At 63.7% G+C, this 54,787-nt stretch carries 57 protein-coding genes and 2 pseudogenes (1 of these 59 cut by a window edge); 29 read left to right on the top strand and 30 right to left on the bottom strand.

What is annotated here, in order from left to right; all coding sequences use genetic code 11:
• Nucleotides 1-892: the 5' portion of a metallophosphoesterase gene (locus JQ627_RS05855; protein ID WP_212483230.1), read on the bottom strand. It extends 467 nt beyond the left edge of the window; 892 of the gene's 1,359 nt are visible here — the first part of the coding sequence; its start codon is at nt 890-892; its stop codon lies beyond the left edge, outside the window.
• A gap of 74 nt (nt 893-966) precedes the next feature.
• Nucleotides 967-1,509 carry a hypothetical protein gene (locus tag JQ627_RS05850; protein WP_212483229.1) on the bottom strand — a complete coding sequence of 181 codons (543 nt, stop codon included), beginning with the start codon at nt 1,507-1,509 and terminating at the stop codon, nt 967-969.
• Between the two features lie 223 nt (nt 1,510-1,732).
• Between JQ627_RS05850 and JQ627_RS05845 the strand changes: the two genes are divergently transcribed.
• The 10 genes from JQ627_RS05845 (at nt 1,733) to JQ627_RS05800 (ending at nt 12,265) form a co-directional block, all read left to right on the top strand.
• Complete coding sequence (locus tag JQ627_RS05845) at nt 1,733-3,058, top strand: LLM class flavin-dependent oxidoreductase (protein WP_212483228.1); 1,326 nt, start codon at nt 1,733-1,735, stop codon at nt 3,056-3,058.
• Nucleotides 3,059-3,265: 207 nt separating this feature from the next.
• Nucleotides 3,266-3,433, top strand: coding sequence for a 50S ribosomal protein L33 (rpmG, locus tag JQ627_RS05840; protein ID WP_057756569.1), 168 nt, complete (start codon nt 3,266-3,268; stop codon nt 3,431-3,433).
• A gap of 1,236 nt (nt 3,434-4,669) precedes the next feature.
• Nucleotides 4,670-4,996, top strand: coding sequence for a BA14K family protein (locus tag JQ627_RS05835; protein WP_212483227.1), 327 nt, complete (start codon nt 4,670-4,672; stop codon nt 4,994-4,996).
• A 417-nt stretch (nt 4,997-5,413) separates the two neighbouring features.
• Nucleotides 5,414-5,767 carry a SulP family inorganic anion transporter gene (locus JQ627_RS05830; protein ID WP_249142929.1) on the top strand — a complete coding sequence of 118 codons (354 nt, stop codon included), beginning with the start codon at nt 5,414-5,416 and terminating at the stop codon, nt 5,765-5,767.
• Nucleotides 5,768-5,871: 104 nt separating this feature from the next.
• The gene (locus JQ627_RS05825) at nt 5,872-6,549 is read left to right on the top strand and encodes a hypothetical protein (RefSeq protein ID WP_212483225.1); all 678 of its coding nucleotides are present in this window, start codon (nt 5,872-5,874) and stop codon (nt 6,547-6,549) included.
• Complete coding sequence (locus JQ627_RS05820; protein ID WP_212483224.1) at nt 6,546-7,310, top strand: VIT1/CCC1 transporter family protein; 765 nt, start codon at nt 6,546-6,548, stop codon at nt 7,308-7,310. The genes JQ627_RS05825 and JQ627_RS05820 overlap by 4 nt, the downstream gene beginning before the upstream one ends.
• Nucleotides 7,311-7,316: 6 nt before the next feature.
• On the top strand, nt 7,317-8,258 hold the full coding sequence (locus JQ627_RS05815) for a TorF family putative porin (protein WP_212483223.1): 942 nt from the start codon (nt 7,317-7,319) through the stop codon (nt 8,256-8,258).
• Nucleotides 8,259-8,495: 237 nt separating this feature from the next.
• Nucleotides 8,496-9,911 (top strand): invasion associated locus B family protein, encoded by a 1,416-nt coding sequence (locus JQ627_RS39600; protein ID WP_312015735.1) that lies wholly within the window; start codon nt 8,496-8,498, stop codon nt 9,909-9,911.
• Between the two features lie 234 nt (nt 9,912-10,145).
• Nucleotides 10,146-11,000 carry an arylamine N-acetyltransferase gene (locus JQ627_RS05805; RefSeq protein ID WP_212483222.1) on the top strand — a complete coding sequence of 285 codons (855 nt, stop codon included), beginning with the start codon at nt 10,146-10,148 and terminating at the stop codon, nt 10,998-11,000.
• Nucleotides 11,001-11,416: 416 nt separating this feature from the next.
• Nucleotides 11,417-12,265 (top strand): SDR family NAD(P)-dependent oxidoreductase, encoded by an 849-nt coding sequence (locus JQ627_RS05800; protein ID WP_212483221.1) that lies wholly within the window; start codon nt 11,417-11,419, stop codon nt 12,263-12,265.
• A 35-nt stretch (nt 12,266-12,300) separates the two neighbouring features.
• Here JQ627_RS05800 and JQ627_RS05795 read toward each other — a convergent pair.
• The 4 genes and pseudogenes from JQ627_RS05795 to JQ627_RS05780 form a co-directional block, all read right to left on the bottom strand.
• Nucleotides 12,301-12,444, bottom strand: a pseudogene (locus JQ627_RS05795) (MFS transporter); the annotation flags it as partial.
• 99 nt (nt 12,445-12,543) lie between these two features.
• Entirely contained in the window at nt 12,544-12,807 is a 264-nt protein-coding gene (locus JQ627_RS05790; RefSeq protein ID WP_212483220.1) for a hypothetical protein, read from the bottom strand.
• A 72-nt stretch (nt 12,808-12,879) separates the two neighbouring features.
• Nucleotides 12,880-13,074 (bottom strand): annotated as a pseudogene (locus JQ627_RS05785) (DUF3300 domain-containing protein); the annotation flags it as partial.
• 4 nt (nt 13,075-13,078) lie between these two features.
• Nucleotides 13,079-13,582, bottom strand: coding sequence for a Spy/CpxP family protein refolding chaperone (locus tag JQ627_RS05780; RefSeq protein ID WP_312015734.1), 504 nt, complete (start codon nt 13,580-13,582; stop codon nt 13,079-13,081).
• Nucleotides 13,583-13,855: 273 nt separating this feature from the next.
• Here JQ627_RS05780 and JQ627_RS05775 point away from each other — a divergent pair, with 273 nt between their 5' ends.
• The gene (locus tag JQ627_RS05775; RefSeq protein WP_212483219.1) at nt 13,856-14,854 is read left to right on the top strand and encodes an ABC transporter substrate-binding protein; all 999 of its coding nucleotides are present in this window, start codon (nt 13,856-13,858) and stop codon (nt 14,852-14,854) included.
• 125 nt (nt 14,855-14,979) lie between these two features.
• On the opposite strand, the gene JQ627_RS05770 is transcribed toward JQ627_RS05775, so the two are convergent.
• Entirely contained in the window at nt 14,980-16,218 is a 1,239-nt protein-coding gene (locus tag JQ627_RS05770) for an MFS transporter (protein WP_212483218.1), read from the bottom strand.
• A 130-nt stretch (nt 16,219-16,348) separates the two neighbouring features.
• On the opposite strand from JQ627_RS05770, the gene JQ627_RS05765 reads away from it, so the two are divergent.
• Nucleotides 16,349-16,954 (top strand): TetR/AcrR family transcriptional regulator, encoded by a 606-nt coding sequence (locus JQ627_RS05765; protein ID WP_212483217.1) that lies wholly within the window; start codon nt 16,349-16,351, stop codon nt 16,952-16,954.
• A 384-nt stretch (nt 16,955-17,338) separates the two neighbouring features.
• Here the strand turns inward: JQ627_RS05765 and JQ627_RS05760 are convergent, their stop codons facing one another.
• Entirely contained in the window at nt 17,339-18,712 is a 1,374-nt protein-coding gene (locus JQ627_RS05760; protein WP_212483216.1) for a PleD family two-component system response regulator, read from the bottom strand.
• 14 nt (nt 18,713-18,726) lie between these two features.
• Entirely contained in the window at nt 18,727-19,092 is a 366-nt protein-coding gene (locus tag JQ627_RS05755) for a response regulator (protein ID WP_008566616.1), read from the bottom strand.
• 228 nt (nt 19,093-19,320) lie between these two features.
• Here JQ627_RS05755 and JQ627_RS05750 point away from each other — a divergent pair, with 228 nt between their 5' ends.
• Nucleotides 19,321-19,632 carry a DUF3572 domain-containing protein gene (locus JQ627_RS05750; protein ID WP_212483215.1) on the top strand — a complete coding sequence of 104 codons (312 nt, stop codon included), beginning with the start codon at nt 19,321-19,323 and terminating at the stop codon, nt 19,630-19,632.
• Complete coding sequence (locus tag JQ627_RS05745; RefSeq protein WP_212483214.1) at nt 19,629-20,918, top strand: DNA polymerase IV; 1,290 nt, start codon at nt 19,629-19,631, stop codon at nt 20,916-20,918. The genes JQ627_RS05750 and JQ627_RS05745 overlap by 4 nt, the downstream gene beginning before the upstream one ends.
• A gap of 15 nt (nt 20,919-20,933) precedes the next feature.
• On the opposite strand, the gene JQ627_RS05740 is transcribed toward JQ627_RS05745, so the two are convergent.
• A complete protein-coding gene (locus JQ627_RS05740) occupies nt 20,934-21,089 on the bottom strand; it encodes a hypothetical protein (RefSeq protein WP_212483213.1) in 156 nt (51 codons plus the stop codon).
• Nucleotides 21,090-21,276: 187 nt separating this feature from the next.
• Here JQ627_RS05740 and JQ627_RS05735 point away from each other — a divergent pair, with 187 nt between their 5' ends.
• Nucleotides 21,277-21,678 (top strand): ACT domain-containing protein, encoded by a 402-nt coding sequence (locus JQ627_RS05735; protein ID WP_212483212.1) that lies wholly within the window; start codon nt 21,277-21,279, stop codon nt 21,676-21,678.
• 89 nt (nt 21,679-21,767) lie between these two features.
• On the opposite strand, the gene JQ627_RS05730 is transcribed toward JQ627_RS05735, so the two are convergent.
• Nucleotides 21,768-22,169 carry a RidA family protein gene (locus tag JQ627_RS05730; protein ID WP_212483211.1) on the bottom strand — a complete coding sequence of 134 codons (402 nt, stop codon included), beginning with the start codon at nt 22,167-22,169 and terminating at the stop codon, nt 21,768-21,770.
• Nucleotides 22,170-22,265: 96 nt separating this feature from the next.
• A complete protein-coding gene (locus tag JQ627_RS05725; protein ID WP_212483210.1) occupies nt 22,266-23,111 on the bottom strand; it encodes a cell envelope integrity EipB family protein in 846 nt (281 codons plus the stop codon).
• 225 nt (nt 23,112-23,336) lie between these two features.
• Between JQ627_RS05725 and JQ627_RS05720 the strand changes: the two genes are divergently transcribed.
• Genes JQ627_RS05720 through JQ627_RS05705 form a run of 4 tightly spaced genes read left to right on the top strand, consistent with a single transcriptional unit; the run spans nt 23,337 to nt 26,341 of the window.
• Nucleotides 23,337-23,804 (top strand): RidA family protein, encoded by a 468-nt coding sequence (locus tag JQ627_RS05720; RefSeq protein ID WP_129272253.1) that lies wholly within the window; start codon nt 23,337-23,339, stop codon nt 23,802-23,804.
• A 16-nt stretch (nt 23,805-23,820) separates the two neighbouring features.
• On the top strand, nt 23,821-24,567 hold the full coding sequence (locus JQ627_RS05715) for a glycerophosphodiester phosphodiesterase (RefSeq protein ID WP_212483209.1): 747 nt from the start codon (nt 23,821-23,823) through the stop codon (nt 24,565-24,567).
• Nucleotides 24,568-24,621: 54 nt separating this feature from the next.
• Nucleotides 24,622-25,863 carry a GNAT family N-acetyltransferase gene (locus JQ627_RS05710; RefSeq protein WP_212483208.1) on the top strand — a complete coding sequence of 414 codons (1,242 nt, stop codon included), beginning with the start codon at nt 24,622-24,624 and terminating at the stop codon, nt 25,861-25,863.
• A 49-nt stretch (nt 25,864-25,912) separates the two neighbouring features.
• Nucleotides 25,913-26,341, top strand: a complete 429-nt coding sequence (locus JQ627_RS05705) for an HIT family protein (RefSeq protein ID WP_212483207.1) — start codon at nt 25,913-25,915, stop codon at nt 26,339-26,341.
• Nucleotides 26,342-26,452: 111 nt separating this feature from the next.
• On the opposite strand, the gene tsaA is transcribed toward JQ627_RS05705, so the two are convergent.
• The 4 genes from tsaA to JQ627_RS05685 all read right to left on the bottom strand — a co-directional run bounded on the left by tsaA (nt 26,453) and on the right by JQ627_RS05685 (nt 29,244).
• Nucleotides 26,453-26,944: a tRNA (N6-threonylcarbamoyladenosine(37)-N6)-methyltransferase TrmO gene (tsaA, locus tag JQ627_RS05700; RefSeq protein ID WP_212483206.1), complete on the bottom strand. Its 492-nt coding sequence runs from the start codon at nt 26,942-26,944 to the stop codon at nt 26,453-26,455.
• A 32-nt stretch (nt 26,945-26,976) separates the two neighbouring features.
• A complete protein-coding gene (locus JQ627_RS05695) occupies nt 26,977-27,327 on the bottom strand; it encodes an AzlD domain-containing protein (protein ID WP_212483205.1) in 351 nt (116 codons plus the stop codon).
• Nucleotides 27,324-28,064 carry an AzlC family ABC transporter permease gene (locus JQ627_RS05690; RefSeq protein ID WP_212483204.1) on the bottom strand — a complete coding sequence of 247 codons (741 nt, stop codon included), beginning with the start codon at nt 28,062-28,064 and terminating at the stop codon, nt 27,324-27,326. The genes JQ627_RS05695 and JQ627_RS05690 overlap by 4 nt, the downstream gene beginning before the upstream one ends.
• 229 nt (nt 28,065-28,293) lie before the next feature.
• Nucleotides 28,294-29,244: a lytic transglycosylase domain-containing protein gene (locus JQ627_RS05685; protein WP_212483203.1), complete on the bottom strand. Its 951-nt coding sequence runs from the start codon at nt 29,242-29,244 to the stop codon at nt 28,294-28,296.
• Between the two features lie 89 nt (nt 29,245-29,333).
• Here JQ627_RS05685 and JQ627_RS05680 point away from each other — a divergent pair, with 89 nt between their 5' ends.
• Nucleotides 29,334-29,972, top strand: coding sequence for an HAD family hydrolase (locus tag JQ627_RS05680; protein WP_212483202.1), 639 nt, complete (start codon nt 29,334-29,336; stop codon nt 29,970-29,972).
• A gap of 61 nt (nt 29,973-30,033) precedes the next feature.
• Here JQ627_RS05680 and JQ627_RS05675 read toward each other — a convergent pair whose 3' ends face one another.
• Nucleotides 30,034-31,068 carry a phenylacetaldoxime dehydratase family protein gene (locus tag JQ627_RS05675; protein WP_212483201.1) on the bottom strand — a complete coding sequence of 345 codons (1,035 nt, stop codon included), beginning with the start codon at nt 31,066-31,068 and terminating at the stop codon, nt 30,034-30,036.
• Between the two features lie 28 nt (nt 31,069-31,096).
• The gene (locus JQ627_RS05670; protein WP_212483200.1) at nt 31,097-32,113 is read right to left on the bottom strand and encodes a carbon-nitrogen hydrolase family protein; all 1,017 of its coding nucleotides are present in this window, start codon (nt 32,111-32,113) and stop codon (nt 31,097-31,099) included.
• A 198-nt stretch (nt 32,114-32,311) separates the two neighbouring features.
• On the opposite strand from JQ627_RS05670, the gene JQ627_RS05665 reads away from it, so the two are divergent.
• The 4 genes from JQ627_RS05665 (at nt 32,312) to JQ627_RS05650 (ending at nt 36,933) form a co-directional block, all read left to right on the top strand.
• Nucleotides 32,312-33,268: a helix-turn-helix domain-containing protein gene (locus JQ627_RS05665; RefSeq protein WP_212483199.1), complete on the top strand. Its 957-nt coding sequence runs from the start codon at nt 32,312-32,314 to the stop codon at nt 33,266-33,268.
• Nucleotides 33,269-33,725: 457 nt separating this feature from the next.
• Nucleotides 33,726-34,751, top strand: coding sequence for an aldo/keto reductase (locus JQ627_RS05660; protein WP_212483198.1), 1,026 nt, complete (start codon nt 33,726-33,728; stop codon nt 34,749-34,751).
• A 179-nt stretch (nt 34,752-34,930) separates the two neighbouring features.
• Nucleotides 34,931-36,352 carry an MFS transporter gene (locus tag JQ627_RS05655; protein ID WP_212484051.1) on the top strand — a complete coding sequence of 474 codons (1,422 nt, stop codon included), beginning with the start codon at nt 34,931-34,933 and terminating at the stop codon, nt 36,350-36,352.
• Between the two features lie 122 nt (nt 36,353-36,474).
• Nucleotides 36,475-36,933, top strand: a complete 459-nt coding sequence (locus tag JQ627_RS05650) for a PEGA domain-containing protein (RefSeq protein ID WP_212483197.1) — start codon at nt 36,475-36,477, stop codon at nt 36,931-36,933.
• 70 nt (nt 36,934-37,003) lie between these two features.
• Here the strand turns inward: JQ627_RS05650 and clpA are convergent, their stop codons facing one another.
• Complete coding sequence (gene clpA / locus JQ627_RS05645) at nt 37,004-39,418, bottom strand: ATP-dependent Clp protease ATP-binding subunit ClpA (protein ID WP_212483196.1); 2,415 nt, start codon at nt 39,416-39,418, stop codon at nt 37,004-37,006.
• 287 nt (nt 39,419-39,705) lie between these two features.
• Complete coding sequence (gene clpS / locus JQ627_RS05640; protein WP_015685564.1) at nt 39,706-40,038, bottom strand: ATP-dependent Clp protease adapter ClpS; 333 nt, start codon at nt 40,036-40,038, stop codon at nt 39,706-39,708.
• Between the two features lie 486 nt (nt 40,039-40,524).
• Between clpS and JQ627_RS05635 the strand changes: the two genes are divergently transcribed.
• A complete protein-coding gene (locus JQ627_RS05635; protein ID WP_212483195.1) occupies nt 40,525-42,192 on the top strand; it encodes a pilus assembly protein in 1,668 nt (555 codons plus the stop codon).
• Between the two features lie 78 nt (nt 42,193-42,270).
• On the opposite strand, the gene JQ627_RS05630 is transcribed toward JQ627_RS05635, so the two are convergent.
• Entirely contained in the window at nt 42,271-42,609 is a 339-nt protein-coding gene (locus tag JQ627_RS05630) for a phasin family protein (RefSeq protein ID WP_212483194.1), read from the bottom strand.
• Between the two features lie 387 nt (nt 42,610-42,996).
• On the opposite strand from JQ627_RS05630, the gene JQ627_RS05625 reads away from it, so the two are divergent.
• The gene (locus JQ627_RS05625) at nt 42,997-44,823 is read left to right on the top strand and encodes a D-alanyl-D-alanine carboxypeptidase (RefSeq protein WP_212483193.1); all 1,827 of its coding nucleotides are present in this window, start codon (nt 42,997-42,999) and stop codon (nt 44,821-44,823) included.
• A 225-nt stretch (nt 44,824-45,048) separates the two neighbouring features.
• Here JQ627_RS05625 and JQ627_RS05620 read toward each other — a convergent pair whose 3' ends face one another.
• From JQ627_RS05620 to JQ627_RS05605, 4 genes are all read right to left on the bottom strand, one after another.
• Nucleotides 45,049-45,774 carry a DnaJ domain-containing protein gene (locus JQ627_RS05620; protein ID WP_212483192.1) on the bottom strand — a complete coding sequence of 242 codons (726 nt, stop codon included), beginning with the start codon at nt 45,772-45,774 and terminating at the stop codon, nt 45,049-45,051.
• 68 nt (nt 45,775-45,842) lie between these two features.
• A complete protein-coding gene (locus tag JQ627_RS05615) occupies nt 45,843-46,586 on the bottom strand; it encodes a VWA domain-containing protein (protein WP_212483191.1) in 744 nt (247 codons plus the stop codon).
• Nucleotides 46,587-46,715: 129 nt separating this feature from the next.
• A complete protein-coding gene (locus tag JQ627_RS05610; protein WP_212483190.1) occupies nt 46,716-47,576 on the bottom strand; it encodes an alpha/beta fold hydrolase in 861 nt (286 codons plus the stop codon).
• A gap of 343 nt (nt 47,577-47,919) precedes the next feature.
• Entirely contained in the window at nt 47,920-48,843 is a 924-nt protein-coding gene (locus tag JQ627_RS05605) for a division plane positioning ATPase MipZ (protein ID WP_212483188.1), read from the bottom strand.
• 283 nt (nt 48,844-49,126) lie between these two features.
• Here JQ627_RS05605 and panC point away from each other — a divergent pair, with 283 nt between their 5' ends.
• Together panC and JQ627_RS05595 are read left to right on the top strand one after the other, a co-directional pair.
• Nucleotides 49,127-49,978, top strand: a complete 852-nt coding sequence (gene panC, locus JQ627_RS05600) for a pantoate--beta-alanine ligase (RefSeq protein WP_212483187.1) — start codon at nt 49,127-49,129, stop codon at nt 49,976-49,978.
• Nucleotides 49,979-50,054: 76 nt separating this feature from the next.
• Entirely contained in the window at nt 50,055-50,513 is a 459-nt protein-coding gene (locus JQ627_RS05595) for a hypothetical protein (RefSeq protein ID WP_212483186.1), read from the top strand.
• Nucleotides 50,514-50,522: 9 nt separating this feature from the next.
• Here the strand turns inward: JQ627_RS05595 and JQ627_RS05590 are convergent, their stop codons facing one another.
• The 5 genes from JQ627_RS05590 to JQ627_RS05570 all read right to left on the bottom strand — a co-directional run bounded on the left by JQ627_RS05590 (nt 50,523) and on the right by JQ627_RS05570 (nt 53,657).
• Nucleotides 50,523-50,963: a DUF1489 family protein gene (locus JQ627_RS05590; protein WP_212483185.1), complete on the bottom strand. Its 441-nt coding sequence runs from the start codon at nt 50,961-50,963 to the stop codon at nt 50,523-50,525.
• Nucleotides 50,964-51,005: 42 nt separating this feature from the next.
• The gene (locus JQ627_RS05585) at nt 51,006-51,992 is read right to left on the bottom strand and encodes a hypothetical protein (protein ID WP_212483184.1); all 987 of its coding nucleotides are present in this window, start codon (nt 51,990-51,992) and stop codon (nt 51,006-51,008) included.
• 157 nt (nt 51,993-52,149) lie between these two features.
• Nucleotides 52,150-52,341, bottom strand: coding sequence for a hypothetical protein (locus tag JQ627_RS05580; RefSeq protein ID WP_014494643.1), 192 nt, complete (start codon nt 52,339-52,341; stop codon nt 52,150-52,152).
• A 203-nt stretch (nt 52,342-52,544) separates the two neighbouring features.
• Nucleotides 52,545-52,913, bottom strand: coding sequence for a YidB family protein (locus tag JQ627_RS05575; protein ID WP_212483183.1), 369 nt, complete (start codon nt 52,911-52,913; stop codon nt 52,545-52,547).
• A gap of 81 nt (nt 52,914-52,994) precedes the next feature.
• Nucleotides 52,995-53,657, bottom strand: a complete 663-nt coding sequence (locus JQ627_RS05570) for a glutathione S-transferase family protein (RefSeq protein WP_212483182.1) — start codon at nt 53,655-53,657, stop codon at nt 52,995-52,997.
• A 124-nt stretch (nt 53,658-53,781) separates the two neighbouring features.
• On the opposite strand from JQ627_RS05570, the gene JQ627_RS05565 reads away from it, so the two are divergent.
• Nucleotides 53,782-54,507 (top strand): DUF599 domain-containing protein, encoded by a 726-nt coding sequence (locus JQ627_RS05565; protein WP_212483181.1) that lies wholly within the window; start codon nt 53,782-53,784, stop codon nt 54,505-54,507.
• Nucleotides 54,508-54,787: the final 280 nt, after the last annotated feature.

The following is a 54,787-nucleotide window of genomic DNA, read 5'->3' as shown; positions in this document are numbered from 1 at the left end:
GCGGCAGCTCCCTCCACAGGGCGGGATCAGGATCGCGCAGCGGCCATTCCATCCTCTCCCTTACAACGCCGTCGATATCGAGCACCTGATAACGCAGGCCTTGCTCATCAAGCGCGGCTTGAACGCAATGCAGGTACTCGACGCCCTCCGGCATCCTGTGAGCCGTTCCCGCGCCCGCAGTGCAGACCTGCAGGACACCGCGATGCGCCTGGACGTCGAAGGCGAGGATGTGGCTGCACAGATAGGCAAGCACGTTTTCGTTCACCAGGATGTCCCAGAACGGGCGAGCATACTCAGGGCCGATCTCGCGCTGATACGTCCCGGTAAAGCCGTTGATCGGAAACACCGGATGATGGCCAAGGACGAGCTTGTGTCGGGCATCACCATGTTCCCTGAGCGTTGCCTCCAGCCACGCGAGCTCGACATGGCCCTCACCGCCAAGACCGCTCCAGAGCGTGTTGACGAACACCATCAGGAGGTCGCCGCGCCGCACGAAGTAGGAGAGGCCCGCCTGTCCCGGCGGCCCATTCTTCGGCAGCTCCAGCACTGCGCGAAACACCGCCTCGCTCATCAAATCATAGGTCGTGTGATTGCCGGTCGTGTGCCACATCGGAATGGCCGCACGGTCGAGCCATGCCATTTCCGTATCCAGCCAGTGGCGCCACTGCGCGCGCAGCGCATCCGGATCCGGCGTCAGTCCAATGATTTCATCGCCCGGAAAGAGAACGAATTCAGGCTGCGGCCTCAGGCGTTGAACGACCGCATTGACCGAGGCGAAGGTCTTTTCGTGCAAGGCACCCGGCACGCCCGAACAGGAATCGCCATACAACAGAAATTGGTGGCCGTTGCCTCGCGGTAGCAGCGCGGGAATGGAATTATTCGCAGAGGTCATGGCCTTCCATTGCGGTTTCGGCCGCGAGGATGGCAATTTCCGCAACGGGTAGCAACAGGTCGTGGCTGGACTAATCAGGAACCGTCCGGCTCGGTGCCGACATAGTCGCGCGCCGGCAGCCTGAGGACGCGGCCGATCTCGCTCGCGAGCTGGTCCGCCTCCTCGCGCCTGGTGAAGCTCTGAAGCGTGATCGGCTCGATGCCCTTGTTGCCGCAGAGATTGACGTCGTAGGTCGTCAGATCCGTATCATAGTCGTCGGTGATGCTGATGAAGTGATAGTCGGCGAGATCGCGCTGACTGCGGATATTCAGCGGGCCGAACTGCCTGGTGATCACGATCTGCCGCAGCGTTTCGTTGAGCACGACGAAAGTGCGGAACGTCAGCAGGATGATTCCGGGAATGCCGACGAGCAGCCCGAGTCCCGTGAACACCAGCACCGGCACGAGATCATCGGCGAGCCGGCCGAAACCGGAAAAATCCTGGCGCAGGCCGAGCGCGACATTCCACAGGAGATAGCCGCTCGCCGCCAGTAGCGGCAGCGACAGCAGGCGGCCGACCCTGGGCATGGGCCGGTCGATGCGGACGGTGCCGCCGTCCACGGTCATTGCGCCGGCCATTGAAGCCTCCTCACGGGTCTTGGCTTGGTCGGAGCGAGCGCAGAATTGGTTCGACGAAGCGCGCCCCTCTCTCCCCGCCATTCCGGGCTCGCGCTGCCCGCGCCCCGGAATGACGTGCTGAGAGTTGATCGAAAAACAAAAAATTCTTCCCTGCCCTCCCAATGGCGGAGTTCCCCAGCGTGCCTATGTGTTGATGAACGACACCCAGAACGGATACGGGGCAATGGCACAACGGCAACTCAAGCTTGGCGCATTCATGCGTCCGGTCAGCATCCACACCGGCGCCTGGCGCTATCCCGGGGCCTGGCCCGACGCCAATTTCAATTTCAACCACATCAAGACGCTGATCAGGAAGCTCGAGGCCGGCAAGTTCGACGCCTTCTTCATGGCCGACCATCTGGCCGTGCTGAACATGCCGATCAACGCGCTCAAGCGCAGCCACACCGTGACCTCGTTCGAGCCGTTCACGCTGCTGTCGGCGCTCTCGTCCGTCACCGAGCGGATCGGCCTGGTCGCAACGGGCTCGACCACGTTCGACGAGCCCTATCATGTCGCGCGCCGCTTCGCCTCGCTCGACCATCTCAGCGGCGGCCGCGCGGGCTGGAACATCGTCACCACCTCGAACCCGGACGCGGCGCTGAATTTCGGCCTCGACGATCACATGGAGCACGCCGAGCGCTACAAGCGCGCCCGCGAGTTCTACGATGTCGTCACCGGCCTCTGGGATTCCTTCGCCGACGACGCCTTCGTGCGCGATGTCGAAAGCGGCCTGTTCGTCGATCCTTCGAAGATGCACGTGCTCGACCACAACGGCAAATATCTGAAGGTGCGCGGCCCCCTCAACATCGCCCGCCCCGTGCAGGGCTGGCCGGTGATCGTGCAAGCCGGCGCGTCCGAAGACGGCAGGCAGCTTGCGGCGGAGACGGCGGAAGCCGTGTTCACCGGCGGCGGCTCCCTCGCCGACGGGCAAAAGCTCTACGCCGACATCAAGGGCCGCATGGAGAAGATCGGCCGCGCCCCCGAACACCTCAAGATTCTTCCCGGCGCCTTCGTCGTGGTCGGCGACAGCGTCGATGAGGCCAAGGAGAAGCGCGCGCTGCTCGACAGCCGCGTGCATTACGACAGCGCCATCGCCTCGCTCTCGGTCATCCTCGGCACGGATGCCTCGGGCTTCGATCCGGACGGGCAATTGCCGGAGATCCCGGAGACCAACGCCAGCAAGAGCGGCCGGCAGCGCATGGTCGACCTTGCCAAGCGCGATAAGCTCACGGTGCGCCAGCTCGCCCAGCGGGTCGGCGGCTATGGCGGGCTGTCCTTCGTCGGCACGGCCAAGACCATCGCCGACCAGATGGAGGAATGGCTGGTCGGGCGCGGCTCCGACGGCTTCAACATCATGTTCCCGTTCCTGCCCGCCGGCCTCGACGATTTCGTCGACAAGGTGGTGCCGGAGCTGCAGCGGCGCGGGATTTTCCGCAAAGAGTATGAAGGGGCCACTTTGAGGGAGAATCTGGGCCTGCCGCGGCCGAAAAACCGCTTCTTCGAGGCCTGATGGGCCCGGTTCGGGTGCTTTTTCAGCCCTAGGGCCCGTTCGGGGCTCTAGGTTGTTGTTTTTGACGCGTTTTCTTGACGCGAACCGGTGCCCACTTCGCTCGAAAACGCTTCGAAACCTTGACATCAGGCGGTTTCTGGCTAGGTTGCCGGCCAACGCGGGCCGTTTGGCCGGCTCCAGATTCCCTTCATTCCTGAGGTTCTGAACATGGCCAAAGCGGTCACCATCAAGGTCAAGCTCGTGTCCTCGGCTGACACCGGCTTCTACTACGTCGCCAAGAAGAACTCGCGCACCATGACCGACAAGCTGGTCAAGAAGAAGTACGATCCGGTCGCGCGCAAGCACGTCGAATTCAAGGAAGCCAAGATCAAGTAAGATCGGCGAAGCGTTGAAGAGTTTTGCGGGGCCCTTGCGGGCCCCGTTTCATTTTGCGCCTCGCTCGTGTCCCGGACGCACTGCAGCGTGAAACGCTGCTGCGCAGAGCCGGGACCCAGAAAGCCAAAACCGACTTGCGGAGACATGAGCCCCGGCCCTGCAGCGCCGCGCTGAAGAAGCGCTGCGCTGCATCCGGGGCACAAGACTGTCATCAACTCTCTGCCGATCTCGCTGGCGCGTTTATAGGCAGACGAACGCTCAACCATCGGTTGTTCAACCCCAAATGTATGTTATCGTGCACTTACGGGGCGGCATCTCCGTCCCGCATTTGGGAAGGACATGCTCATGAAATTGTCGTCAGGCTTTGTCGTGCCCTCTGCCATCGCTGTCTTGTCAACTGCCTTGCTGTGCGCCCCGGCAGCATCGCAAATCCCAACAGGCCCCGCCGCCACGCTTCCCCCGGTCACGGTCGATGCGCCGAAACAGGTGGCAAAGCCGCGCGTGTCGGAGCGGGGAGCAACCACAACGGCGCCGCGTCGGACTGCGTCAACCGCTCCAACGTCAACCGCGACCACGCCTTCGTATGCGCCGGGTTCGGCGATGGCGAGGCTTGCCAGCCTGGAGAAAGTCGCCAGCAGCTGCAACGGAGGCTGTGCCTCAAGCTTCCGACAGGGCAAAGAACCCTGGGTTGGATGCAGCGAGTCGGGCGGCGGCCTGAACTATGGACCTTTCTCGCCAACGTGCCGAGACACCATCACCCACAAGTCCTATCTGGACTGCGTTGAAACCAGGGTGTTCCTGGGCGACCACCGAAACAGGGCCCACTGGTTTTGCAGCAGCCTGGCCGCCGGCAACAGGTTTAAAGTCGCCGAACTCAAGCGATCAGGACGTCGCTAGTCCATACAGCCCGCTGGCTTTCTGTTTCAGTTGAACTTGGACCCGATGTCGGCCAGCGCTGGCCGCAGCTAGCCCAGCGTCGCCCGCCGGTCGCGCGCAAGCGCATCGTCGAGGTGACGCTGCGCTGCGCCCGTGGCACGAGGGCAAAGACAGGCGTGCTCCTGGCGGCGGTCGCCCATTCTTTTGCGTTCCACAAGCAAACGATCCTTTCTGTATTTGAACGACGAGATCGCGCCAGGTCGCGCGTATCGGATCATCGCGCTTGTTCAGCGCAGATGTCGATCCATCTCCACTCGCACCGGCAGCGTGATTGCACCGGGCAATGATGGGAGATCGACCATGACTGGACTTAAAATTCTCGCTGCCTTGGCCTTGTTGTCGGGCCTGACCGCAAGCGCCGCCTACGCGCAATCTGGCTTTGCGAGCAGCCATCCGGATACATACGAGGCCGAGAACCCCAATCGCAACCTGAACGGCACACTGACGCCGGCAGGTCGGCTGGGCCTCGAGTTGCCGGATGGCGCAGCTCCTGCGCAAGGCGCGGACAACGCCATGGCTCGCGCGGATGGCGCTGTTTCACGTTCCTGCTCGGAGCGTTATCGATCCTACGATCCGGCAACGAGCACCTACCTCGGGCTGGACGGTAATCGTCATCTTTGCAGGTAATGCAAAGCCGCAAGTCACCGGATCAAGTGGACGTCCGAACGGATGGCCAGACTCGGTTGGATCGAGACGCCGTCGCGTCTCGAATCTTCCAGGATACGTTGCGCGTCACGGCCAACTCGTGGCTCTCCTCGGGTCTTCATGCCCCGCGTTCCGCCGGAGGAGACGCCTCGGGTCCGACGCTCGTGCCAGCGCACCCCGCTACACCGTGCGTGGCACCGGCGGCTGCCACGGCCGGATCAGCGCGCGCATCCCGTCCCGATTTTGTGAGCGGTTGAGCCGTCCCTGAAGGGCTCCGGCAGCGTTGATTTCGATCAATGGTTTGGGTCGCGAGCGACGTGTAATGGCGCGCTTCCAACTGCGGTCATATGGATAATGGCGCTTCCAGGCCTCATTTCGGTGCCTCACAGGCTTTTCCCGATGCTCGACTGGATTTCGGGCTATCGGCGAGAATGGCTGGTGCCCGACACGCTCGCAGGAGTCGCGCTCTGGGCGGTGATGGTGCCGGAGGGCATGGCTTATGCCGGGATTGTCGGCGTACCGCCGATCATAGGCCTCTACACCATCGTGCCGGCGCTACTCGCCTACGCGCTGTTCGGCACGTCCCGCGAGGCTGCGGCGATTGCAGGTTATTGCGGCAAGAGCGATGCACTGGATGAAGCGATCGGCACGTTTGCGATGAGATATGCCGAGCGGACCGAAAAGGACTACGAAGCGTTTGCCACATCGGCGCGGATGGGGCGGATCAGGGCTGCGGTCGGAGCATCGCGCTAGGGCGCCCATTGCCGGCGTCGAGGCAGCGCACCGCCACTGCCGCGCGGCTATGGCAAGCCGACCGATCTTTGCTTACCGGGCTCTCAGTGAACGCGGGGTGCATCATGCGCGATTCCTTTGACGACGGGCCAGGCGTGACGCACGCCCGTTTACGAACGCCAAAAGCCGCCGCCATCGCCGGCGTCGTGTTCGCCGTGCTTCTGTTCGCAGTCTTTGTGCTGATGCGACACTCGGTGCCGCGGGATCCATTGGAGACGGGCGCGTGGCTGCACACCGGGGCGACCAACGTCGTCATCGCCCTGAATCTGGTGCCCTTCGCAGGAGTTGCCTTTCTCTGGTTTGTCGGCGCGCTTCGCGACAAGCTCGGGCAACGCGAAGATCAGTTTTTCGCGACCGTGTTTCTCGGCAGCGCGCTGTTGCTGCTTGCCATGTTGTTCGCGGCCGCCGCCGTTGTGGGCGCGATTATCTTGGCGTTTCACGCTGCTCCGGAAGTTTTGGTCAATTCGGCGACGTTCCATTTCGGGCGCGGGCTGGCTTACGGGATGATCAACATCTACGTGGTGAAAACGGCATCCGTCTTCATGATCACGACCTCGACGATCGGCCTCTATACCGGCTTCACGCCGCGCTGGCTGGCCCTGGGCGGCTACGCCGTCGCGGCAGCCCTGTTGGTCGGTAGCTACTTCTTCGACTGGAGCCTGCTGGTATTCCCGGTTTGGGTCCTGTTGATCAGCGTCAGCATTCTCGCAGACAGGAGTGCCGCGACGAGAACGCGAAGTTGAGCGTTGCATTCTCGACTTGCTCCTGCAACTCTTTGCGTGAGCAGCTAAGATCATCAGCAAGCAATCCTCGAAGATCGAGCCTTGGGCGTTCAAGCAGGATGTCAGAAGCTTCAGATGCTTCCTTCGCCAACGTACTTGATCCGATGGAACGGATCTCGGAGACCCTGTTCGGGCTGATCATGGCCCTCACCTTCATCTGCTCGCTCGGTGTCGCGACCGGGACCAACATCAATATTCAGACGATGCTGGTCGGCGCGCTCGGCTGCAATCTCGCCTGGGGTATTGTTGACGGCGGTCTTTATCTGCTGGCCTGCATCAATGACCGGGGAGACCGGATCTTGACGCTCCGAGCGATACGGCAGGCGCCGACCCCCGAAGCCGCCCGGCGCGTCATCGCCGGCGCGCTGCCGCCGGAATTGGCGGCGTTCCTGCCTCAGGAGCAATTGGAGTTGATGCGGCAAGGACTGCAGCAATTGCCCGAGCCGTCTCGCGGTCCTGGGTTGACGGGGCGCGACTGGACCGGCGCGCTCGGTCTTTGCCTGCTAAGCTTCCTTTCGACCTTTCCCGTGGTCATCCCGTTCCTGTTCCTGAGCGATGCCAGGCTGGCGTTGCGCGTCTCCTACGCCGTCGCCATTCTGATGCTGTTCTGCTGTGGCTACGTGTTCGGACTTCACAGTGGGCTACGGCCCTGGGCGGCCGGTCTTTCGATGGTGGCTGTTGGCAGTGCACTGGTTGGTGTCGCGGTGGCTCTTGGAGGATGATCGACAGTGCGGCTGCGAGGCGTTGCAGCGGTTCGGCGTGCAAGCGGTGCCTCGATCGCCGCGTTGGTCGGCTTGTGGCTTGCGCCGATAACCGTCGGTCCGGCGCGTGCCGAACAGCCCAGTCCGGCCGGCGCGATCGGCCTTGGCAATCGTGGATGGTCGGCGGCCGATACAAGCCAGGCAACGTCTGCGAACGAACTCGAATTCAGCGCCCGCGCGGGCGTTGCATCCGACTACATCTACCGCGGGACCACGCTGTCCGACCACGGACCCGCGGCGGGCGCCGCCTTCGAAACAAGATGGGGCGCGCTTTATGCCGGCACCACGGTCGCCACCGTCAAGCTGCCGACCCAACCCGCTGCCGAATTCACCTTTGCCGGCGGTGTCCGGCCGAAGATTGCGACGATCGATTTTGATGTTGGGGTGACCTATTTCGCCTATCCCGGCGAAAGGCTTCCCGGCGAGACCAACGGCATCAATTATTGGGAGGCGGTTATCCGCGGCGATCGACGCATCGGCGAACAGTTCCGCGTCGCCGCCGGCTATGCCTATTCGCCGAATGTCTCGAACACCGGCGCCTGGAGCCAATATTTGGCGGCCGGGATTGGCTTCGACGTACCGGACAGGTTGCTGCCGCAAAACCTTGCCGTGTCATTCACGACTGCTGCCGGCTATTCCTGGTTCGGTAACCAAGCTTCCCAACTCGGCGGCTTCCCCCTACCTGCCTATCTCAATTGGCAGGCGGGCGTTACGTTCACCCACAAGGCCTTCAACCTCGATCTGCGCTATTACGATACCAATCTGTCGAGGGAAAACTGCTTTGTCTTTACAGGCGATCCAAATGCGCGGCCGGGTGGCCGCGTTGATCTTGTTACCAACCCGGATGGCCTGGTCTCGAATTGGTGCGGCGCGACATTCGTTGCCAAGGCCTGGTTTGCGTTCAACTAGGATGCGGACTCATCAAGGCGCAGCCATAGCCTGATTGACGCGAGTTGAAATGACCCAGAGCGGTTATCGCCGGGTTGGATTGGCGCAGTGACAGACAAGATCGGCGAAGGCATCTGTCCAATTCTGAACGGCGCATTCAAAGCTGTCAGCGGCGAATTTTCCTGGCGATGGAGTTTGATCTAGATCAAGCAGCCGGCCCCTGATCCAGCCCAGCAAAAAGTTGGCTTGAGCGGAGGTATGAAGATGGTAAGGCGACTTCTGCTTGCACTTCTCTTGATCGCATTTCTGCCGGTCGCCCGGTCACCGGCAGCAGCGGATCAAGCCGCTCCATTTCCAAAGGTCCAGGAAGAGGTGTGGGCTCTTCCGTTTCCATTGCCGATCCTTGCCTTTGTGATCAGGCCGGTCGGCGACGGTCCTTTTCCCCTGGTGATTATGAACCATGGTATTTCGCTCGGTGCTCAAGAGCGGACGATGTTTCCAATGATCGAGTACCGGGACGCCGCACTCTGGTTCGCGCGCCAGGGCTATGTAGTCGTCTCGCCGATAAGGTACGGAGCCAGCAGCCTTGATGACAAGGACAAGGGACTCTATGGCGCGGTGTTTGCGCATGTCGGCAGCTGCGACAATCCTAATTTCCGTGGTCCCGGACTAGCGATTGCGACCATGAATGAATGGGTAATTGACTACATGAGCAAGAAGAAGATGGTCCAGCCCGGCAAGGTCATCGTCGTCGGCCAGTCTGGGGGCGGATGGGGATCCATCGCTCTTGCCAGCCGCAATCCTCCGTCAGTCAAGGCCGTGATCACCTTCGCAGCAGGGCGCGGAGGCAGGGTAGATGGCAAGCCGAACAACAACTGCGCTCCCGACAAGCTCGTCACCGCTACAGCCGAATTCGGCCGTACAGCGCGAGTACCGATACTGTTGATCTATACAGAGAACGACACCTATTTCGGTCCGGAACTTACGAAAAGGATGCACGACGCGTTCGCCGCGGCCGGAGGAAACGCCGAATATAAAATGCTGCCCGCGTTCGGAAGCGACGGACATTTTTTCATCGATTCTCCGGATGCTGTGCCGATCTGGTCACCGCTTGTGAGGCAATTTCTTGAGGCGCATTCAGCAACCGGCGGCCCGCCGCAACAGCAAGCCAGCGGGCGCGGTGATCAGGAACGCGAGCCCGCACTAAAGCCGCTGCGCGTGAGCCTGCCTCAGAATATTCATTACTCGAACTGGCAAAAGCTGTGTTTCGATTCATCCGACGGGACTGCAATATGCCGGACGACATCGACCGGCACGGACGATCTGGATCAGGTGATTGTACGCGCAGACCTTATCGAGCGCGCCGATGGTCGGGCTCGCCTACAGCTCTTCGTTCCGCAAGGCGCGAATTTGCGACAGGGCGTCAAAGTGAAGCTGGACCAGGGCAGCTCAACTCAAATTCCGTTCAATTTCTGCCTCTCGAATATCTGCATCGCGGCAGCGGGCGTCGATCCGTCGCTGGTTGCTGAGTTGGAACGCGGACAGACACTCAAGCTGGAGCTAACCGATCTCAACTCATCCTCGGTTTCAACCGATTTACCGCTCAATCAGTTCGCTGCAGCGCGCAAGGGTGCACCGGCGCAAACCTATAATTTCGGGTTAGATCAGGAATGAGCGCATCGTGTAGCAGCCGAGCGCGTCGTAGAGCACCCGCCGGTGGTCACATCACTTCGGGCGTGCGCGCATCCGATAGGGGGACGCCGGTCCAAGTAGACTGATGTCGGCTCAGGGCCAACCGCTGTCATCCTCGAAACGCTAATCGGACCAAATCACCGTACCCGAGACTTCTGTGGGATACCGAGCCGAAAAATGGCAATATAGGCGTCCTCGACGCCCGGAGCGCGTGAGATGCTCGGCACACAACTCGATCAAAAAGCCTGGCTTGCGCGCATCGGCTATGCTGGGCCGCTCACACCAACGCTTGAGACTCTAAATCAGCTTATTTTCAGACACTCGCATTCAATCCCCTATGAAACGCTCGATATTATGCTGGGACGTCCGCCAAAGCTCGACATCCTTACGCTCCAGCAGAAGATGATTGCCAGCGGGCGGGGCGGATATTGCTTTGAACAGAACATGCTCTTCCGAGCCGGACTTCGGTCGCTCGGCTACAGGATCACAAGCCTGCAGGGGCGCGTCGTGCGCGGGCTGGAGATCGACGCACCGCGCCCAGCCATCCACATGCTGTTGAAAGTGGAGTTGCCGGAGGGGACTTATCTGGCGGATGTCGGCTTCGGCAACCTCGCCCCTACCCGCGCGCTCATGCTCGTGCCGCAGGTCGAACAAGAGACGCCCCACGAGGTCATGCGTTTCATTGATATTGGCGGCGAGTTGACACTCCAGGCGCGGCTCAAGCATGGCTGGCAGCACATCTACCGGGTCATTCCTTATGCCCGCTTCGATGGCGAATACGAGATTACCAACTGGTACACTGCGACCCATCCGGATACTCCGTACCAAGGCAATATCATCGTGGCAAAGCCGGGACCGAACAGGAGCCGGATCACTATGTACAACGCGCGCGTCACCGTGCGCGACGCAGACGGGCACGCGGAGAAACGCTGGTTGGTGACCGAAAGGGAGTTTAGGGACGTGCTGCGCGGCGAATTCGGACTAAACATGTCCGACCAGCAGATCGATGAGTGTGTTGCGGTTATGAAGGCGAAAGGAACGGGAGACACTCCGCACCCCTTCTTTGCCTAGGCTCCCTTAGTCCATGTCCGAAACGAGCCCGCAAGTGGCCCATCACGACCAAGCAGCACGGCGTCCGCTATAAGCCCCCAAGCAGACGAAAGCGACCCACGCTCCCCGTCTACCGTCCGCAGCACCGGCGACGCCGGCTGCGACGGCCGGATCGGCGCGAACGCGGCCTGGATGAAGCCCCCGGCCAAGCCGAGCGCCACGCCGATGCGCAGGCCATGGTGTAAGGAGCCCAGGATGACCGCGCCCGCTATGCGTGCAGAATACGACATGAAAGCTAGGCGCCCCCATGTCAGCTATGGGCGACCACGAACGGACATCCGGCACGCTTCTCAATCGCTCGAAAACGCTGTCATATGGTGCCCAGGGACACTTGGCGTTTTGGGCCGAGGGTGTCCGCTTGCACGGGGAGAAAGCGCGTGAAGGAACTCGCTGGAAAGACTGTGTTCGTGACCGGTGCAGCGTCAGGCATTGGACTGGGGATCGCGACCGCCTTCGCCCAGGCGGGGGCGAAAGTTATGCTTTGCGACATTGAAGAAGCGGCTCTATCCGCAGCGCTCGAGCAACTGAGGCTCACCAACGTCGATGTCGACGGCGTGAAAGCGGACGTTTCACTCAAAGCCGAACTCGTGGCGGCCGCCGAAGCCACGACTGCCCGCTATGGCAAGGTGCATATCCTCGTGAACAACGCGGGCGTCGGCGGCGGTGGGCCTTACGGCGCCTGGACCGAGGCGTCGTGGAACTGGACCATGGGCGTCAACCTGATGGCGACCATTTGGGGGATCGAGATTTTCGGGCCGTTGATCGAGCAACATGGCGAGGGTGGACACATCGTCTCCACAGCCTCGATCGCGGGCCTCATTTCAGGGGAGAGCAATGCGTACAACGTCTCCAAGTATGGCGTTGTCGCGCTGTCCGAGGGCCTGCGGCGTGAACTCGCGCCCCGAGGGATTGGCGTATCGGTGCTGTGTCCAGGGATCATCCGCACTCAAATCATGAACTCAAGACGCAATCTCCCCAAGCGCTTCGAGGGGGCGCTCCCCGCATTGCCGACTTCGGGCCCGCGTGCCGAGTGGATCAATATGCTCCGGGAACGCATCTCTCAGGGGATAGAACCCAACTATGTCGGTGAACTCGTCCGCGAAGGCGTCGAAAAGGACTTGCCTTATATCTTCACCGACCTCGAATTTGAGCCGATGATCGAAGCGCGCTTCGCCGCCATCAAGCAAGGCTTTGACCACATCCGCGGGCGCACCCCGAAACGTTGAAAGCTCCCAAGCTGGCGTTAGCGAGCACCGCCCTGCTACGCCGTCCGCAACACCGGCGCCGGCGGCTGCGACGGCCGGATCAGCGCAAACGCGACCTGGATGATGCCGCCTGCAAGACCGAGCGCCACGCCGATGCGCCAGGCCATGGCGTAGGAGCCGAGCGCGTCGTACACCGCCCCGTCGCAGAAGCGCCGCATTGCGTCCAAAGCACGAGCGCAGAAGTAGATGTATGCTCGTGAATTGTCACGTCTTGCGGCATGGGACCGGCGGTCGCCCCTTCATTTCGGCAGGCACTCCACATTGTAGGCGATGATGATGTGCGTTGGGTCGGCCTTACCGATGCTCTTCAAGTCTTCCAAGCCACTTCTCAGCTTAGACCCTGCATCCTTCAAGCTGCCTTCAAGCGTGGCTTTGGCCGCCTTGCATCGCTCTTCGTTCGTGAACTCCTGAAATACAACTGTCGGGAGCAGTCGCCACTCCGCCCTGTCGCTCGTCGCGGCCGGACTGACTGAATAGGAGAAGACATACATCAGGACCCACATCGGCATGCTCCGCTTGGGATGCGCATCAATGTCGCAATGATGAAGGTTTTCACCTCAAGGCATGATCTAGATCACCTCCTGCGCGATCAACCCGACGTCGGCCCTATCGCTGCCGTTGTACGCGAAGCGGTAGTAACCGAGACCGTTGTCAAGCCGACCGAGGAGCACTACGTCGTGCATGAGGTTGATATCCGACCTGCGTCCACCACCACGGCCTCCGCCGCCTCGAAACCCTCCTCCGCCGCCACCGCGAAATCCTCCGCCCCCACGGCTAATCGTCGTCGTCTTCAGGGTCGATACTGTGCCCGATCACATCGCGCATCCCGCGCATGACGACATATGACGCAAAAGACATCCGTTTTTTCTGATCCTCGCTCAAAGTTTTGTAGAGCGGCTCCCAAGCATCGGCGAGCTTCTTGAGATCGGTCCCGCGCTGAATGAGCCGATCCGCTCTGCGTTGCATAATCTCGACCGGATTGCCTTGTGGGAGGGGATCCATCGCTCCGTCGCGCAATTCGGCTATCCGCTCCAACCGGGCCTGCCGGTTCTTCGCCCTAGCGCGGATGGCGTCCTCGACGGCGGGCCATAATTTTTCCTGGTCGGGCGTCAATTGCAAGGCCGCCTTGATTATGCCGACACGCATATCCGTCAAGCTTTTCATGTCGGTGGCGCTGAGTTGCCCTACTCCGCCGGTCGATGAAGTCTCTGCGGCGTAGGACAGAGACGAAGTTGTCATCAAAAGCGCAATTGCTGCGACGGCTGCTTTCTTTGTCACTGCAAACTCCTGAGGCTCGTATCGCATGCCCCCGAGCAGAACGACGGATGCGGTCAACGGCGGGTTGATCTAAGTCAAAGGGCGCCGACTGAGAAATAAGGACGTGCTTCTGACTGTTCTCAAAATCCTGGACTGTACCAAGGGACAATGTGGCGCGCCGAGCGCAGGGCAACGAAATTCGTCCGGTCGGTCGTTCCCCGGCTGCTCGGTTTCCGCGATGTGGACATATTGCCTTGTGAGATTACGAACAACGGACGCAATCTGAGGACGGACATGACGCTCACACGGCGCCATTTTCTGCCGCTCTTTGGCAGCGCCATGGTCTTTCCCCCGGCTTTGGCAGCGGAGCAGGGCAAGAGGTTGCCAGTCGTCGCAGCTTTGACAGGCAATGTAGCATCGGACACCGATGCGGAAAGGCGCATTGGCGCATTCCGGGAAGCTCTTTCTAGATTGGGATGGATTGAAAACCAGAATTACCGGCTGGAGGTGCGCTGGCCCGGTCCAGTGCTTGCAAACCAGGAAGCGTGCGCGCGCGAGCTCGTAGCACTAGAGCCTAAAGTTATCCTGGTTACGAATACGGCGGCTGCTCGAACGTTGCAGCGATTAACGCAGGTCATACCGATCGTTTTCGTCGGGCTGTCCGATCCGGTAGCTACCGGCCTTGTTTCGAGTGTGGCTCGGCCATCCAGTAACATCACCGGATTCGCTCTCTACGAACATTCGTTTAGCGGCAAATGGCTAAGTCTGCTGAAACGACTTGCCCCGCACCTCAAAGAGGTGAGCGTGTTGTTCAACCCTGAGACTTCGCCCTACGCTGCCTTCTATATTCAGGCCGCGCTCGAAATGGGAAGCAAGCTCTTCGTTTCGGTAAAAGCTGTTCCTGTGCGCGACCCTGATCAGATCGATCCCGCAATTTTGCGCACTGGTGCGAGCGGGAACGCAGGCCTCATCATTCTACCTGACGGGGGATTTGTCTCTTCAAACAGTGCAAAGATAATTAGTGCTGCCGCGAAACACGGGGTACCTGCCATATTCGCCGTCAAGAATTATGTGATGCGCGGTGGGCTCATGTCTTATGGACCAGACTTGACCGCACAGTTCCGGGATGGCGCGGGTTACGTGGATCGAATATTGCGAGGCACAATGCCAAGCGAGCTCCCGGTTCAATTTGCGACGAAGTTCAACCTCGCCATCAATGCGAAGGCGGCCGACGAGCTCGGATTGCCTGTTCCCGAGACGCTCTCACTGGACGCTGAGCTTATCGATGATTGACCCGGTTGGGGCTGCAATTTTCAGTTAATGCTGATGTCGCCTTCGAGTCACAAGCGGCCATCACGACCAAGCGCCACGGCGTACGCTGCAAGCTCCCAAGCTGACGAAAGCGAGCACCACCCCGCCTACGCCGTCCGCAGCACCGGCGCCGGCGGCTGCGACGGCCGGATCAGCGCGAACGCAACCTGGATGATGCCTCCGGCAAGACCGAGCGCCACGCCGATGCGCCAGGCCATGGTGTAGGAGCCGAGCGCGTCGTAGAGCACCCCTCCTCCGTAGGCGCCGAGGAAGCTGCCGATCTGGTGGCTCATGAAGGCGAGACCCTGGATCATCGCCTGCCAGCGCAGGCCGAACATCTCGGCGACGGCGCCGGCGACCAGCGGGCCGACGCCCATCCAGAGGAAGCCCATGATCGCGCCGAACAGCAGCGTCGAGAATGGCGTCGCCGGCAGCATGAAGTACCAGGCCAGCGCCAGCGAGCGCAGGATGTAGATCGCGCCCAGCAGCGCCAGCTTGTTCCAGCGCTGGCCCGCCCAGCCGAAGAACAATGAGCCCAGCACGTTGAAGCCGCCGATCATGCCGAGCGTCTGCGCACTCAGCATCGGATCGAGGCCGCAGATCGCCAGATAGGACGGCAGATGCGTGGTGAGAAACACGAGCTGCATGCCGCAGACGAGATAGGCGCAGGTCATCACCACGAAGGGGACATTGCCGAACGCCGCCTTCGCGACGGATGCGGCCGTGGCATCGCCGATATCATCGGCGGCCGGCTTCGGCAGCGGGACCTGGTCGACGCGTCCGGCATACCAGGCGGCGGGAATCATCAGCACCGACATGACGACGAAGCCGGCGAGCCCGACACGCCAGCCAAAACCCTCGTTGAGCATCTGCCCGATCGGCGCCGACAGCAGCGCGCCGAGCGACCCCGCGCCGGAGACGATGCCGAGCACGGTGGAGCGCACCGTTGCCGGCACCGCGCGCGCCGCCACCGACATCGCGATCGCCGCCGCAGTGCAGGCGAGCGAGGTGCCGATCAGCACGCCGGCACCGATCATGATGCTGACGAGCCCGTTCGCGGTCGCCATCAGGATCAGGCCCACGATATACATTAGCGAACCCACGATCATGATCGGGCGGAAGCCGTAGCGCACCGTCATTGCGCCGGCGAGCGGCTGGAGAAAGCCCCAGGCGAGGTTCTGCACGGCGAGCGCCAGCGTGAAGTCGGACACCGACAAATGGATGTCGTGCGTCAGCGGTTGCATGAAGATGCCGAGGCTCTGCCGCAGCCCCATGCTCAGCGTCAGCATGATCGAGGCGCCGATCAGGATGGGCAATGTCGGACGCAGGACCTGCAACAGGGGCATGTTTTTCTCCCTCGTCGGCGCGGCGCGCGCACCGGCGTCTGCAATTCTCGATGATTTTGGTTACACAGACCTGTGTACTTAGGCTATGAAAAGGTGCACGCTGTCAAGTCAACAGGACGCACGCTGCCGCATGGCTCCCCCGCCCAACTCACAGACGATGAAGGAGCGGATCCTCGAGACCGCCGACAAGCTGTTCTATCTGCAAGGCATTCGCGCCATCGGCGTCGACACCATCGCGGCCGAGGTCGGCATCTCCAAGCGCACGCTCTACAACCACTTCCCCTCCAAGGACGCGCTGATCGCGGCCTATCTGGAGCGCCGCTTCGTGCAGCCGCGTCCCTCCGACAAGCCGCCGGCCGAGCAGATTCTTGGCACCTTCGATTCGCTGGAGCGGCGCTTTGCGGCCAAGGATTTTCGCGGCTGCCCGTTCGTGAATGCGGTCGCCGAGCTGGGCCCTGCGGACCGCGCCGTGAAGAAGATCGCAATCGCCTTCAAGGAAAGCCGCCGCGTCTGGTTTCGCGAGCGGCTGACCGAGCTCGGCGTCGCCGATGCGGAGGCGCTGGCAACGCAGCTCGTGCTTTTGGTCGACGGCTCCATCGCGCAGGACCTCGTTCGCGACGACCCCGCGATGGCGCGCGCGGCGAAGGAAGCCGCGACAGTGCTGCTGCGGAATGCGGGGGTGGATGTGGGTGATGAGGCGAAGCCTGTGAAGGGGCACAAGCGCGCACCACAATAACGGCTGTCGCCGTATCGCACGGTGTCATCACCCGCGAAAGCGGGTGATCCAGTATTCCAGAGACGATTGTGATTGAACCGAGACGCTGCGGCGTACTGGATTCCCCGCTTGCCGCCTACGCTGAAGCTTCGGCGCCCCTAGACTGAAGCCCCGGCGAAGCCTTGGCGTAGCCGGGTCGCGGGGAATGACAGCGGAGTTTGGGGAGAGGACTTCGCGCAACAACCGCGCCCTGCCCGATCCTGCCAAAATGCTCCTGTTTTGCCCGACGTGTCAAATGCCGGTGCAACCGGCATCAACCGTCATGCCCCACACATAACCCATTGATCCGACTAACGTCGACTACTGTGCATGGGGTTGTTTTCGCATTTTTATGCGCAGGCAGCCTCACGCCGCCTGCGACACCACGCGATTGCGGCCGTCGTGCTTGGCGCGGTAGAGCGCGGTGTCGGCGCGCTTGAGCACGTCGGCGACCGACTCGCCCTTCTGCTCCAGCGTGGTGAGCCCAATCGAGATCGTGACCTCGATGCGCTTGGTGCCCTTGTGGACGGCAAAGGGCTCGCCCGCGATCGAGCGGCGCAGGCGCTCGGCCACCATGCCGGCAACGTGGAGATCGGTCTCCGGCATCACGATGACGAACTCCTCGCCGCCGTAGCGGCAGGCCAGATCGATGCCGCGGATCGACTTGCGCACGCGCACCGCGAATTCACGCAGCACGTCGTCGCCGGCGTCGTGGCCGTAATTGTCGTTGATCGACTTGAAGTAGTCGATGTCCAGAATCATCAGCGCCAAGGGCTTGCCGCGGGTCGAGGCCTGCTCGGCGAGCGTCGCCAGATGGCTCTCCATGTAGCGACGATTGTGCAGGCCGGTGAGCGCGTCGGTGATCGCCATCTCGATCGAGTTCTGCACGTTGTCACGCAGATGATCGGTGTAGCGGCGGCGACGGATCTGGGTGCGGGCGCGCGCCAGCAGCTCGGTCTTGTCGATGGGACGCAGCAGATAGTCGTTGACGCCGATCTCGAGGCCGCGGAGCAGCCGCGTCGAGTTCTCGGGGTCCGCGATCGCCAGGATCGGCACGTGACGCGTGCGCTCCAGCGAGCGCGCCTGGCTGCACAGCCTGAGACCGTCGAAATTGTTGAGGTCGAGCGAGACGATCAGCAGGTCGTAATTGCCCTCGGCCGCGTGGAACAGCGCCTCCGTCGGGTTCGGCTCGACGTCGATGGTGTGCTCCGCGGCGAGGATGGTCGCCAGCCGTTCATAGGAGGACTGACGGTCGTCGACCAGCAGAATGCGGCCGCCCCGGCCGGTGTCGGCCACGGCGCTGCGCTCGGGCGCCTGCATGCCGATTTCGAGCGAGGTGATGGCGCGCATGCGCAGCTCATCGGTCATCATCTTCAGCCGCGTCAGCGAGCGCACGCGCGCGATCAGCACGACGTCGGAGACAGGTTTTGTGAGGAAATCGTCGGCGCCGGCTTCCAGCCCGCGATTGCGGTCGGCGGGGCTGTCGAGCGCGGTGACCATCACGACGGGGATGTGGTGCGTCGCCGGATCGGTCTTGAGACGGCGGCAGACCTCGAAGCCGTCCATGTCGGGCATCATCACGTCGAGCAGGATGATGTCGCATTCGGCGCGGCTGGCCAGCGCCAGCGCTTCGGTGCCGTTCGAGGCGGTCATCACGTCGAAATATTCGGCGGACAGGCGGGCTTCGAGGAGTTTGACGTTGGCGGGAACGTCATCGACAACCAGGATACGCGCGGACACTTTGAACTCACTTCCTATCCGATAAAACGCCGGACCGTCTCAATGAATTTGCCGACCGAGATCGGCTTGGACAAATAGGCCTCGCAGCCGCCCTCGCGGATGCGCTCTTCGTCGCCCTTCATCGCGAATGCCGTGACCGCGACGACGGGAATGGCACGCAACTCCGGATCGTCCTTGATCCAGCGCGTCACCTCGAGCCCTGAGACCTGCGGCAATTGGATATCCATCAGCACGAGGTCGGGCCGCATCTTGCGAACGAGGTCGAGCGCCTCATATCCGTTGCTGGTGCCGGAGGTCTGATAGCCGTGCGCCTCCAACAGGTCGCGGAAGAGCTTCATGTTGAGCTCGTTGTCTTCCACGATCAGGACGGTCTTAGCCATCCCGCCCTCCTGTTTGGTCCGCAGACCGATACATGTGACGCCTCAGGCGCCGCTCGCCGGCGCTTCGAAAACTGGATTCAAACTAGCCTCAGATTCGCTCCAGTTTCGTTAAACCCGAGGGCCGACTTTCTGCGATGTGGTTTCCAGTTGCTTGTCGGCGGTCTTGAGACTCGGGCATGATGGTTTCAAAGTAGACACCGAAAGTTAACGGAAAGGCAAACCGGACCCTTGAAAAAGCCTGTTCACAACCCTCGCGAAGTCGCTGAAATCGTTGCGATTCAGGCGCTCTCTTTTGTGGCCGGCGATCCCGAGCGGCTGGGCCTGTTTCTGGCTGAGACAGGGGTCGGTCCGGAGACGCTCCGGAATGCCGCCTCGGATCCCAATTTCCTCCTCAGCGTGCTCGATTTCGTGATGCGCGATGATGCCACTGTGAAGGCCTTTGCCTCGACCGCCGAGCTGCATCCGACCAACGTTGCTGCGGCGCGGCAAATCCTCGGCGACGCGCTCGGCGATCCCAGTTGGGAGCGCGACGTGCCGTGACCGCGCCCGACCCGGCCGGGCCTCGCTGCTTCTGCCGGGATTGTTCGGCCGATCTGGATATGGGTGTGCGGCGGTGTTCCGCCTGCGGTTCCCCCCGCCTTGTCCGGCACCGGGCGCTCGCCTCGCTGACCATCGCCCATATCGACTGCGACGCCTTCTATGCGACGGTCGAGAAGCGCGACAACCCTGAGATCGCCGACAAGCCCGTCATCATTGGTGGCGGTAAGCGCGGCGTGGTGTCGGCCGCCTGCTACATCGCGCGCACCTATGGCGTGCGCTCGGCCATGCCGATGTTCAGGGCGCTCGAGGCCTGCCCGCACGCGACCGTGATCCCGCCGGACATGGCGAAATACGTCCGTGTCGGCCGCGAGGTGCGCCAGGCCATGCAGGCGCTGACGCCGCTGGTCGAACCGCTCTCGATTGACGAGGCCTTTCTCGATCTCTCGGGCACCGAGCGGGTGCACGGCATGGTTCCGGCCAAAGTACTCGCGCGGTTCGCGCGCAACATCGAGCGCGACATCGGCATCTCCGTCTCGGTCGGCCTGTCCTGCAACAAGTTTTTGGCCAAGATCGCCTCCGACCTCGACAAGCCGCGCGGCTTCGCCGCGCTCGATCAGGAGGAAGCCCGCGTGATGCTGGCGGAGAAGCCGGTCGGCTTCATTTTTGGCGTCGGGCCGGCCACCCAGGAGCGCCTCGTTCAGCGCGGCTTCCGCATCATCGCTGACCTGCAAAGGGCCGACGAGATCGAGCTCATGCGACAGTTTCCGAGCGACGGCCGCCGGCTGTGGCGGCTCGCCCGCGGCATCGACGACCGCCGCGTCGAGCCCGACCGCGGCGCCAAGACGATTTCGAGCGAGACCACGTTCGAGACCGACATCCGCGATTTCGCGACACTGGAGAAGATTTTGTGGCGGCTCTGCGAGAAGACGTCGTCGCGGCTCAAGAGCAGCGAGCTTGCCGGCTCGACCGTCACGCTGAAGCTGAAGACCGCCGATTTCCGCCAGCGCACCCGCTCGCAGTCGATCGCGGCCCCGACGCAGCTTGCCGCAAAGATCTTCTCGATCTGCCGCGAGATGCTGGCGAAGGAGATCGACGGCACCGCCTTCCGCCTGATGGGTGCCGGCGTCAGCGCGCTGCGCGATGGCTCGCCCGCCGACGACACCGACATGCTCGACCGCCGCGCCGCGCATGCTGAGCGCGCCATGGATAATTTGCGCAAGAAATTCGGCAGCGCCGCCGTGATCCGCGGCATCGCGTATGACGGGCCGGAGAAGGCGCAGGAGTGATTCCACCGGCTGAAATCAGTCGTGTTCGAAGATCCTGGCGCCCGGATAGATGCGTCGGGCGTACTGAACGACCAGCTGGCGGTCCTGGGTCTCCAGGAACGGAGTTCGGATCTGACAGGACCCGATGATGAGGTGCCACAAGCCGTTAAGCCTTCGAATGATGACGTTCATTGAGCCTCCTCGCAGTGACCCGAGTCGGCTCAAAGTGCAGGAATCCACCGCCCTCCCTCAATTGTACGAGCGTAAGAGCAGCGTATGAGAAGGATTGGAAGAGATATACAAAGGTATGTTGGCGAGGCCCTCTGTCAGGTCCTGTGCTGATGGGTTTCCATCCGAACGCGTTGAGAGGCTGACCATCGTGACAGGCGAACGCGACCTCAACGCGCTGCTGAGGAACATGAAGCCGGAGATCCTGGACGGTACCTTCGTGTTTTGCACGGTTCCAGCAAGCGAACCCATTTCCACAGCGCTCAATCCGCAGCTGACATTTCGCGAGCAGGAAGGAACGACGCTGGTGATCCTGCGCGAAGAAGCCGAGGCGTCCGGCTTACGCTACGCGTTCGCCTCGCGCCTGATCACGCTGACGATTCACTCCGCGCTCGATGCGGTGGGCTTTCTGGCGGCTATCACGGCGCGACTGGCCGAGGCCGACATCAGCGTGAATGCCGTTTCGGCCTTCCACCACGACCATCTTTTCGTGCCTGTTGAGCGTGCCGATGAGGCGATGACTGTTTTGCGAGCGATGTCCGCAGCAAAGTAGGATGGGTAGAGCGAAGCGAAACACATCGAGCTCTTCCCGCGCAACAAGGGTGATGGGTTTCGCTTCGCTCTACCCATCCTACGGTCGTTTCAATCCGCGACGGCCACCGCCTCGATCTCGATCAGCCATTCCGGCGCGGCGAGCGCGGAGACGCCGACGAGGGTGGAGGCCGGAGGCTCCATGCCTTCGAAGAAGGCCGAGCGGGCCTTGCCGATGATCGGGCGCAGCTCCGGCTTGTAGTTCACGACGAAGGTGGTGATCTTCACGATGTTGGCGTAGCTCGCGCCGGCCGCTTTCAGCGCGTGCCCGAGATTCTGCATCACCTGCGTCGTCTGCGCGGCGAGATCGCCCTCGCCGACGATCCGCCCCTCCTCGTCCACCGACACCTGGCCGGAGATGTAGATGGTGCGCGCACCGGAAGCGGTCACGACGTGGGAATAGGCGGGATTGTGATGCAGGCCGCTGGGGCGGAGATGGTCGAGCTTGGGCATGGTGCTTGCCTCCCGGAGGTTTGTGGTTGGGAAGGAGCGTAGCTGGGGATGATGACAAGGGCTAGATGCGACGAGCGCCGGACCGCAGGATGCCGTTCAATTACAGGGCTTGCTGTCCTTGACGTCGAACTTGCCCATCGCGCCGGAAATCACGAAATCGTTGTAATCGAGCACGAGCTGGCGCGAGACGCCGTTCTCGTAGAGCTCGAACGCCATCGCATAGACCGGCGTCTGCTCGCCTTCCTTCCGCTGGACGTCGCGGTCGAAATAGCTGACGGTGACCGGCCAGCGCTTGAGCGACTTCATGTGTTCGTCCGTGGTCGATGCATCGGGCGAAGCAGTGCGGTCGGCGGGGACCGGCTGGCCGATCACGGTCAGCGTGTTGTAGACCTTCTGGCCGTCGTCGGAGCCGTCATAGACGGACAGCTCGAGCAACGACTTGCCGTCCTTGGCGGCGGCAATGATGCGCTGGATCTGCTCGGTCGGGAACACGATCTTGCCGTCGAGGGTGAAGTTCTTCGGCGCCGGCAGCTTCAGCTTGACGTTGATGTGGTCGCCGTCGCGCTCCGCCGAACCATCGACCCGGCCGGCGTCCGCCTCGTTCATCCGCGTCTCGATCTTGAAGCGGTAGCTCTTGCCCGCAGCGTCCTCCCAGGAATTAGAGCGGAGGTCGCTCAGCGTGATCTTGCCCTCGCCGCTGTCGAGCTCGGAGACCTGGCGGAATTCGGAGGTGTAGCCCTCGCACGAGCTGCCGGTGAAGTTGTAGAGGATGCGGCCGCGCGCGCTGTTGACTGAGTTGGAGCGCGATTTGACGAGGCTCAAATCATAGAGCGCCTGATGCGCGAGGAACGGACCATTGGCGGCCTGCGCTCCACCGCTGGAGCCGAAAGCGGCCGCCGCGAGCGCCATCACACCGAGCGAAGTCCGGAAAAGGTGCACCATGTCTCATCCCTGGGAAGCGCAGATTCGACAGTTTAGTGACCGTTCCATTGCGTCGCAACTGAGGCCGTTTCACGTAAAGTTGCGGCCCCCGCGTTGAACCGCCTGCCCTGCCTCAACAAAATGCATCCCCTTCCGGTTGCTTGCATGTGGCGGCACGATGGGCGAAACAGGGCGCGCCCGGCCTCCAACGCCCGGGCGGATGATTTTAGGACAACGAGGTCGAACATGGCGGGCACGGTCGAGCAGAAACTGGCGGAACAGGGCATCAAGCTGCACGAGGCCCCCACCCCGGTAGCCAATTACGTGCCGTTCGTGCGCACCGGTAATTTGCTGTTCGTCTCCGGCCAGGTCTGCTTCGCACCGGACGGCAAGCTGATCGCCAAGGGCAAGCTGGGCGCCGGCGTTTCGATCGAAGACGGTGCCGCGGCGGCGCGCGGTTGCGCCGTCAACCTGCTGGCCCAGGTCAAGGCGGCACTCGGCGACCTCGACAAGGTCGTGCGCGTGGTGCGCCTCGGCGGCTTCATCAACTCGGCGCCGGACTTCCTGGACGGGCCGAAGGTCCTCAACGGCGCCTCCGACCTGATGGTTGCCGCCTTCGGCGACAAGGGCCGCCATGCCCGCACCACCGTCGGCGTGGCCTCGCTGCCCGCGGATGCGGCGGTCGAGGTCGAAGGCGTGTTCGAGGTCGCCTGACACGGAGCTGACGGCGTTGCGCGCTCCTGATTGGCTGACAGCCCGGCCGGTCGCTCATCGCGGCCTGCATGACATTTCCCGTGGCATCGTCGAGAACATGCCGGGCGCGGTGCAGGCTGCGATATCGGGCAATTTCTCGATCGAGGTCGACATCCAGCTCTCCGCCGACGGCGAGGCGATGATCCATCACGACCATGCGCTCGGCCGCTTGACCGAAGCCACCGGCGAAGTGGTCTCGAAGACCGCCGCGGAGCTGAAAGCGATCAAGTTCAAGGACACCGGCGAGCGCATGATGTCGCTGTCCGACCTCTGCGCTATGGTCGCCGGTCGCGTGCCGCTGGTGATCGAGGTGAAGAGCCATTTTGGCGGCGACCGCAAGCTGGTGAAGCGGATGGCCGAGGTGCTGGCGTCCTATCAGGGCCCGGCCGTCGGCATGTCCTTCGACCCCGACCAGGTGCTGGCGCTGCGCGAGCTGCTACCCTCCCGCCCGCGCGGCATCGTTGCGCAGCGAACCTATGAGGACGAGTACTGGGCAAAGCTGACGCAGGAGCAGCGCGACAGCATGCTGTACCTGCGCCACGGCTTTCAGACCCAGCCGCATTTCGTCGCCTTCAAGGTCGACCACCTGCCGGCGCCCGCCCCCTGGATCGCCCGCAATGTGTTCGGCTGTGCCCTGCTCGGTTGGACCGTCCGCACCCCGGAGCAACGGACCCGGGTCGGGCAATATGCCGACCAGATGATCTTTGAGGGATTCGTGCCGTAGGCATGATGTTCCTCACCCTTGAAGTCGCTGCTGCAATGCACGATCTTGGGCACGATGGCATCATCTGAAATCACGCTCGAGGCGGTACCGTCCATTGGCGAGGTATCTGCCGAGGATTGGGACGCCTGTGCCAATCCCGGTGGACGGTGCAATGGGGTTGGCAACGGAACCTCATCCGCCCATCCAGGCGATTCTCTCGGCCTCTTAAAGCCCACCTATAACCCCTTCGTCTCGCACGCGTTTTTATCCGCAATTGAGAAATCGGGTTCGGCCACGATCCGCACCGGCTGGGGGCCGCGGCATCTCGTGGCCAAGATCGATGGCCGCGTCGCCGGGGTCGTGCCCTGCTATCTGAAATCCCATTCTCAGGGCGAATACGTTTTCGACCGCGGCTGGGCGGACGCCTATGAGCGCGCCGGTGGACGCTACTATCCGAAACTCCAGGTCTCGGTTCCCTTCACCCCGGCAACCGGGCCGCGGCTGCTCGTCCGCGACGGCGTCGATCGCGAGCGCATCGCGGAGGCGCTGGCGAGCGGGCTGGTGGCCCTGTGCGGCGTCAGCAAGGCCTCCTCGGTGCACGTCACCTTCGCGCGTGAGGCGGAGTGGAAGCTGCTCGCCGGGCACGGCTTCCTCCAGCGCACCGATCAGCAGTTCCACTGGCATAACGAAGGATTTGCGACCTTCGATGATTTCCTCACCACGCTCAATTCGCGCCACCGCAAATCGATCAAGCGCGAGCGGCGCGACGCGTTGGCCGCCGGCATCACCATCCACTGGCTCGCCGGCAAGGACATCACCGAGGATGCCTGGGACGCCTTCTTCGAGTTCTACATGGAAACCGGCTCGCGCAAATGGGGCCGGCCCTATCTGACGCGGGAGTTCTTTTCGCTGATCGGCGAAACCATGAGCCAGGACGTGCTGCTGGTGATGGCCCGCCGCAACGGCCGCTGGATCGCCGGCGCGATCAACTTCATCGGCTCGGACACACTGTTCGGCCGCAACTGGGGCGCGGTCGAGCATCATCCGTTCCTGCATTTCGAAGTCTGCTACTATCAGGCCATCGATTTCGCGATCAAACACGGCCTCGACAATGTCGAGGCCGGCGCGCAGGGCGAGCACAAGCTCGCGCGCGGCTACCTGCCGCGCACCACCCATTCCGCCCACTTCATCGCCGATCCCGGCCTGCGCCGCGCCATCGACGATTACCTCAAGCGCGAGCGCGCCTATGTCGCCGAGGCCGGACGTGAGCTCGCCGAGCTCGGCCCGTTCCGGAAAGGCGCGGACGAGGCGCCTTGACGGGTCGCCATGGCTGGTGACAGTAAGCGCCAAATCCTAGGGAGCCGTCATGACCGCCTACGACACCAACAACATCTTCGCAAAGATCCTGCGCGGCGAATTTCCCTGCCACAAGGTCTATGAGGACGAGCATGTGCTAGCCTTCCTGGACATCATGCCGCGGGTTACAGGCCACACGCTGGTGATCCCGAAGGCCCCTGCCCGCAACATCCTCGACATCAAGCCTGATGACTACGCCCACGTCGCGCGCGGCGCGCACAAGATCGCGGCCGCTGCGATGAAAGCGTTCGAGGCCGACGGCATCACCGTGCAGCAGTTCAACGAGCCGGCCGGCGGCCAAGTGGTGTTTCATCTCCACATGCACGTCATGCCGCGCCACGACGGCGTGGCCATGCTGCCACCCGCCAGCCGCAAGGAAGACGTCAAGGTCCTGGAAGAGAACGCGGCGAAGCTGATCGCGGCGTTGAAGGCGGGATAGCTGCCTCCACATCGTCATTGCGAGCACAGCGAAGCAATCCAGACTCTTTCCGCGGAGACAGTCTGGATTGCTTCGTCGCTTCGCTCCTCGCAATGACGGCGTGGAGCGACCTCACTCCGTCTGAAAATCCCCCGCCTGCGGCGCGGCCAGCGGCGTGAATTCGCAACGATCTGGCTTGATGTCGATCAGCGGCGTGTTGTCGATGCAGTCGAGCCCGCGCACGAGAATGGCGTTTCCCTCGATGCCGACCAGCTTCACGATCGAGGTGCCGATCGGATTTGGCCTGACCGGTGAGCGCAGCGAAAACGTGCCGCGGGTCTTCTCGTTGTTTTTCGGGCTTTGCAGGACGATGTCGCGGCGCGACTTGTCGAGCCAGTAGAGCACTTCGAGATTGCTGTAGAAATCGACGCCCTTGATGGCCGGCACGAACGGCTCGAAGATCTCGAGCCGGCACACCGGGCCGTCGTGACGCCCCTGTCGCGGCGTCTCCATCCGCGAGGTCCAGGGCGTGCGGATGCGGCCGATGAAGACGAGGCCGGCATCCTCCGTCGACGGCAGCTCGATGGCGACCTCGCCCTCGCGGAGCTCGTTTTCGCGAACCATATTTCCAGTTCCTTAGCTGTTCGCCGGCGGTTTTAGCCCAACCACCACTTCCCGGCCAGCATGAAGACTTCGCCTGTTACCACGCCCGCGAAGATCGAACGGCGGGTCAGCAGGAAGACGACGAGGCCGGCGGCGACCGCACCGTAGCGCAGGAGGTCAGGCACGCTTGCCAACGCCCCCGGCGGCTCGACCACGATCTGGGCGATGACGCCGGCCAGGATCGCGGTGGCGACCGCCCTCACCCAGACCAGGAGCTCTGAGCCCTCGTCGATGCCGCCGCCGAACCACAGGCCCAGCATGCGCCATATCTGATTGGGAACAACGCCGGCGACGAACAGCACGACAAGCGCGTGCCAGTCGCCGATGAGCTGCGCAGCGCTCATGCGCGCACCTCCCGCCACCAATGCACGCCATAGGCGATCGTCCCGGCCACGAGGCCACTGACGAGGATGTCGAGGCCGGAGTTCATCTTCGCGGCCAGCGGATAGAGCAGAACCCCGAGCGTCAGCGCGACGACGTCGGCGACCTCGCGGCTGTTGCGCGCGGTCGAGAACAGGAACGACAACGGCGTCAGCAGCAGGATCGCGGCACCCAGCGTCTGCGTGAGATTGGCGGCGAGGAAATAGCCGACAGTGTTGGCGGTGAGGCACACCGAGACCAGACCGAAACCAAGTCCGTTGACGAAGGCGATCCGCCGCTCGCGCGGCACTTGCGGCAAAAAGCGATGACATTCGACCCACAGCGTCACCGCCGTGAGATGCGCGGCGAAGAACAGCTCACGCCGCTTGGTCGTCGGCGTGCGCATCAGCGGCAGCACGGAAACGACCATCGGGAACAGGCGGATGGCGCTGACGGTCACGGCAATCGCCGACTGGATGACAGTGGCTCCCGAGCCGAGCGTCGTGATCAGGATGATCTGCGCCGGACCTGCCCAGACGAACAGCGTCGAGCAGAGCGCCCAGAGCAGGCTGAAATGAGTGTCGTGGGCGAGCGCACCGATACCGAGATAGGTCGCGAACAGGACGAGAGTGAGGATCGTCTGAGTGATCGAGCGCAGGCCCCACGCAAAGGCGCGCCAGGGACTTTGCCATTGAGGTGAATCGAGCGGAGGAAGCGCCACGGGAGATTTGGTCGGGGTTGCGGAATCGTGCCCGCATAACGGGCAATGCTGTGGCCGGCGTCAAGGAAGCGCGCGGCGGGGCTGGCATGCGTGGGGTCGACACCCAGAGCCGTCATTCCGGGGGCGCAACGAAGTCGCGAGCCTGGAATCCATCGGGCCACAGAGACTGCGGAGAAATGGATTCCGGGCTCGCGCCCAGGTGGGCGCGCCCCGGAATGACAGGAGCGCCCTACCCGCTTACGCCGCGGTTCTTCAGCACAAAGCAGGCGCCGCCCGCCTTGCGGATGCGATTGCAGAGATCATCTGCCTCGCTGCGCGTATCGGCGCCGATGCGCACCTGGTAGAAGGCACGCGTACCGCGGCTGCGCATCACCGAGCTTAGCAGGCTCGGATCGCGGTCGCCGATCACGGTATTCAGCCGCGTGACCGCGCGGGAATACATCGCCAGCGCCCTGTTGCGGTCGAAGCCGGCAGCAAGCTGTACGCCCCAGACCTTTGCGGCGGCGAGCTCCACATGCTGTTCGAGCTCGGCGACAAAGGCATTCGGCGCGCGCTTCAGAAGCGCCATGAGATCGCGGCAGCTCGTCGGCGGCGAACTCGGCGGCCCCTTGCCCGTGCTGCCTGCCTTGGCCCACGCATCGACGCTCGTGCCGGTGATGGCGAAAACGTAGTTGCGCGTCTGCTGCGGCATCGGACCGGTACCGGCGAGCCATTCCTGCACCCGGCGCGGGCCGGCGTTGTAGGCAGCAGCCGCAAGACCGAGATTGCCGAACTGGTTGCGCAGCTCGTTCAAGAACTCCGCCGACTTCGGCAGCGCCTGCACCGGATTGAAGGGATTGAGCAGCCCGCGCTCGCTCGCAGTGCCCGGCATGAACTGCGCGATTCCCTGCGCATGCTCGCCGCTGCGCGTCATGGGCCCCACAGCATCGGCCTGGAAGCGGCTCTCCTGCCAGATCACGCGGGCGAAGAATTCCAGCGGCAGATTGGCATCCCGTGCGGCGGCCTCGATGATCAGGCAGATCGACTCCCGCGTATCGCTCTCGCGCACGGCCGGCTTTTCCGGCGGCGTCGCGAGCTCCTCGACGCTCGGATGCACGAACCGGCTCGGCGCCTCCTGGCCAAGCGCCGGCCACGCCGCGACGGCCTGGCATAACACAGCGAGAACCCGGGCTAAGCGCATGGCCTCCACAATACCGGACAAATCGGACCTTGACTTGGGGGCCCAGCCAACTAGCAACGGGCGACGATATCAACACCGGGCCCGCCCTGATGGTTACAATCTATTTTGATCTCGACGGCACGCTGACCAACCCAAAACCCGGGATCACCCGCTCGATCCAGTACGCGCTGGAGCGACTGAACGTCGCGGTGCCGAGCGAGGATGAGCTGGTCTGGTGCATCGGCCCGCCCCTGCATGCGAGCCTGGAAAAGCTCACCGGCAGCTCGGAACTCGCCGACCGCGCGCTATTGCTCTATCGCGAGCGTTTCAGTGACGTGGGCCTGTTCGAGAACGAAGCCTATGCCGGCATCGTCGACACCCTGACGACGCTTGCCGCGACAACACCGCGCATGTTCGTGGCGACCAGCAAGCCCGCGGTCTATGCCAACCGCATCGTCGATCATTTCGGCTTACGGCCGTATTTCGAGCGCGTATTCGGCTCCGAGCTCGACGGCACGCGTGTCGACAAGCGCGACCTGTTGCGCTACGCGCTCGACGAAGCCAAGGTCGATCCTGCAAATGCCATCATGATCGGCGACCGCAGCCATGACGTCGTCGGCGCGCGCACCAACGGCATGACCGCGATCGGCGTGCTCTATGGCTATGGCAGCGAGGCCGAGCTGCGGGACGCGGGCGCGCATCACATCTGCGCCGCGCATCCCGAACTGCTCGGCCACTGCGTGGCGTAGAGCATGATCCGGAAAAGTGCGCAGCGGTTTTCCGATAAGATCATGCTCAGGACAACAAGCGTCAGCCGCTGACGGTCCCAACGGCCGCGAGCATGCCGGTCTTCGCGTGACAGTTCAGATACTCGAAGAACTGCTCGTCGGCAGCCGCCACCGTGACCTCGTGATAGAGCCGCAGCTTGGCTGACGGACCGAGCGTCGACAGATACTTCATCGCCGCACCGAATATCTTGACATGGGTCGGATGCGACTCCGCCCAACGCTCCAGCGCGGCGAGGCTCTTCCACCAGCTCTGGCCGTAGGACTTTTCGCTGACACCCCCATCAGGCGAAAGCACCTGCATGTAGCGGTTGGCATAGCAGCCGATCGCAACGCCATCGTCGCGCAGAAAATCCATGCCCTCGCGCAGCACCGGTTCGACATCGTCAAGGTAGAGCTTTCGCTCGGATGCCTCGGTATCGCTCCAGTCCTGCCCGGAGCGGATCAGGCAGAGATTGTCGTGCGCCTTCACCCGCAGGCGCGCGCCGTCGCGGATCAATTCCGGCGCACCGCCCGGCGTCATCGGATCGGTCTGCGACAGCGGAATGCGATCGCGCATGCCGCCCCAATAGGCGTGCTCCTGCACCTCGCCGCTCATCCCATCGGCGATTGCGGCGACGCCCTCCGGCCGGTCAAGCGAGGAAAACAGCGTCTCGTGCCGCGCGACCGTGGGACGGAGCGCCTCGATGAAAGTGCCGATGCCCTCGCGATGCTTTTCCGTCCATGCCGCGCGCGCCGGTGCAAACCAGGTGTCGAAGCGCGCGACGTCGTCCCAATAGGCAACCGACACGACGTTCTCGTAGCCGGCCTGGTCGACATAGCGGGCGCGGTCCCAATGCGAAGGGCCGCCCTCGGCAGCAAATCGCCCTGCGATTTCAGCGAGTGCCGCAGCCTCCGGCGCCGCTCCGCGATATTGGACGCCGAAATAGGCCATCACGACGCGGCTCACCGCTGGCTTGTAGCGCGCCACGAACGACGGGTATGGCGGTTGGTAATCATCAGGCACGCGCTTGTGGCGCGTGCGATGGGTTTCGAGATGCAGAGGAATTGCGGATTCCATGATCGTGCCCTCCTCTCGATGTCAGCGATCAACTCGCCGCCGCGTTGATGTCCGCTGGCTCGACGGTATCGACCGGCAGGGCGAACTGCTCGACGCGCTTGTACGGCTTCTTGTTGAGCAGCAGCCGCGTCACATCGGGACGCGAATAATGCCCGGCGGGATCGGCAGCGTTCTTGGCAACACCGATGGCGCCGAGATCGATCTCGGCAATCAGCAGCCCCTCCTGGTCCGGAGGCAGCTTGTCGCCGATCTGGCTGCCGTCGGGGCCGTAGATGGCAGCAAAACCGCCGCCGGCGTGCAGCAGCGCGTGCTTGTCCGGCCGGTCGCAGAGCTCGTCGATCATCGCCTGCGAGACCGTCGCGCAAGGCGCGAGCACGAAGCAGGAGCCTTCGACCGCGTAGACGCGCGAGGCGGCATTGTTGACCTCGGCGCCGAGCGCCGGCGCGAAGGGATCGTAGAGCGAGAAGCTCGGCCACGCCGCGACATGCACCTGCTCGTTCTGGGCGTACATCGCATATTTCGACAATGGCTGGAGATGCTCCCAGCAGCACAGCGCGCCGATACGGCCGATGTCGGCCCTTGCATGCACCGCGAGATCGCTGCCGTCGCCCTCGCCGTAGACAGTGCGCTCCGCATGGGTCGGCCGCAGCTTGCGGCGCTTTGCGATGGTCTCGCCGTCAGGCCCGATCAGCCATTGCGCCAGATAAAGACTGCCGCCGTCGCGCTCGGACAGGCCGAGCACGGCGGTGAGCTTTGCCTTGCGTACGGCGTCGCGCAGGCGCTCGGCCTGCGGACTGTCATAGGACAGCGAATTGTCGAAATAGCGCTGCACAAAACCGCGACCGATCGCCCAGGCCGGCGAGTCCATCCAGATGTGCCAGGGGTAACCGGGGATGAAGGCTTCCGGAAAGGCGATCAGCTTGGCGCCTTTCTCGGCGGCCTCCCTGATCAGCGCGACCGACTTGTCGATCGAAGCGTCGAGGTCGAGCCACGCGGGCGCTGCCTGCACCACCGCTACCTTGTATTTCGGATGTTCGATGCCCATTCCCGCCTCCATTGCCGGTTGATCGGAAGCCATCTCCGATGCAGTCTATTTGGCCAAGCCGGGCGGCCAGGCGCTCGACCGCGGCGGAACAAAAACTCGACTGGAAGGGATCGCCGCCCCGGTACGGAATTTGCCTCCGGACAGGCTCGATCTGCGCCAACATGCGGTTTTGCAGGATGTGAAAGGGAGGCTGTCCTGATGCCAATCCAGTTCACGACAGACGGCAGCCCCGGCTACCGGCGGCTGGCGCTGTGGCAGGACATCGTCTGCGACGTCTTTGTCGGGCTCGACTGCAAGTCCGACCTGGGCAGCGCCTTTCGCGGCTCGGTCACGCAGGCCCCGCTCGGCAAGGCCGTGTGCTCAGAGGTCTGCTCCGACCGCCAGCACGTGTTCCGGACGCCGTCCCGCATCGCGCGTTCGGATCAGGACTTTGTCCTGGTCGCGCTCGGCAATCGCGGCGACGGAGGCGTGGTGCAGGACGGTCGCGAAACCGTGGTCCATCCCGGCGAGTTCGCACTCTACGACACGACGCGCCCCTATGAGCTCAAGTTCAACGACGCCTTCACGCAGACCATCTTCAAGGTGCCGCGGGAGATGTTGCAGCGCCGGCTCGGCGCCACCGAGACGCTCACCGCGATGTCGTTCGGCGCCGATGTGCCGCTCGAACGGCTCGCCTATGATTTCATCTTCAGGCTTTGCCAGAGCGCGGACCGGCTTGCCCCGGACAATGCTGCGGCATTGTCAGAGCAGGCCGTCGATCTGCTCGCGATGGCGCTGAGCGAACGGCTCGGCAAGACGTCGTTGCCGTCCTCCACCCATCGCTCCGCGCTGCTCTACCGCTTGAAGGCGCACATCCGCGCTCACCTTGCCGATCCCGAGCTCTCGCTGTCGGAGGCCGCCGCTGCACTTGGCATCTCGCCGCGCTATGTGAACGATCTCCTCGCCGACGAGGATACTTCGTTCCAGCGCCATGTGCTTGCCGAGCGTCTCGCCCAGTGCCGGCGTGACCTCGCCTCGCCCTTGCTGGCCCATCGCCACGTCAGCGAGATCGCCTTCGCCTGGGGTTTCAACGATCTCTCGCATTTCGGCCGCGTCTTTCGCGAGCATTTCGGCATGTCGCCACGCGACTTCCGGCAAAGCCAGTTGCGGCACTGAACATCCATTCTGGTCAGCTATCACCTTGAGCCTTCGCCTCCGGCGAAGGCACTGCTCGCCAATTCCAGATTGTCTTGCCCCTCGGCCTGGATCAGGCTGTGCGCATGAGGACTCACGCCACCATAAGCGGATCGGAGCTGCTGCTGGGTGTGATCGCGATCAGGCTCGCGGTGCTAGTGCTGGTGGGTTGGGGCCTGACGCTCGTGCCGCGGCAAGCGCGTGATAGCGCATCAATCTGCTCTCCCTCTCCCGTCACGAGGAGCGAGGCTCAGCTTCCAACAAAATCGGCCGGCCCGCGCATCGCCGATGCAGCATTCGATGACATGCGCCTGCACGACTAGGCCACTCCCAAGCAAGGCGGGTATGTGAGCGCGGAGTAGGACGCCTCGCCGGCTTGCATTACCATCGCCATCCAAGGTCGCACCGATCAACCAGCGGCCAGCCGAGGAGCATATCGATGGAATACCGACGCTTGGGCCGATCAGGCCTGATGGTGCCCGCTTTGAGCCTTGGGACCGGCACCTTCGGCGGCGTCGGCCGCCTTGCTGCATGGGGTACGACGGACGCGACCGAGGCGCGGCGCCTTCTGGATATCTGCCTCGATGCAGGGGTGTCGATGTTCGACACAGCCAACGTGTATTCGCTCGGCGAATCCGAGCGCGTGCTCGGTGAAGCCATCAAGGGCCGCCGCGACAAGGTTTTGATCTCGACCAAGGCCACCTTCCGCTTCGGCGACGGGCCCAACGACATCGGCTCGTCACGGCAACATCTGCTCGCAGCCATCGATGGCTCGCTGAGCCGGCTCGGCACCGATTACATCGATCTGTTCCAGCTTCACGGCTTCGACGCCCTCACCCCGCCTGAAGAGGTGCTTGGCACCCTCGACGTGCTCGTGCGCGCCGGCAAGATCCGCTACGTCGGCGTCTCGAACTTTTCGGGCTGGCACCTGATGAAGTCGCTCTCGGTTGCCGACAAGCACGGCTTCCCGCGCTACGTCGCCAACCAGACCTACTATTCATTGATCGGGCGCGACTACGAATGGGAGCTGATGCCGCTCGGCGTCGACCAGGGACTCGGCGCCGTGGTCTGGTCGCCGCTCGGCTGGGGACGCCTCACCGGCAAGATCCGCCGCGGCCAGCCGAAGCCTGACGTGAGCCGCCTGCCCAAGACCGCCGAATTCGGCCCGCCCGTGCCGGACGAGCACGTCTATCGTGTCGTCGACGCGATCGACGAGGTCGCCAGGGAAACCGGCAAGAGCGTCTCGCAGATTGCGCTGAACTGGCTGCTGCAGCGTCCGACGGTCTCGACGCTGATCATCGGCGCGCGCAACGAGACGCAGCTGCGCGAAAATCTCGGCGCGGCCGGCTGGACATTGACCAAGGACCAGATCGCAAAGCTCGATGCCGCGAGCAAGGTGACGCTGCCTTACCCCTACTGGCACCAGCGGGGAACCTTCTCCGATCGCAATCCGCCGGCGGTGTAGAAAGCGAACGCTGAGCGCGCCCCGGCTTGAGCTGCATCAAGCCGGGCCACGCGACCCCTGCCGCGGCGTCGGGGGCGAGCTTGCCGCACGGGAACTGTCCGTGTCCTGCCGGGTTGCGATCCATTCTGCAATTTCCTAATCCGGAGATGAACACGGCTCGAATCAAGCTCGCCTCCATCATGTCGTCTGCCCCGATCGAGCATGCCGACGGCCTGCCGCAGCCGCAGCGCAACCAGGCGGTGCTGACGATTGCGCTCGGCATCATCATGGCTGTCGTCGACAGCGCTATCGCCAACGTGGCGCTGCCGACGATCGCGGCCGACCTCGATGCGAGCCCGGCCTTCTCGATCTGGATCGTCAATGGCTACCAGCTCGCGATCACGATCTCACTGTTGCCGCTCGCTTCTCTTGGCGAGATCGTCGGTTATCGCCGCGTCTATCTGGCCGGGCTCGTACTGTTCACGCTTGCATCCGCATTCTGCGCGCTGGCCCATACGCTGCCGCTGCTGACGATCGCGCGCATCATCCAGGGGTTCGGCGCGGCGGGCATCATGAGCGTCAACGCGGCGCTGGTGCGCTTCACCTATCCGCGCAGCCAACTCGGCCGCGGCATCGGGATCAACGCGCTCGTGGTCGCCTTCTCGGCCGCGGTCGGCCCGACGCTCGCCGCGGGCATCCTGGCGGTCGGAACCTGGCCCTGGCTGTTCGCCATCAACGTCCCGCTCGGTGCGGTGACACTGGTGCTCGGCCTGCGCAGCCTGCCGCACACAAAACCCGCCAGCCATTCCTTCGACTGGCAGAGCGCGGGGCTGTCCGCAATCACCTTCGGCGTCGGCATCGCGGCCATCGATAGCGTCGGCCATGGCGAGTCCGCCGTCACCTGTCTCGTTCAATTCGCGATCGCCATCGTCGCAGGCGCGCTGCTGATCTATCGCGAAACGCACATGACCTCGCCGCTCCTGCCGGTCGACCTGTTGCGCATCCCGGTGTTCGCGCTGTCGATTGCGACCTCGATCGCCTCGTTCTGCGGGCAGATGCTGGCCTTCGTCGCGATCCCCTTCTACCTCCAGAGCCGCTTCGGGTATTCAGCCGTGCACATGGGCCTACTGATAACGCCGTGGCCGATCGCGGTGGCGTTCGCGGCCCCGCTCGCCGGCCGCCTGGTCGAGCGCTATCCGGCCGGCCTGCTCGGCGGCGTCGGGCTCACGCTGTTCGCCTGCGGCCTCGGCGCGCTCGCCTTCCTGCCCGCGGCCCCGACGCCCTTCGACGTGATCTGGCGCATGGCGCTAGCCGGCGCCGGCTTCGGCCTGTTCCAGACGCCCAACAACCGCACCATGATCGCAGCCGCCCCGCGCGAGCGTGCCGGCGGCGCCAGTGGCATGCTGGGCACGGCCCGCCTGCTCGGCCAGACCACCGGCGCGGCGCTGGTGGCGCTGCTGCTCGGCCGCTATCCGACCGAGGGAACCAGGATCGCGCTCCTTGTCGGCGTCGGATTTGCGCTGTGCGGTGCAGTGCTGAGCATGCTGCGCCTGTCCCCCGCGGGCGCGCGCGGCGCCGAGCACGTCCGGGTGCAGGACGACCAGCGCCTGCGCGGCGAATAGCTCACGCCCAGGTTCTTCTGCCCTCGCGCGCAACTTGTGCGTGGCTTAACTATCTGGACCAATGACGTATTGCCCTCCCGCTCCGGTTGCGCTTCATTGACGCGGGGAATAAGGGGCATTTCATGCGTTTATTTGGAATTGCGGCGCTCAGCGTCATGCTGGGCGGCTGCGCGTCTGTCACGCGTGGCACGACCGAAAACATCAGCATCTCATCGACACCGTCGGGCGTGGAAGCCGTCGTCAGCGGAATGGAAGTTCCGACCACCTGCACGACGCCCTGCTCCGTGGTCGTCAAGCGGAACGCCGACATCTCGATCACCTTCCAGAAGGAAGGCTATGAACCGCAGATCGTGCCGCTCAGCCGGGACATACCGACCTCCGGCGCCGCCGGCTTCGCGGGAAATCTTTTGCTCGGCGGTGTCGTCGGCATGGGCGTCGATGCTGCCACCGGCGCGGCAACCGATCACAAGCCGAATCCTGTCATCGTGACCATGCAGCCGTCAGCTCCTGCCCACGCACGGCCACCCGCGCCGAAGAAACCTCGGCCGCCGGCGGCGCCTGCGCCCGACACCGGCACCTAGCGCCTCGCAACTGCCACGCAAACAAAAAAGCCGGCTTTTCAGCCGGCCTTTTCAATTCATCACACGTAGATCAAGCCTTGACCAGCGGGCCCTTCGAGGTCGGCCCCTTCGAGCCGCCGGAGCCACCACCGCCCGGCTTGGACTTGCCCGGCGGACGCTTGCGGGTACCGGGCAGCTTCTCCTGCTTCGGCGTGACCGGGCCGTCGAGAAACTCGAAGCCGATCTTGTCCTTGGTCTCGTCGGCCTCGTCCTTGACCAGAACGACGCGGACGTGGCCGCCGCCCTTGAGCTTGCCGAACAGCACCTCGTCGGCCAGCGGCTTCTTGATGTGCTCCTGGATTACGCGGGCCATGGGACGTGCGCCCATCTGCTCGTCGTAACCATGCTGGACCAGCCAGGCCTTGGCGGGCTCGGACAGTTCGATGGTGACGTCGCGATCGCCGAGCTGCGCCTCGAGCTGAAGCACGAACTTCTCGACCACCGTGCCGATCACCTCGACGCTGAGATGGCCGAACGAGACGATGGCATCGAGACGGTTGCGGAATTCCGGCGCGAACTGCCGGTTGATCGCCTCGTGATCGTCGCCTTCCCGCTTCGAGCGCGTGAAGCCGAACGCCTGCTTGGCGAGATCCGAAGCACCGGCGTTCGTTGTCATGATCAGGATCACGTTGCGGAAATTGACCTGCTTGCCGTTGTGGTCGGTGAGCCGGCCGTGATCCATGATCTGGAGCAGCACGTTGTAGAGGTCGGGATGCGCCTTCTCGATTTCGTCGAGCAGCACCACGCAATGCGGATGCTGGTCGACGCCGTCGGTGAGCAGGCCGCCCTGGTCGAAGCCGACATAGCCGGGAGGCGCGCCGATCAGGCGCGACACAGTGTGCCGCTCCATGTATTCGGACATGTCGAAGCGCAACAGCTCGACGCCGAGCGACGCCGCGAGCTGCTTTGCGACCTCGGTCTTGCCGACGCCGGTCGGACCGGAGAACAAATAGCAGCCGATCGGCTTCTCCGGCTCGCGCAAGCCGGCACGCGCCAGCTTGATCGAAGCGGCGAGCGACTCGATCGCCTTGTCCTGGCCAAACACCGTGCGCTTCAGGGTCTGCTCGAGATGCTTGAGCACCTCGGCATCGTCCTTCGACACGCTCTTCGGCGGGATCCGCGCCATCGAGGCGATCGTGGTCTCGATCTCCTTGATGCCGATGGTCTTCTTGCGCTTGTTTTCGGCGACCAGCATCTGCGCCGCGCCGGACTCGTCGATCACGTCGATCGCCTTGTCGGGCAGCTTGCGGTCGTGGATGTAGCGCGAGGAGAGCTGCACCGCGGCCTCGATCGCCTCATTGGTGTACTTCAGCCGATGGTAGTCCTCGAAGTAAGGCTTGAGGCCCTTGAGGATCGCGATCGCGTCCTCGACCGTCGGCTCGTTGATGTCGATCTTCTGGAAACGCCGCACCAGCGCGCGGTCCTTCTCGAAGTGCTGGCGGTATTCCTTGTAGGTGGTCGAGCCCATGCAGCGGATCGTGCCCGAGGCAAGCGCCGGCTTGAGCAGGTTCGACGCATCCATCGCCCCGCCCGACGTCGCGCCCGCACCGATCACGGTGTGGATCTCGTCGATGAACAGGATGGCGTTGGGGTGCGCCTCGAGCTCCTTCAGCACCTGCTTCAGGCGCTCCTCGAAATCGCCGCGATAGCGCGTGCCGGCGAGCAGCGTGCCCATGTCCAGCGAGAACACGGTCGCGGCCGCCAGAACCTCCGGCACCTCGCTGTCGACGATGCGCTTGGCGAGGCCCTCCGCGATCGCGGTCTTGCCGACGCCGGCCTCGCCCACGAACAGCGGATTGTTCTTCTGCCGGCGGCACAGCACCTGGATCGCACGGTTGATCTCGGAATTGCGTCCGATCACCGGATCGATCTTGCCGTCGCGCGCCTTCTTGTTGAGGTTGACGCAATAAGTCTCGAGCGCTTCGCCTTTCTTCTTGGAGTCCTCGGTACCCTTGGCCTCGGTCTCCTCGTCGACGCCGCGCACCGGCCGTGCCTCGGAGACGCCCGGCCGCTTGGCGATACCATGGCTGATGTAGTTGACGGCGTCATAGCGCGTCATGTCCTGCTCTTGCAGGAAATACGCGGCATGGCTCTCGCGTTCGGCGAAGATCGCGATCAGCACGTTGGCGCCGGTCACCTCTTCGCGCCCGGACGACTGCACGTGGATCACAGCGCGCTGGATCACGCGTTGGAAACCGGCGGTCGGCTTGGCATCGTCGGCGCCATCCGTCACCAGATTTTCGAATTCGGTTTCGAGATAATTGACGAGGCTCGTGCGGAGCTTGTCGAGATCGACGCTACAGGCGCGCATGACGGCGGCTGCATCGGAGTCGTCGATCAGGGAGAGCAAGAGATGCTCGAGCGTCGCGTATTGGTGATGACGCTCGTTTGCGATCGCCAGTGCACGATGCAGGGATTGTTCAAGGCTTTGGGAAAAAGTCGGCATTCGCGTCCTCTATGGCCCCCACCATCATGATCGCCATCGCCCGGTCAGGCAACAACAACCTTTGTCACATATAGTTATACAAGATCGCGGCGAAAGACCGGTTCCGCGACTCGTCGGCTACATGCCTGCCGCAATTTCGATGCAAAACCCGTTCCGACTTGGGCGGGATCGGCGCGGAGACAGATTTTCGCACGCCGGTCGGCCGAAACGGACATCGCGCAGACATCACGCGACGATCACACTGCGGCATGCGCAAAGACCGTCTGCGAAACGCGCCGCGGGATGTATTATTTCTTCTCCATCACGCATTGCAGCGGATGCTGGTGCTTGCGGGCGAAATCCATCACCTGCGTCACCTTGGTCTCGGCGATCTCGTAGGTGAACACGCCGCACTCGCCGATGCCGTGATGATGGACGTGCAGCATGATCTTGGTCGCGGCCTCGACGTCCTTCTGGAAGAACTTCTCCAGCACATGGACAACGAATTCCATCGGCGTGTAGTCGTCGTTCAGGATCAGCACGCGATACAGGTTCGGCCGCTTGGTCTTCGGTTTGACCTTGGTGATGACAGACGTATTCGGCCCCGTCGGTCCGCCCGAACGGTTCTCGTCATTGCTCATGCGAGGAGCGTGGGCAGCGGCTGGCGCGGACAGGTCTAGTCTGGAAGTCAGGTGCGGCATGGCTCAGGCGTTCAAATTCCCCACGGAAGCGAGTGACGGTCAGCCGCGCGGCCCCGCCCTTGGGAGCTTCGCACGGGCAGGCCGCCTTGTTGGATCGCCGCTTCCAACCGGTCCAGTCAAGCCCGGATCGATTGTAGGGAATATGGGCCCGCCCCCGGCTCGCCGCAAGCGTGCAACGGTCTGGCCGATATGGCCGAGGCAGTCCCGATTCCCGGTCCGGGCGATCCCGACCGAGGTTAATCAATCCAGACCGATTTGACAAAAATTTCCGCTTCCACCGTTTAGAACATCTTGACCAGGAACCCGGCCGTTAGGGCAACAGCGGCGGTTTCGCGCGGGTTACCTCCGGTTTTCTACGGTCCAATTTACCTGCCGTTCAATCGGCTGGGGTCAAATCGGGCAAAATCACAGATCTCGGGGATCGCCATGTTTCGCCTGCCCGTTGTCAGCCGGATCGGTCGACAGCTCGCCCGCTTTGCCGGTGCCGAGCAAGGCAATATCGCCGTAATCTTCGCCATCGCACTGGTCCCGGTGCTGGGCTTCGTCGGCGCTGCGATCGATTATAGCCGCGCCGCCCAGGCGCGCACCTCGCTACAGGTCGCGCTGGATTCGGCGGCCCTGATGGTCTCCAAAGACCTGACCAGCGGCACGATCACGGAATCCGACATCGACACCAAGACAAAATCATACTTCAACGGCCTCTACACCGGCCGCGCCGGCTCGGTGGACACAGCCAACATCCACGCCAGCTACACGCCCAAGGACTCCAACGGGATCTCGAACATTCTCGTCACCGGGTCTGGCAGCTTGCCGACCGACTTCATGAGGATTGCCGGCTATCCGACGCTTGGGTTCAGCGCGAGCTCGACCTCGGCATGGGGAAACACCCGCATGCGGGTGGCGATGGTCCTGGACAATACGGGATCGATGGCCTCAAACGGCAAGATGAGCGCCATGCAGAGCGCGGCCAAGGACATGATCGACACGCTGTCCACCTACAACAAGCAGACCGGAGACGTTTACATCTCGATCGTTCCGTTCTCGAAGGACGTTAACGTCGGCACCACCAACGGCACCAGCAATCTCAGTGCGTCGTGGCTGAATTGGACCGAGTGGGAGGGTGAGCCGCCGATCCTTGTCAACAACAAGTCCAACAGCTTCAATTCCGCCGTCGGCGGATCAGATTGCCCGTTCACGAACAACAGCCAGGGATTCACCTGCATGGACCGGCCGGCGACGTTGAGCGGCGCCAACGGTGTCAGCAAAATACCGTTGAGCGGCACCTATGCCGGGTATATCTGCCCCAGCATCGACAGTGGCAAACAACGCGCGGGCAAGACCGGCATCTACTACAACGGTTGCTACACCACCGTCACCGGCTCGAGCGCAAGCTGCGGATCGAACACGGCCTGCACCTGCACCGGCAGCGGCTCAAGCAAGATCTGCCACCTCTGGCGCGGCGATGGCACCGCGGCGACGGCCGCAGCCGCCCCCGCGCGCAGCACCTGGACCGGCTGCGTCAACGATCGCGATCAGGACTACGATACCAAGAACACCGCACCGGGCTCGAGCAGCGCAAGCCCCTCCTCGCAATTCTATGCAGAGCAGTGGTCCGGCTGTCTTTCAGGCACAGTGTTTCCGATGAGCAATCAGTGGCAGAAGCTCAAGGACCAGATCACGGCCATGTCTCCGAGCGGCAATACCAACCAGTCCATAGGCCTGGCCTGGGGGTGGCAATCCCTGAGCACGACCAATGGGCCGATCGCTGCTCCGCCCAAGGCCAACGACTACGTCTACAAGGACTATATCGTGCTGCTGTCCGACGGCTTGAACACCCAGAACCGCTGGAGCACGTCGCAGTCCAGCATCGACGACCGCCAGGAGATCCTCTGTCAGAACGTCAAGGGCGACAAGACGAACCCGGTCACGATCTTCACGATCCAGGTCAACATCAGCAACAAGGACCCAAAATCCCAAGTGCTGCAGGACTGCGCAACCGACGGTAATTTCCAGATGATCACGAAGGCGTCCGACACGTCCGACGCATTCAAGAACATCCTCACGCAGATCTCCAAGCTGCGCGTCGCGAAATAATCCGAGCCTCCTATCGCACAAACGAAAAAGCCCGGCTGGATCAGCCGGGCTTTTTGATTCCAGGACGTCCAGAGAACGTTAGTTGGCGGCCGGGGTGAACTTCGACACGATGGTCTCGACCGGCTTGAACGCCTGCTTGGCGAGGTCGCTGTAGAGGCCGGCGATCTTCTGCGATTCCGCAACGAAGGTCTCGTAGCTGGAACGGGCGAAGTCGGTCTGCGCTTCCACGGCCTTGTCCAGCGACTTCACGCCGGAAAGCTTCTCGACGAACGACTTGGTGTCTTCGAACGACTTCTTGGTGTAGTCGCCATACGCGCTGGCGATCGCCTGGAGGCCATGCTGCACAGAGGTCGCGGAAGCAACGCACTGCTCGAACTGCTCTTTCCCGTAGCTCTGAAAGTCTTCAACCTTGAACATTTCGGAATCCTTTTCCCTGGCTCTCGTCCGGAAGCCCCGGCTCCCTGACTCCGCCCAAAATTAGTGCAACGCACAAAAAAGTCAAGAATCTTGTGCGGCGCACAAAATTAGATGCAAGTCGCGGAGATTCCCGGGGTTTCCCGCAAGGGTTCCTTAAGCTTTTGGAAACCGCAGACCCCTACCCTGATTCCCTGGAGTGTTCATCTTCCGCGAACGGTCAAAAGCCGTTTGAGAACACCACCTTAGCCAGAACAGCGGCTCAGGCCCAACGTCCCCCGCAGCGAACGCCAGCGGAGGGACAGCCTGAGCAGGTAATGATCCCGGGTCCGGTGGGCACAATTTCGCCTCACGGGCCGGTGATCAAGTCAGAAACGGGGACGGGGTTTCATGCTTCGTAAAAACTTGTCTTCCTCGCGCTTGGCGCGGGTTGGCGTTTTCGGGCTTCTTGCGGTCACCACCGCAGTCATCTTCACCACCGATGCTGCCGAGGCACGGCGTCACCGCCGCCAATACGCGCACCACCGGGTGCAGCGCGATGTGTCCGAGAGTTCCAGTCCGAAATTCGCATCGATCATCGTCGACGGCAATTCCGGCTCGGTGCTCCAGGCAACGAGCCCCGACGGGATCCGCCATCCCGCTTCGCTGACCAAGATCATGACGCTCTATCTGCTGTTCGAGCGTCTGGAGTCCGGCAAGATGAAGCTCGATACCGAGATGCCGGTATCGCAGCACGCCGCCGATCAGGATCCGACCAAGCTCAATCTGCGCGCCGGCCAGACCATCCGCGTCGAGGACGCGATCAAAGGTCTGGTCACCCGCTCGGCCAACGATGCAGCCGTTGTGATCGCGGAAGCGATCGCCGGTGACGAGGACGACTTCGCCCAGATGATGACGCGCAAGGCGCGCTCGCTCGGCATGTCCAGGACGGTCTACCGCAACGCGAACGGCCTTCCCAACGACGAGCAGGTTACGACGGCGCGCGACCAAGCCACGCTCGGCCGCGCCATCCAGGAGCGCTTCCCGCGCTACTATCGCTATTTCGCGACCTCGACGTTCAATTGGCGCGGACAGTCCATCCGCAACCACAACCACCTGCTCGGCAGCGTCGAGGGCGTAGACGGCATCAAGACCGGCTACACCCGCGCCTCCGGCTTCAACCTCGTGACCTCGATGCGCCGCGGCAACCGCCACCTGATCGGCGTGGTGCTGGGCGGCCGCAGCGGCGGCTCGCGCGATGCCATCATGCGCAACCTGCTCGCCGAGAACCTCGACAAGGGCGCGACCACCCACACCGTTGTCGCGGTCACCGAGCGCAACGGCTCAGATGCCAGCGTCGAGGTCGCCGATGCGTCGGATACCCCGGCCCGCGCGGCCCCGCAGGTTCAAGCCGCCGCCGCCCCCGCTCCCGAGGCTGCCCCGTCGCGTCTCGCCTCGCGTCTGTCGGCGCTCGCAGCTGCGACGGCCGCGATGCCGCCCGCTCAGCCCAAGCCCGAGGCTCGGCCGACTGAATCCAAGATCGAGCCCGCGCCGCTCACCAATGGCGTGATCTCGAGCCAGCCGCTCTCGATCATCCCCGGCTCGTCCGAGCCGATGAAGCCGGTCCGGGTCAAGACCGTCCAGGTCAAGGCCGGCGCAGTGAAGGTCGCGTCCGCCGCCCCGGCCCAGGTCGCACCGCAAGTCACCAGCACGATTGCGGCCCGCTCCGACGTCGCGGAAACCTCGGGCGCCGTGGTCGCCCGGGCCGATCTCATCAACAAGCCCGAGATGGCGAGCCAGCCGGAAGCGCCGAAGGCCGAGATCGCCCGCACCGAGATGCCCCGTCAGCCGGCGGGCTTCGGCACCGGCAATGGCATCCTGGGCGTGCTGCCGGCCGCCGCGCCCGCTCCGGCGGCCGCGAAGCTCGCTTCAGCCGATCCCGCGCCGCAGCCGATCCAGATGAGCGCCACCACCAAGCCGGCCGTCACCCATAGCGGCTGGATCGTCCAGGTCGGCGCGCTCGAGAGCGAGAACGAAGCCCAGCAGCGCATCGATGCCGCGCGCAGCTCGGCCCGCGGCCTGCTCAGCAAGGCCGACCCGTTCACCGAGCCGGTCCTCGCCAAGGACAATCGCAAGCTTTACCGGGCCCGCTTCGCCGGGCTTGAGCGGGACCAGGCCGAAGCCGTCTGCCGCGCCCTGAAGCGCGCCGACATCTCCTGCATCACCGTCCGCAACTGATCTGACGCACCGCTCAAATCGAAATGCCCGCGCCTTGCGCGGGCATTTTTGTTTTGGGGACGCGGGTCGCGCAAAGTCAGTTCCCCGACAACTTCTCGTCAACAATTTACGGTTAAATTTTTACTCAAGAGATCGACCACGCCGACAAGGGCGGGCATCGGGGCGACGGCAAACAGAGCAAGCGGAGCTCACGCGGGTACGGGCGTTTGTAGCGTGGTGCCGGAGTTAGCCGTTATGCGTACGAAGCAGAGTATCCTTGGCCTCGTTTACACGGGCAGCGAGGTACGTCGAGCCCCCTTGGTCGGGATGGAGTTTCTTCATCAGGGACTTGTGAGCCCTGCTGATGTCGTCACGTCCCGCGCCCGGCTGCAAGCCAAGGATCTGATAGGCTTCCTCCGCCGTCATTTTGCCGCTCGGCGCCGTGCGACGCTGCCGCCCTGCCGCATCGCCCTGCGCGTTCTGACGCCAGGCGGGAAACCGGCGGTCCAGATAGCTTTCAAGTAAGGCGACGCTCTCGGCGTCGAACGCCGGGGCCATCGCCAGCAGGCCGGCGAGATCGAACTCGTCGAGATTGCGCCCCGCGTGAGGGCCGGCGACGATCTGGCCCGCGAGCTGGCCCGAATCGTGGTCGAGCCGCATGTCCAGGAATTGCGAGCGTACGCGCGAGGCCTGTCCGGACGGGCGCGTTGCGCCACCGCCGAACAGCCCGCCGATATTGCCGAAGCCGGCATTCGCCAATGGCGTCCAACCCAGGAGTCCGGCGCCGAAAATCCCGAGCGGGATCGCCACCGCCAATTCGCCCCGCAGGCCCGTGAACGCTGCGACCGCGAGCGCCAACACGCCGCCGCCGAACTTGATGGTACGCGCCAGCACCGCCGGATTGGCGGAGCGGAACATCTGGAGCAGCAGATAAAGCGTGATAACGGCGATGGCGCCGGCGATCAGGGTCATGGCCGGAATATAGTCGCCCGATTGTCAAAAAGCATGGTGTCCTTGTCCCGCGACAGACCGCGCCAGCACTACTTCATCTGGCCGATCAACGTAGCCGCGCCGCTCGCGCTTTGCGCCAGTTTCAGCAGCGCCTCGCGCCCCCCGGCGGCATAGGCTGCGGCTGCCCGCAACAGCTCACGGAGCTGCGCTGCCGCACCGGGATCGAACCGGCACCACGCCCCGCCGGTCAGCCGCGCGATTTCGCGAAAGGCCTGCTCGGCCACGGCGTCGCTGCCTTCCTGAAACACGAACACGGGCACCTTGAGCATGCCGAGCTCGCCGGCCTTGGCACAGAGTTCGTCGACCTTCTCCTCCATGGCATCGCCGACGAAGACGACAGCACGCACGCCCGAAGCGACCGCCTCGCGCCGCACGTCGCTCAGCACCTTGCCGATCTGTGTGTCGCCGCCGCGACAGTCGATCTTGCTCATCAGCGTCGCGAGCCTGGCGCTGTCGGAGATCCAGCCCGTGGCGCGACACTCGTTGAAGCCGCGATAATAGACGAGCCGGATGTCGAGGCTGCCGATGGCTGCGGCCTCGCGGAACATGTCTGCCTGGAGCGCGCAGGCCATGTCCCAGGTCGGCTGCCGGCTCATCGTCGCATCCAGCGCGAAAATCAGCCGCCCCTTCGCGCCGGGGGCATGCGGCGACAGCGCACGCGCCTTGGCGACGAACGCGGCGATGTCCTCCGAGGTGCTGGCTTGAGGCAACGCGCCGCCGGGTTGGCTCGAGACGGCATCGCGGCCACGCGGTTTGACGGGTTCGCCGGGCATCCCTGCTCGCTTCCTGCGTGAGCGGCTAATGTGGATAGCGCATGCTGCCCGGTCAATGTGCAAAGTCTCCGCGGGCGGATGCCGACGGAGACTTTGCAAGTCGTGCTGACGATCGGAGCGGTGTCGGTGTCAGCTCTTGGCAGGCGCCATCAGAGCAACCGGACCGGGCTCGAGGATCTTGGGCGGGGCCGAGCGCGTATCGACGGGCGCCACGGCGCTGTCGGTATCGCTCAGGAACTTGTCGAGCATACCCTGGATCGAGTTCTTGGCCGCATCCGGACCGGTGTCGCGCATATCGTTGTGCTGGAATTCGGTCTTCACGACCTGGATGCCGGCCTTCTCGCATTCCTCGTCGGTCGGGATCACACCCGCGTCGGTCTTGAACTGAGGATCCTGCGAACGGAACGACAGGATCTTGAACTTGCCGGCAGTGACGAAGGGCACGCGCAGATTGTCGAGCGTGACGACCTTCTTGACTTCATCCGGATACTGCTTGGCGAAATACATCGTGATGTCGCCGCCCATGGAATGGCCGACCATCGTCACCCTGTCGTAGTCGGCATTGGGCTGAACCTTCTTCATCTCCTGCATGGCGAGATGAATGTTGGCAACGCCGCGCAGGATCTGCGGCAGCCGGCCGACATAAAGCTCGCCGGGCTTGGTCACCATGGGAGGATCGGTCGGCAAATCATGCTGCGGGCTCACGACCATATAGCCGCGCGCCGCGAAGATGTTGGCGAGGAAGCCGTACTCGGTATTCTTGACAGTGTTGCCGTGATTGATCACGGCAACAGGCAGCGTGATCATGCCGGCATTGGCCTGCATTTCCTTGTCGCGGCGGACCGCGATATCGACAGGCACGGGACGGTTGTCGCGCGAGGCGTCGTAGAAGGTGATGGTCTCGTGTTTGATGGCCCACTTGCTCGCCGTGAAATAGGCGACGCCGCAGAGGGCACTGACCGAAACCAGAACGGCAATTCCACGCTTCATTTTCGTCCTCAGCCTCAGGCTCTTGCGGCCTGAATCCCTGTTGAAAATCGTGTTCTTCCGGAGCTCTTCGGCCCCTGGTCGCCTATTCCCTAATATATGTCACAGCCGCGTGACAGGAAGGCTAAATATTGTGAACTTGCAGCCCTTTCATTGTGCGGCGCACACGTTTCTTGGGCATCCCGTTTTCAGCCCGCCACGTCAGGTGCAGGCCACCATCCGACGCAACCGGTCTCAATTGGGTTCAATTTCGCGGTAAACACAGGGTGAAAACGCCCGGGTCCGCGCTCGGTTCCGGCCGGAACGGGTAGCGTCAATCGGCCGGAAGTAGCGATATACCGCCGCCTCAGGCGCCGATGATGTCGTGGACCTCGAGTGGCTTGTCGACCTGGCTAAACCACTCGGCGCGATTGGCCGCACGACGGCGGCCGCGCTCGTCGAGCGGCAGCTTGAGCTGGCGAAGCAGGCCCGTCACCTCTTCCCGCGCGGTGAGATGGCCAAGGTTGGGCCGCATGCCGAGCGTGGCCTCGTCGATCTCGTCGAGCGCGGTCAGACCACGCGGAAAAAACTCGCGATAGACGACACGCTCGGCGAAGCCGTCGACGTAGCGGAAGCCGAGCCGCAGCGACAAATCCTTGAGACCATCGGCGACGAGCTGCTTGTTGCGGGAGCCGAGCATCGACAGGCGGTTGCGCATGACGATCCAGTCGGTCGAGGAGCCGTCGAACTGGCGCCGCTTGCGGCGGGCATCCCGCACCATCTCGGCATAGTGGCTCTCGCCCGTCACTGCGTAGTTGGCGGGATCGACGGTGCCGAGCACATCGAAATCGAGGAAGCTGTCGTTGATCGGCGTGACCAGCGTGTCGGCCATCGAGTGCGCGAGACGCATCAGATAGCTGTCGGTGCCGGGCGTATCGATGACGATGAAGTCGAAATTGCTCTCGACCGCCGAGACCGCCTCCATGAACTGCTGGAACTCGGAATTCTCGTTCTCGGCGATCTGCATGGTCTCGCCGAGCTTGATGCAGCGATGCACCGGCAGCTCGAGGCCGAGACCGGTGCGGCGGGCCCAGGCGGAACGGTTGCCGATGTAGCGGGTAAAGCTCTGCTGACGGCAGTCGAGGTCGATGGTGGCGACGCGCTGGCCGGCCTTCAGCAGCGCGACCGCGATATGTAGCGCGGTGGTCGATTTGCCAGAGCCGCCCTTCTCGTTGCCGAGCACGACGACATGCGCCGAGCCGGATTGGCCTTGGCTAGCCTGCACAAGCATAGCGATCCTCAACACCCCTGACGAATATCTTCGAGTTGGTCGCGTCTGCGGTCAAGTGAAATGCGTGACAGCAAATGCAAATCGCAGCGCGCCGTTCTTCAACAAGAATCGCGGCGCCGTCTCTCGTCTGTGATCCAGCCCATCATGTCGACATCGTGCGCGGCTTCGCGCGGGATGCTGTGCCGCATTCGAACGCATGGCGTCCACGATCGCCGCTTGTTAAGGTTAGCCGGCCGGGCGCCGGGACGCACCCGCTTCCCATTCCCAACCCTGTCGAGTTCTGATGTCACGAAGCCCCTTGATCGCCCGCACGGTCCCCGCCTTGCGACGCGCCGTCGACAATCTTCGCAAGCGAAAGGCCACGATCGCGCTGGTCCCGACCATGGGGGCGCTCCATGACGGGCATGTGTCGCTGGTGCGCCTCGCCAAGCGGCGCGCGAGTCGCGTCGTGGTGTCGATCTTCGTCAACCCGACCCAGTTCGCCCCGACCGAAGACTTTGGTGCCTATCCACGGACCTGGAAGACCGACATCGCCAAGCTCGAAGCCGAGGACGTCGATATCGTCTGGCACCCGGGCGCCGAGGCCATGTATCCGGAGGGCTTTGCGACCCGGATCGTGCCGGAGGGACCGGCGCTGGCGGGCCTGGAGGACCGCTTCAGGCCGCACTTCTTCGGCGGCGTCGCCACCGTCGTCGGCAAGCTGTTCACGCAGTGCCGGCCGGATGTCGCGATCTTCGGCGAGAAGGACTTTCAGCAATTGCGCGTGGTGACGCAGATGGCGCGCGACCTCGACCTCGGCGTCAAGGTGACCGGCTCTCGGACCGTGCGCGAGCGCGACGGGCTCGCGATGTCCTCGCGCAACGTCTATCTCTCGCCGGAGGAGCGGCAGACCGCGACCACGCTTTATCGCGCCATGAAGGACAGCGCCGGGCGCATCCGTGCCGGCGAAGCGATCGCACCCGCGATGGCGCGCGGCGCCGGGATGATCACAGCGGCCGGCTTTGCGCTCGACTATTTCGAGGCGCGCCATGCCGAGACGCTGGCGCCGGTCACCTCGCGCAAGGATGGGCCGTTGCGGATCCTGGTCGCGGCCAAGCTCGGCACGACCCGGCTGATCGACAATATCGCGGTGTAATCGCCAAGGTCGATCTTGCGCGTTCCCTTGCCCGGATGGAAGATCGGGTGCGAGGAAACGAGCCGGCTGGCAGCGGATGTCATTCATCCGCACGATGATCGTGAACGGCGTGCTGGCGCTCGTCGCCGCGACTGCCGCGCAGGCACAACAGCGCCCGCCGATCGGCCTGTACGGGTCGCCGCCGGATGCGATGATCTTCTATGTCGCCCATGGCCCCGCCGGGGCCTGCGGACCGGGCTGCTCCGACTGGATCGCCGCCGAAGGCACGGTGCAATGGGACAGCTACAAGCGGCTGATCGCAATTCTCGATCGCCAGGCGGGACACAAGCTGCCGCTCGTCATCCATAGCTGGGGCGGCTCCAACCTCAATGTTGCTGTCAGCATGGGCCGCATCCTGCGCGACCGCGGCCTGGATGCCACCGCCGGCGCGACCGAGGTCGAGGCCTGCGCCGGCAACGCCATCTGCGAAGGCGGACGCCCGATCGTGATGCCCGCCTCCGACTGGGCGCGGCTGCACATCGTCACGCCGCCATGAGCGGCCGCGTCAGAGCAGTCCGAGATCGCGCAACTCGCGCCGCATCGGCTCCGGCATCGCCGCGATCGAGCCGGCGGCCGACTTGCCGAGATCGGGCGGCACGGAATCGTCGCTGAGGTAGCGCCAGCCCTGGAACGGGCGCATCGGCCGCGGCGATACCGAGATCACCTTCGGCTGCATCACGATCCGGCAACGGCCGATGCCGTCCTTGTCGCGGAACGGCTCGATGCCGATGATCTTTTCACGCGCGGCGATCTCGCCCTTGATCACCCAGTAGAGCGATCCGCCCGCCAGGATCTCGGCGTCGCGCTTGGGCACCATGCGGGTGATGTGGATGTGATGTTGCGGCAGACCCTTTTTCTTGGCGGTCTGCATCCGTTCGGCGATCCACCCCTTCAATTCCTTGACGGAGTCGCAGCCGACGGCGAGCTTGATCAGATGTAGCGGCATGCCTCAGCATTAGCCGGGCAGCCACGCATTTGGAATGCCGAACTATTCGTTATCCGCAGCCGCGGGAGCCGGGGCCGGGGCCGGCGGGGCGAGCGGAACCGGTGCGGCGGCCGGCGCACGTGCGGCCTTCGGCGCAGGCGGCTTCTTCGCAGCCGGCGCCGCTGGAGCGGCGGCCTGCGCCGAGGTCGGAGCAGACGGGCGCGGCGCCGCGCCTGCGGCAGGCGCCGCCTGGCGCGCCGTCGCCATGGCAGGCTCCGGATTCATGATGCTCACCGGCGGCGTCGATGATGCGCTCGGGAACTCCGCATTGGTCGGCTTGCCCGTCGGCGTCGACGGCGGCATCCCTGCAAGCGCCGCAGTGGTTGGCATCGCCGATGCCGTTGCGGGCACGTTCCAGCCCGGCGAATAGCGCGCGACCAGCGTGTCGTAGAGGTGGGAATCCATGTTGGCAGCAACCCGCTGCTGATCGGTCAGCGAGCGGAAGGCGGGGCAGTCGAACTGCGTGCAGCCGTCGCGCACGACCAGCACCTGCGCGACGAAGCCGTAGCGATCGTGCTCCAGCGCCTTGCGCAGTACCTTCATATCCAGCGTCAGGTTCTTCTCCGCGGTCGCGGCATCGCCGAGCGCGGTGAGCCGGTCGATCCGGGCGGCAGTGTAGGAGACGGCCGCAGCCGCCGCGTCAGGCGAACCGAACAGCGCCTTCTCGCAACCGACCGCGACCGCGTTGCCGGCGAGATCGTCGAGACAGGACAGCGCCGGCAGGCTGGCGATGACCGACGCCGGCGCGCGCGCCTCGACCGGGGCGACCTCCTCCGCCGGACCATAGCCGCGCACGGCGGCAGCCACCGCGACGGCAATGGAAAGCAGCGTGATGACAGTCAGCGCGCCGTTGGCAACCGACCTTTCGCCGCGCAGCAGCGTGATCAGGAGAATCAGTCCGAGGAAGCCGACGGCTACAAGGATCATCCACATCGGAAAGGCCTGCGAACGCCACATTTGGTCGAGCGAAGTGGCCCATGCCCAGTTCATGCGCGACGCCCCCTCACGCGAGCAAAGAGCGAATGGTCAAAGCGAGCCCCCGCGACTCGGCAACTGCCCCCGGCGCAGCTTGTCGAGGCGAAGGGGGCCTTTTGACGGCGAGCGAAGCGAATTCATCCGCGATGTCAACGCGCGGCACCGTCATCCGTCAGGATTGGGCGAGCTGGCTTTCCTTTGCGACGCGCTCGAAGGCTTCAGTCGAACTCTTGATGCGATACTGGCAGTCGTCGCCATCCGTCGGCAGCAAGCGGATGATCTCGTATGAGCCACTCGCAGCCGGGCGCGCGACGTTGCTGGCAGTGAACAATACGCGCGTTCCCACGGGGAATTTATGCTTCAACGCCCATCTCCATGACTCAAACAGCGCCGGCCGTGCCCAGGGTCCCACTGCGACGGACCGGCTGAAAACCCGGCCTGACCTATAGCACGCGATGCGGCGTTTTGGCCAGCGGTATACAGGGATGGCAAATAGGCCGATCCGGTAGTATTTTCAGGGCGATAGTGCGGGAACCCGAGTGGCGGATACCGCTGGAACCGGCGCCCTCAGGCGGTGTGGGGCAGATGGCCCTCCGGGCTCGCCTGGTCCACGGCCTTGGGCAATTCCTGGGCCAGGATCTGGCCGAGCTGGTCGACCGGGATGTTGTAGCGCGCCGCGAGCTGGCGAACGGTCTCATTGCCGAGCACGGCGCGGAGCTGGTCGGCCGAGATCGGCAGGTTCTGGCCGTTGCCGAGCCAGGATTTGACCTGGTCACCGAAGCCGGACTGCTGGAGCTTGGCGACGATCGTGCTGAGGCCGCCCTGATTGCTGCTGCCGAGCACCTCGTTCAGCACCGCCGGCAAGACCGCGGCGCCGAGCTGGCCGAGCGCGCTGCGAAGCGCGGGGTTGTTTTCCAGCGAGTCCAAGAGTCCCATGGCCGTGCCCTCTCCTTGCGTTCCGCGATTGAGCGCCGCCGTCCTGCACATCGTCAAGCGGCGCCCGATCACATTCGCGGATTAGACGGTCTCGAACTTCTCGATGACGAGCGTTTCGGCAAGCCCGTCGCGCGTCCATTCCTGGAACGCCGGCAGCGCCATCATCGTGTCCATGTAGGCGCTGGTCTCCGGCGTGACCTCGATCGCGTAGGTGCGGAAACGGTGCACGACCGGTGCGTACATCGCATCCGCCGCACCGAAGCGGCCGAACAGGAACGGTCCCTTGGCACCGTAGCGCGCCCGGCACTCGCGCCAGATCTCCTGCACGCGCGCGATGTTGGCCTTGGCGTCCGCCGACAGCGTCACGGCGCGCACGGGGCGGTGCAGGTTCATGCCGCATTCGTTGCGCAAGGCCATGAAGCCGGAATGCATCTCGGCGCACACCGAACGGGCGTGCGCGCGGGCGGCGACGTCGTCGGGCCACAGCTTCACTTCCGGGTAGCGCTCGGCGACGTACTCGATGATGCTGAGCGAATCCCACACCGTGATGTCGCCGTCGACCAGCACCGGCACCTTGCCGGCGCGGCTGAAGGACAGGATCTGATCCTTATCGGCGGGATTGTCCGTGTAGAGCGGAATGACGGTCTCGACGAACGGGATGTCGTTGGCGCGCAGTGCGAGCCACGGCCGCATCGACCATGACGAGTAGTTCTTGTTTCCGATCGCGAGCTTGAGCGCTGCCATGTCGCTGGTCCTTCCCTGAGTCCTCTCGATGCGGCTGCTTTTAGCGCCATCGGCTGCCGCCAATCAATCGTTGCCGCACCCGGCCGCGCGTGGCAATCGTTGCGGTCTTCGCGAGGAGTGAGACATGAGCAGGCATTGGGTCGACGTCACGGCGGTCGGCTTCTTCATCATTGAATGGCTGGTCTATGCCCTGACGCTGGAGCACTCGGCCTACGGTCGCGACAGCCTGTCGGCGCGCATGAACCGCTATCGCGAGGTCTGGGTGCGCCGCCTGCTCGACCGCGACACCCGCATGGTCGACATGCAGATCATGGCCTCGCTCCAGAACGGCACCGCCTTCTTCGCGTCCACCAGCCTGTTCGCGCTCGGCGGCGCGCTGGCACTGCTGCATGCCACCAACGACGCCATCACCATCCTCGCCAAGCTGCCGATCGATCTCAGCCCCTCGCCCGCACTGTGGGAGCTGAAATGCGTCGGCCTGGTGCTGATATGCGTCTACGCCTTCTTCAAATTCGCCTGGGCCTATCGCCTGTTCAACTATGTCGCGATCCTGTTCGGCGGCATGCCGCCGGCTGACCGGCGCGACACGCCCGAAGCCGAGGCCCACGTCATCCGCACCTCGCGCCTGTTCGAATCCGCCGGCCGCCACTTCAACCGCGGCCAGCGCGCCTTCTTCTTCGCACTCGGCTATCTCGGCTGGTTCGTCAGCCCCTGGGTGCTGTTCGTGACCACCGCGGCGGTGGTGATCGTGACCTGGCGAAGGCAGTTTGCGTCCAGTGCCTGGGCGGCGATGGCGCCGGAGGTGGTAGCCGATGGTGATGGGGGGCCGAGGCGCGGGCTTCAGGGTTAAATCGATCGAGGTCGCATGGTCTCTCCACATTGTCATTGCGAGCGCAGCGACTTGTCCGCCGAAGCTTCAGCGAAGGCGGAAGCAATCCAGGCTGCCACCACGGAGAGACTCTGGATTGCTTCGCTGCGCTCGCAATGACGGAGCAAGGGACCTCGTCGGCATCCTCCAACTCTCGTTTCAGCTAGCAGACACGCCTTCGCATCCTCGCGGCGCATTTCGCCCGAGCTTTGTTTTGTCTCGCCACCCTCTTGTCCAAGAGGGCGCAGGGAAGGCCGGGTGC

It is taken from the genome of Bradyrhizobium liaoningense, from assembly GCF_018130785.1.
Taxonomy (GTDB): Bacteria; Pseudomonadota; Alphaproteobacteria; order Rhizobiales; family Xanthobacteraceae; genus Bradyrhizobium; species Bradyrhizobium liaoningense_A.
The sequence above is the reverse complement of the archived record's forward strand: the minus strand, read 5'-3'. Positions and strand labels throughout refer to the sequence as shown.

Excerpts from the sequence above, each read along its gene's own strand:
- JQ627_RS05660 (WP_212483198.1), top strand. The coding sequence starts at position 33,726 with ATGGAATACCGACGCTTGGGCCGATCAGGCCTGATGGTGCCCGCTTTG.
- JQ627_RS05630 (WP_212483194.1), bottom strand. The coding sequence starts at position 42,609 with ATGTTCAAGGTTGAAGACTTTCAGAGCTACGGGAAAGAGCAGTTCGAG.
- JQ627_RS05835 (WP_212483227.1), top strand. The coding sequence starts at position 4,670 with ATGACTGGACTTAAAATTCTCGCTGCCTTGGCCTTGTTGTCGGGCCTG.
- JQ627_RS05675 (WP_212483201.1), bottom strand. The coding sequence starts at position 31,068 with ATGGAATCCGCAATTCCTCTGCATCTCGAAACCCATCGCACGCGCCAC.
- JQ627_RS05755 (WP_008566616.1), bottom strand. The coding sequence starts at position 19,092 with ATGGCTAAGACCGTCCTGATCGTGGAAGACAACGAGCTCAACATGAAG.
- JQ627_RS05720 (WP_129272253.1), top strand. The coding sequence starts at position 23,337 with ATGGCGGGCACGGTCGAGCAGAAACTGGCGGAACAGGGCATCAAGCTG.
- JQ627_RS05850 (WP_212483229.1), bottom strand. The coding sequence starts at position 1,509 with ATGGCCGGCGCAATGACCGTGGACGGCGGCACCGTCCGCATCGACCGG.
- JQ627_RS05665 (WP_212483199.1), top strand. The coding sequence starts at position 32,312 with ATGCCAATCCAGTTCACGACAGACGGCAGCCCCGGCTACCGGCGGCTG.
- JQ627_RS05570 (WP_212483182.1), bottom strand. The coding sequence starts at position 53,657 with ATGGCAGCGCTCAAGCTCGCGATCGGAAACAAGAACTACTCGTCATGG.
- JQ627_RS05775 (WP_212483219.1), top strand. The coding sequence starts at position 13,856 with ATGACGCTCACACGGCGCCATTTTCTGCCGCTCTTTGGCAGCGCCATG.
- JQ627_RS05725 (WP_212483210.1), bottom strand. The coding sequence starts at position 23,111 with ATGGTGCACCTTTTCCGGACTTCGCTCGGTGTGATGGCGCTCGCGGCG.
- JQ627_RS05620 (WP_212483192.1), bottom strand. The coding sequence starts at position 45,774 with ATGACCCTGATCGCCGGCGCCATCGCCGTTATCACGCTTTATCTGCTG.
- JQ627_RS05670 (WP_212483200.1), bottom strand. The coding sequence starts at position 32,113 with ATGGGCATCGAACATCCGAAATACAAGGTAGCGGTGGTGCAGGCAGCG.
- panC (WP_212483187.1), top strand. The coding sequence starts at position 49,127 with ATGTCACGAAGCCCCTTGATCGCCCGCACGGTCCCCGCCTTGCGACGC.
- JQ627_RS05710 (WP_212483208.1), top strand. The coding sequence starts at position 24,622 with ATGGCATCATCTGAAATCACGCTCGAGGCGGTACCGTCCATTGGCGAG.
- JQ627_RS05655 (WP_212484051.1), top strand. The coding sequence starts at position 34,931 with ATGTCGTCTGCCCCGATCGAGCATGCCGACGGCCTGCCGCAGCCGCAG.
- JQ627_RS05695 (WP_212483205.1), bottom strand. The coding sequence starts at position 27,327 with ATGAGCGCTGCGCAGCTCATCGGCGACTGGCACGCGCTTGTCGTGCTG.
- JQ627_RS05615 (WP_212483191.1), bottom strand. The coding sequence starts at position 46,586 with ATGCCCGGCGAACCCGTCAAACCGCGTGGCCGCGATGCCGTCTCGAGC.
- rpmG (WP_057756569.1), top strand. The coding sequence starts at position 3,266 with ATGGCCAAAGCGGTCACCATCAAGGTCAAGCTCGTGTCCTCGGCTGAC.
- JQ627_RS05845 (WP_212483228.1), top strand. The coding sequence starts at position 1,733 with ATGGCACAACGGCAACTCAAGCTTGGCGCATTCATGCGTCCGGTCAGC.
- JQ627_RS05605 (WP_212483188.1), bottom strand. The coding sequence starts at position 48,843 with ATGCTTGTGCAGGCTAGCCAAGGCCAATCCGGCTCGGCGCATGTCGTC.
- JQ627_RS05805 (WP_212483222.1), top strand. The coding sequence starts at position 10,146 with ATGCTCGGCACACAACTCGATCAAAAAGCCTGGCTTGCGCGCATCGGC.
- JQ627_RS05585 (WP_212483184.1), bottom strand. The coding sequence starts at position 51,992 with ATGAACTGGGCATGGGCCACTTCGCTCGACCAAATGTGGCGTTCGCAG.
- JQ627_RS05705 (WP_212483207.1), top strand. The coding sequence starts at position 25,913 with ATGACCGCCTACGACACCAACAACATCTTCGCAAAGATCCTGCGCGGC.
- JQ627_RS05830 (WP_249142929.1), top strand. The coding sequence starts at position 5,414 with ATGCTCGACTGGATTTCGGGCTATCGGCGAGAATGGCTGGTGCCCGAC.
- JQ627_RS05825 (WP_212483225.1), top strand. The coding sequence starts at position 5,872 with ATGCGCGATTCCTTTGACGACGGGCCAGGCGTGACGCACGCCCGTTTA.
- tsaA (WP_212483206.1), bottom strand. The coding sequence starts at position 26,944 with ATGGTTCGCGAAAACGAGCTCCGCGAGGGCGAGGTCGCCATCGAGCTG.
- JQ627_RS05610 (WP_212483190.1), bottom strand. The coding sequence starts at position 47,576 with ATGAAGCGTGGAATTGCCGTTCTGGTTTCGGTCAGTGCCCTCTGCGGC.
- JQ627_RS05575 (WP_212483183.1), bottom strand. The coding sequence starts at position 52,913 with ATGGGACTCTTGGACTCGCTGGAAAACAACCCCGCGCTTCGCAGCGCG.
- JQ627_RS05565 (WP_212483181.1), top strand. The coding sequence starts at position 53,782 with ATGAGCAGGCATTGGGTCGACGTCACGGCGGTCGGCTTCTTCATCATT.
- JQ627_RS05625 (WP_212483193.1), top strand. The coding sequence starts at position 42,997 with ATGCTTCGTAAAAACTTGTCTTCCTCGCGCTTGGCGCGGGTTGGCGTT.
- JQ627_RS05765 (WP_212483217.1), top strand. The coding sequence starts at position 16,349 with ATGGCTCCCCCGCCCAACTCACAGACGATGAAGGAGCGGATCCTCGAG.
- clpA (WP_212483196.1), bottom strand. The coding sequence starts at position 39,418 with ATGCCGACTTTTTCCCAAAGCCTTGAACAATCCCTGCATCGTGCACTG.
- JQ627_RS05730 (WP_212483211.1), bottom strand. The coding sequence starts at position 22,169 with ATGCCCAAGCTCGACCATCTCCGCCCCAGCGGCCTGCATCACAATCCC.
- JQ627_RS05635 (WP_212483195.1), top strand. The coding sequence starts at position 40,525 with ATGTTTCGCCTGCCCGTTGTCAGCCGGATCGGTCGACAGCTCGCCCGC.
- clpS (WP_015685564.1), bottom strand. The coding sequence starts at position 40,038 with ATGAGCAATGACGAGAACCGTTCGGGCGGACCGACGGGGCCGAATACG.
- JQ627_RS05590 (WP_212483185.1), bottom strand. The coding sequence starts at position 50,963 with ATGCCGCTACATCTGATCAAGCTCGCCGTCGGCTGCGACTCCGTCAAG.
- JQ627_RS05770 (WP_212483218.1), bottom strand. The coding sequence starts at position 16,218 with ATGCCCCTGTTGCAGGTCCTGCGTCCGACATTGCCCATCCTGATCGGC.
- JQ627_RS05790 (WP_212483220.1), bottom strand. The coding sequence starts at position 12,807 with ATGTGGGTCCTGATGTATGTCTTCTCCTATTCAGTCAGTCCGGCCGCG.
- JQ627_RS05740 (WP_212483213.1), bottom strand. The coding sequence starts at position 21,089 with ATGAACGTCATCATTCGAAGGCTTAACGGCTTGTGGCACCTCATCATC.
- JQ627_RS05680 (WP_212483202.1), top strand. The coding sequence starts at position 29,334 with ATGGTTACAATCTATTTTGATCTCGACGGCACGCTGACCAACCCAAAA.
- JQ627_RS05650 (WP_212483197.1), top strand. The coding sequence starts at position 36,475 with ATGCGTTTATTTGGAATTGCGGCGCTCAGCGTCATGCTGGGCGGCTGC.
- JQ627_RS05685 (WP_212483203.1), bottom strand. The coding sequence starts at position 29,244 with ATGCGCTTAGCCCGGGTTCTCGCTGTGTTATGCCAGGCCGTCGCGGCG.
- JQ627_RS39600 (WP_312015735.1), top strand. The coding sequence starts at position 8,496 with ATGAAGATGGTAAGGCGACTTCTGCTTGCACTTCTCTTGATCGCATTT.
- JQ627_RS05595 (WP_212483186.1), top strand. The coding sequence starts at position 50,055 with ATGTCATTCATCCGCACGATGATCGTGAACGGCGTGCTGGCGCTCGTC.